Source organism: Pseudomonas prosekii (assembly GCF_900105155.1).
Taxonomy (GTDB): domain Bacteria; phylum Pseudomonadota; class Gammaproteobacteria; order Pseudomonadales; family Pseudomonadaceae; genus Aquipseudomonas; species Aquipseudomonas prosekii.
This window is the reverse complement of sequence record NZ_LT629762.1, coordinates 2,636,256-2,693,926: the sequence shown is the minus strand read 5'-3', so window position 1 is coordinate 2,693,926 and position 57,671 is coordinate 2,636,256. Positions and strand designations below refer to the sequence as shown.

General features: G+C 61.3%; 29 protein-coding genes and 1 pseudogene (2 of these 30 cut by a window edge). 21 read left to right on the top strand and 9 right to left on the bottom strand.

Annotated features, from left to right (window positions below; translation table 11 throughout):
- The 4 genes from BLU01_RS12120 to BLU01_RS12105 all read right to left on the bottom strand — a co-directional run.
- Nucleotides 1-2,089, bottom strand: the 5' portion of a protein-coding gene (locus tag BLU01_RS12120; RefSeq protein WP_092275358.1) for a non-ribosomal peptide synthetase. The gene continues 1,334 nt to the left of window position 1, outside the view; 2,089 of the gene's 3,423 nt are visible here — the first part of the coding sequence; its start codon is at nt 2,087-2,089; its stop codon lies beyond the left edge, outside the window.
- A 13-nt stretch (nt 2,090-2,102) separates the two neighbouring features.
- Nucleotides 2,103-3,032, bottom strand: coding sequence for a diiron oxygenase (locus BLU01_RS12115; protein WP_092275355.1), 930 nt, complete (start codon nt 3,030-3,032; stop codon nt 2,103-2,105).
- Nucleotides 3,029-3,805: a DUF3050 domain-containing protein gene (locus BLU01_RS12110; protein ID WP_092275352.1), complete on the bottom strand. Its 777-nt coding sequence runs from the start codon at nt 3,803-3,805 to the stop codon at nt 3,029-3,031. The genes BLU01_RS12115 and BLU01_RS12110 overlap by 4 nt, the downstream gene beginning before the upstream one ends.
- A 761-nt stretch (nt 3,806-4,566) precedes the next feature.
- Complete coding sequence (locus BLU01_RS12105; RefSeq protein ID WP_092275349.1) at nt 4,567-5,274, bottom strand: GntR family transcriptional regulator; 708 nt, start codon at nt 5,272-5,274, stop codon at nt 4,567-4,569.
- Nucleotides 5,275-5,508: 234 nt separating this feature from the next.
- Here BLU01_RS12105 and lapG point away from each other — a divergent pair, with 234 nt between their 5' ends.
- Together lapG and lapD are read left to right on the top strand one after the other, a co-directional pair.
- On the top strand, nt 5,509-6,201 hold the full coding sequence (gene lapG / locus BLU01_RS12100) for a cysteine protease LapG (protein ID WP_092275346.1): 693 nt from the start codon (nt 5,509-5,511) through the stop codon (nt 6,199-6,201).
- 14 nt (nt 6,202-6,215) lie between these two features.
- Nucleotides 6,216-8,162, top strand: coding sequence for a cyclic di-GMP receptor LapD (gene lapD, locus BLU01_RS12095; RefSeq protein ID WP_092275344.1), 1,947 nt, complete (start codon nt 6,216-6,218; stop codon nt 8,160-8,162).
- A 1,285-nt stretch (nt 8,163-9,447) separates the two neighbouring features.
- On the opposite strand, the gene BLU01_RS12090 is transcribed toward lapD, so the two are convergent.
- Together BLU01_RS12090 and BLU01_RS12085 are read right to left on the bottom strand one after the other, a co-directional pair.
- Nucleotides 9,448-9,786 carry a tryptophan synthase subunit beta gene (locus tag BLU01_RS12090; protein ID WP_092275341.1) on the bottom strand — a complete coding sequence of 113 codons (339 nt, stop codon included), beginning with the start codon at nt 9,784-9,786 and terminating at the stop codon, nt 9,448-9,450.
- A 149-nt stretch (nt 9,787-9,935) separates the two neighbouring features.
- Nucleotides 9,936-25,904, bottom strand: a complete 15,969-nt coding sequence (locus tag BLU01_RS12085) for a LapA family giant adhesin (protein WP_092275338.1) — start codon at nt 25,902-25,904, stop codon at nt 9,936-9,938.
- Between the two features lie 357 nt (nt 25,905-26,261).
- Between BLU01_RS12085 and BLU01_RS12080 the strand changes: the two genes are divergently transcribed.
- The 11 genes from BLU01_RS12080 (at nt 26,262) to BLU01_RS12030 (ending at nt 41,895) form a co-directional block, all read left to right on the top strand.
- On the top strand, nt 26,262-27,614 hold the full coding sequence (locus BLU01_RS12080) for a TolC family outer membrane protein (protein WP_092275335.1): 1,353 nt from the start codon (nt 26,262-26,264) through the stop codon (nt 27,612-27,614).
- A gap of 42 nt (nt 27,615-27,656) precedes the next feature.
- Entirely contained in the window at nt 27,657-29,813 is a 2,157-nt protein-coding gene (locus BLU01_RS12075) for a type I secretion system permease/ATPase (protein ID WP_092275332.1), read from the top strand.
- A complete protein-coding gene (locus BLU01_RS12070; RefSeq protein WP_092275329.1) occupies nt 29,803-31,170 on the top strand; it encodes an HlyD family type I secretion periplasmic adaptor subunit in 1,368 nt (455 codons plus the stop codon). The genes BLU01_RS12075 and BLU01_RS12070 overlap by 11 nt, the downstream gene beginning before the upstream one ends.
- A gap of 381 nt (nt 31,171-31,551) precedes the next feature.
- Nucleotides 31,552-32,472, top strand: coding sequence for a LysR family transcriptional regulator (locus tag BLU01_RS12065; protein ID WP_092275326.1), 921 nt, complete (start codon nt 31,552-31,554; stop codon nt 32,470-32,472).
- Between the two features lie 235 nt (nt 32,473-32,707).
- A complete protein-coding gene (locus tag BLU01_RS12060) occupies nt 32,708-34,243 on the top strand; it encodes an MFS transporter (RefSeq protein ID WP_092275323.1) in 1,536 nt (511 codons plus the stop codon).
- A gap of 26 nt (nt 34,244-34,269) precedes the next feature.
- Nucleotides 34,270-35,331, top strand: a complete 1,062-nt coding sequence (locus BLU01_RS12055) for an HlyD family secretion protein (RefSeq protein ID WP_092275320.1) — start codon at nt 34,270-34,272, stop codon at nt 35,329-35,331.
- Nucleotides 35,332-35,456: 125 nt separating this feature from the next.
- Nucleotides 35,457-36,899 carry an efflux transporter outer membrane subunit gene (locus BLU01_RS12050; protein ID WP_092275317.1) on the top strand — a complete coding sequence of 481 codons (1,443 nt, stop codon included), beginning with the start codon at nt 35,457-35,459 and terminating at the stop codon, nt 36,897-36,899.
- Nucleotides 36,900-37,148: 249 nt separating this feature from the next.
- Complete coding sequence (locus tag BLU01_RS12045; protein ID WP_092275314.1) at nt 37,149-37,937, top strand: efflux RND transporter periplasmic adaptor subunit; 789 nt, start codon at nt 37,149-37,151, stop codon at nt 37,935-37,937.
- Entirely contained in the window at nt 37,934-39,253 is a 1,320-nt protein-coding gene (locus BLU01_RS12040; protein ID WP_092275311.1) for an efflux RND transporter periplasmic adaptor subunit, read from the top strand. Before BLU01_RS12045 ends, BLU01_RS12040 begins: the two co-directional genes overlap by 4 nt.
- Nucleotides 39,254-41,350, top strand: coding sequence for an efflux RND transporter periplasmic adaptor subunit (locus BLU01_RS12035; RefSeq protein WP_092275308.1), 2,097 nt, complete (start codon nt 39,254-39,256; stop codon nt 41,348-41,350).
- Nucleotides 41,351-41,367: 17 nt separating this feature from the next.
- A complete protein-coding gene (locus tag BLU01_RS12030) occupies nt 41,368-41,895 on the top strand; it encodes a GNAT family N-acetyltransferase (RefSeq protein WP_092275306.1) in 528 nt (175 codons plus the stop codon).
- Here BLU01_RS12030 and BLU01_RS12025 read toward each other — a convergent pair.
- Together BLU01_RS12025 and BLU01_RS12020 are read right to left on the bottom strand one after the other, a co-directional pair.
- Nucleotides 41,888-42,199 carry a hypothetical protein gene (locus tag BLU01_RS12025; RefSeq protein WP_092275303.1) on the bottom strand — a complete coding sequence of 104 codons (312 nt, stop codon included), beginning with the start codon at nt 42,197-42,199 and terminating at the stop codon, nt 41,888-41,890. The genes BLU01_RS12030 and BLU01_RS12025 overlap by 8 nt on opposite strands.
- Before the next feature lie 78 nt (nt 42,200-42,277).
- Entirely contained in the window at nt 42,278-42,901 is a 624-nt protein-coding gene (locus tag BLU01_RS12020) for a phage tail protein (protein WP_092275300.1), read from the bottom strand.
- A gap of 426 nt (nt 42,902-43,327) precedes the next feature.
- On the opposite strand from BLU01_RS12020, the gene BLU01_RS12015 reads away from it, so the two are divergent.
- From BLU01_RS12015 to BLU01_RS11990, 6 genes are all read left to right on the top strand, one after another.
- Nucleotides 43,328-44,164, top strand: coding sequence for a sulfotransferase family protein (locus BLU01_RS12015; protein WP_092275297.1), 837 nt, complete (start codon nt 43,328-43,330; stop codon nt 44,162-44,164).
- Nucleotides 44,165-44,272: 108 nt separating this feature from the next.
- Entirely contained in the window at nt 44,273-52,765 is an 8,493-nt protein-coding gene (locus tag BLU01_RS12010; RefSeq protein ID WP_456238997.1) for an Ig-like domain-containing protein, read from the top strand.
- 42 nt (nt 52,766-52,807) lie between these two features.
- On the top strand, nt 52,808-54,322 hold the full coding sequence (locus tag BLU01_RS12005; RefSeq protein ID WP_092275291.1) for a TolC family protein: 1,515 nt from the start codon (nt 52,808-52,810) through the stop codon (nt 54,320-54,322).
- Entirely contained in the window at nt 54,306-54,911 is a 606-nt protein-coding gene (gene cysC / locus BLU01_RS12000; protein ID WP_092275287.1) for an adenylyl-sulfate kinase, read from the top strand. Before BLU01_RS12005 ends, cysC begins: the two co-directional genes overlap by 17 nt.
- Complete coding sequence (locus tag BLU01_RS11995; RefSeq protein ID WP_092275284.1) at nt 54,908-55,693, top strand: aspartyl/asparaginyl beta-hydroxylase domain-containing protein; 786 nt, start codon at nt 54,908-54,910, stop codon at nt 55,691-55,693. The genes cysC and BLU01_RS11995 overlap by 4 nt, the downstream gene beginning before the upstream one ends.
- Nucleotides 55,681-56,676, top strand: a complete 996-nt coding sequence (locus BLU01_RS11990) for a sulfotransferase family protein (protein ID WP_092275281.1) — start codon at nt 55,681-55,683, stop codon at nt 56,674-56,676. Before BLU01_RS11995 ends, BLU01_RS11990 begins: the two co-directional genes overlap by 13 nt.
- Nucleotides 56,677-56,781: 105 nt before the next feature.
- Here the strand turns inward: BLU01_RS11990 and BLU01_RS27570 are convergent.
- Nucleotides 56,782-56,874 (bottom strand): annotated as a pseudogene (locus BLU01_RS27570) (slipin family protein); the annotation flags it as partial.
- A gap of 160 nt (nt 56,875-57,034) precedes the next feature.
- On the opposite strand from BLU01_RS27570, the gene BLU01_RS11985 reads away from it, so the two are divergent.
- Both BLU01_RS11985 and BLU01_RS11980 read left to right on the top strand, forming a co-directional pair.
- On the top strand, nt 57,035-57,280 hold the full coding sequence (locus BLU01_RS11985) for a DUF2789 domain-containing protein (RefSeq protein ID WP_092275278.1): 246 nt from the start codon (nt 57,035-57,037) through the stop codon (nt 57,278-57,280).
- Between the two features lie 189 nt (nt 57,281-57,469).
- A protein-coding gene (locus BLU01_RS11980; protein WP_092275275.1) for a MarR family winged helix-turn-helix transcriptional regulator crosses the window boundary here: on the top strand, nt 57,470-57,671 show its beginning. The gene runs 227 nt beyond the window's last position; only the first 202 of its 429 coding nucleotides appear in the window; its start codon is at nt 57,470-57,472; its stop codon lies beyond the right edge, outside the window.

Genomic DNA, 57,671 nt, shown 5'->3' with positions numbered 1-57,671 from the left:
TCGCCGGCAGCTCCAGCAACTCGGCCCAGATCTCCAGCAGCAGCGCTTCATCGGCGCTGGTCGGCAAGCGGCGCGCGGTGTTTTCCAGGACGTTGACCGGCAACGCCAGCAGCGCTTTGCGATCGATTTTGCCGTTACTGGCAAACGGCATACTCGCCAGTTCGGTCCATGCACCAGGTTGCATGTAGTCCGGCAAAAACTGCACGGCGTGTGCCTTCAGTGCTTCGCGAGCGGCGCCCGGCTGGTCCTCCTGCGGCTGCGCGAGAAACGCCAGAATCCGCCGCTGACTGTCGATGACCACCGCCACCTGACGGTACAACTGACTGTCGCGCAGGCAACGCTCGATCTCTTCCGGTTCGACCCGAAAACCACGGATCTTCACTTGATTGTCGCGCCGGCCGCACAGCTCGATGCCGTCGCCGGTCCACTTCGCCATATCCCCGGTGCGATAAGCGCGCAGCTGCTCGCCGTTCGGCAGGTTGAGGTGCAAATAACGTTCGGCGGTCTGCTGCGGATTGTTCAGATAGCCCAGGCACACGCCCGGCCCGACGATGTACAACTCGCCGACGGTTTGCTCGGCGACCGGTTGCAAGTCTTCATCAAGAATCAGCACCTGGCTGTTGGCAATCGGGCCGCCGAGCGTGCGGTTGTTGTCGCCGGGCCGCAGTTGTCGCGCGGTGATCAGCACCGTCGCTTCGGTCGGCCCGTAGAGGTTGTAGAGGTTGCCCTGACGCGTCAGTTGCTCGATGACGTAAGGCTCGCAGACGTCGCCGCCGGTCATCACGTGGTCGAGCACTTGCAACTGATCCAGCGGCAAAATGCTCAACAGCGCTGGTGGCAGAAAGGCGTGGCTGAGCTGCTGCTGACGGATCAGCTCGACCAGTTGCAGCGGGTCACGACGCTGGTCGTCGCTGGGCACAATCAGTTCGGCGCCCTGCAGCAACGTCGGGAAAATATCGATCAGCGACGAGTCGAAACTCAGCGAGGAAAACTGCAGCACGCGACTCTGCTCGGTCAGTTGCACATAGTCGGCGTACCACGCGGTGAAGTGCGCGAGGTTGGCCTGGCTGAGCAGCACACCTTTCGGATGCCCGGTGGTGCCCGAGGTGTAGAGCGCCATGCACGGCGCGTCGATCGGGGGGCGCTGCCGCATCAATGGTTGGCCGAGGTCTGCGTCATCCGCGTCGATACAGCGGATGTCCAGCGACGGCATTTGATCGGCCAACGGATGCTCGCCGTCATGCAGCAACAGCACCGCCCCGGCGTTCTGCAGAATGTATTGCTGACGCTGTAGCGGATGGCTCGGCTCCAGCGGCAAATACACCGCGCCGCTGCCCAGAATCGCCAGAATCCCCGCGTACAGCGCACTGCATTTCGGCAGGCAAATGCCGATCACCAGCGGGCCTTGATGCTGGTCGAGCAACGGCTGCAAGCGTTGCTGGATGGCGCGGCTGTGTGTGTGCAATTGCCGATAGCTGAGCGCCGTGCCGGCAACGTTCAGCGCCGGGCGCTCGGCGCATTCGATGAAGCGCTGTTGCAGACGCTCGATCATCGGCATCTGGCCCAGTCGCAGCAGCTGCGGATGCGCCGTGTCATTCAGTCGATGGATGAAACCAAGCTGCTCGAGAAACAGCAGGTTTTCTACACGCTCGAAGGGCATGGGCGGCGTCGGTTCGGACAGCCGAAAATAATCGTCATCCCGGGAAAAACGACTGACCAGCAATGCCACGTGATCGACCAGTTCCGCCACCGCGCGCAGGCGCAACGCCTGGCCGTTCCCGGATGCCTCGTCGGCAATCGGCACACGGCTGAAAAGCGTCGGGCCATAACGGCACAGCAGGTCCAGGCGCGGCAGGTTATTAGCTTCACCATCAATTGCGCTGACGCCCAGTTGCAGGGTCAATCGCGGCACGTCGCCGAGCTCGGCAAAGACCAGGCTCGCGTCGTCGATCAGCAAGTCGACGTTGTCCAACTCCAGCGCGTTGACGTCGGTCAGGCGCACCAGTGAATGTCCGTGTTGTTCCAGCTCCAGCGCCAGGTCGTTGAGGGCCTGGCTCTGCCCTCCAAGCACAATGTCGAGACGTCTCATGATGTTCTCCTCGTTAAACCAGGTAGTCGCTCAGGGCGCGCTGGACGCACGGCGAATCGAGCAGCGAACTGCTGCGGAAAAACCGCACGATGTTGGCGACCAGTGGGTGATGGCGATTGATCGGGAAGGCCAGCCCCGAGACTTCGCTCTTGAGCGCGCGGCGTGCGGCGTCGCTGATCTGCAATGATTCGATCAGGCGAAAATCGAAGGATTTCTGGATGTCGTTGGTCAGGTAATGGCCGATGAACACCGGCAGGATCTGCGCGATGCACGCTCGGTCGTCCGCGCTCGCGGTGTGCCAATAAATGCGCACCAGCCGCGCCCAGAAACTCGAGTGACGGCCCTCGTCCAGCAAGTGGTCGGCCATCAAGCCCTTGATCGATTGCTTGACCGTTTCATCCTTGGCGAACGCCGCGACATCGCCGGTCACGGTGTTCTCGGCGATGGCCACGCAGATCAATTCCACGGCGCTGCGCAGGTGCTCCGGCGCCAACGCCACAGCGGCGGGAATCGCCCGGCTCAGTTCGATCTCATCGGGCAATTCGATTGGCGTGATGCCGGTCATGGCCACGGTTTGCTGCATGAAATCCATCGCCACCAAGGCGTGATAGTCCTCGTCCACCACCACGGTCATCGCGTCGTAGCGGCAGGCAAACGGGAACTCGACCGCGAAGCGATTCTTGGCGATGCTGCGGGCGGTTTTGTCGACGATTTCGGTTTCGAAAATCACCACGTCGTTGATGAATTTGTAGAGCGTCTGCACCAGCGCAAAGTCGCGTTGTTCCGGGCATTCGCGCAGGAAGGTTTCGCTCAGCACCAACGGTTGGCGGCTCAGCGGATAAATCAATTTGTCGTCGTTCTCCAGCACCCGACGCGGCCGTGTGCGAATGGTCGCGCGGCTCTCCCAGGCGTCGGCGAACGATTGGTAGTCGGCGGCGTTCATGCGCTCACCTCGGCGACGGTTTCGCGCATGCTCAGGCGCAAGCCATCCCACAAGGCAATGCGGCTATCCACCGCTGCGATAGCGCTGGCGTAAACGTCCTCCTGGCGTTGCGGGTCGCCATCGACCAGTCGAGCGAGGAGTTTTTCGGCGGCGGGGCCGTGGTCCTCGGAGTCGACTTCGATGTGTCGCTCCAGGTAATAACGGAAGGTCGGCGCTTGCTCGATGCCAATGCCCCAATCGTCGAGAATGCGCTGGAACATCTGCGGGATGACACTTTCGCGGCCATGCAGGAATGCCGCCGCGACGCTGTGGCCAGGCGCACTCAGCGCAGTGTGCAAGGTGTGGCGGACGAACTGTGCGGCAGCCGGGTCGATGTCGATGCTTTGCAGCGCGACGTCATAACTTACGCCTTCCTGTTGCAGCGCAACGAAGCGCTCGACGGCAGCGGTGCTGGCGCCGACTTCGCGCATTGCATCCAGGTACAACTCGAAATGGCTGTAGTGACCGTGACCGGGCCGATCATCGGATTCTTCGCCGAGCACAATTTCATTGATCAGCCGCGCAGCCTGCGGATCTCGCGGCGGCAGCCAAGGCAAATGCACGCAGGTCAGCTCCTGTTGCAGCCGCTTGGTCAGCGACATGAAATCCCACACCGCAAATACATGGGTTTCCATAAATCGTTGAAGTATTGGCAACGAATGTATTTCGCCAAAGATCGGGTGCGCACTCAGTTGTGCTTTCTTTTGGGCGAGATGGTCTTTAGTCAGTTTCATAAGCGAGCCTGTCAGTGAGGGATGTAACTAGGAGTGTTGGATGAATAAGGGAAACCAGGTTGATCGGTTCTATGGGCGAGCGCCGGCCTCAATCGAATTGATAAGTTTTAAAAGTATTGGGGTTCTGCAAGCCGCACTGGATCAGGGTTATAAAACTGGATCCAATGTTGGCGGAGAAAAACTAATACATCAGTAAAGTTCCAGGCAAGTCATTTTTATTTTATTTGAAAGTTGCACTTTTTCGGGCGCGACAAGTTTCAATAAAACTTTAAGTTGATGTTTTATTTGGGTGAAGTTGCTCCTTCCGGCTTATAAAAGTCAGAATCGAAAAGAGAGTGAATGCCTCACTCGTAGCAACTTTCTAACTGGCGTTCGTTGGTGTGATCTAGAGGAATGGAAGTTGGGCGCGAATATGCCGTTTGCTTCCGTTCCCGTGGCAAGACTCCTTCCGTAGGTTCTTGTTGCGATGACGGCCCCGAGTTTGCGAGGCATCGCCCGTCATTAGTGGGTTGGCTATCGCAAGAGTGAGGCTAAATGGCGGTCGCCGCTACGGCTGCCGCGCCATTATTTGGCCACGACGCGGGGCACGAAGGGAAGTTGAGGAAAAGCCTTAGACGGGCAGGAATGGCGCGGTAAATTCGTTCGGAAAACGGCGAACCGGGGATTTGTAAGAAGAGTTGTCAGAAAACCCGGCGAGAGGTGTCGAGGCAAGCGCCGCCGAGCCTATTTGCTGTGCTCGGCGGACGAATAGAGAGGTTTTGCTAGATTTTTTTACTATTGGCGGCGGCAGGGCTTTCGAGAAAACCTGCAATGACCTCGACACCACGGTTCAGATGTCGCGTAAGCAGTTTGACCGAGCGCTCAATGTCGCGGTCTTCAACCGCCCTCAACAATTCACGATGGTCTTCCTGGGACAACTTGCCCAGGCCCATCTTCTCCAGGTTGAAACGCAAGAAGCGCTCCTCTTCATTCAAACCGTCTTCGATCAAGCGTAATAGCCGCCGGTTAGGCGCTTTATTGTACAAAGTCATGTGGAACAGACGATTGAGCCGACCCATTTCGCTGTAGTCGTGCTGGGTTTCCATTTCCTCGATATAACCTGCGGCAAGCTCGATATCGGCGTTGGTCAGCAGAGGAATCGAACGGCGCAACGCTTCCGATTCCAACAGGATGCGCAATTCGTAAGTTTCTGCTGCGTCGCCCGAAACAAGTGGCGCGACTACCGCGCCTTTATGCGCAATGACATTGAGCAACGCTTGCGCTTCCAGTTGGCGCAAGGCTTCGCGCACGGGCATGCGGCTGACGCCAAACAAATCCGCCAGATCCTGCTGGCGCAATGCCGAGCCGCACGGGATGCGTCCGTCAAGAATCGCCGAGCGCAGGGTTTCTTCAATAACCGAGCGCGCCAGGTGGGCGGGGATCGGCCCGTCGAGCTTGATACTGTTCAGAGGATTGGGCTTCTGTGTCACTACAACGCACCCTGCTTGACTAAAGTTGTTTTTTGGATCCAAAGGACACTAGTGATTGCTGTACAAGATGTCAAACCATGTAAAGGGTTGGTCAAACAAATGTGCTGTTATTTTTAACGACGCTGATCAGACAAAGTCTAGCGCGCGAACGGTGATTGCACCGTGCCATTGTCTTTTATCAGGCTAACCTTCACCATCAACCGACTTTAACCTGCCTATTCTGGATGCCTCACTTTGGCGGCTCGTTTCGCGATCCCTCGGACATTGCGCTGGCTGTGCTGCGCGCTGCTCCTGGCCGGCGTCATGCTGGGCGGGTTGCATGCCGATTGGGATTTTTCCCTGATCAGTCGCCGCGCCGAAGCGCTCTACGGACCGTTGGGCGACGGCCAGCAACGCATCGACGCGTGGCAGCGTTTGCTCGCCACACAAAAGCAGGTCGGTGAGGCGGAAAAGCTCAACGTGGTGAACCAGTTTTTCAATAAACAGATGCGCTACGAAGAAGACATCGACCTGTGGCGCGAAGTCGATTATTGGGAAACCCCGATCCAGGGTCTGTGGAAGGGCGCCGGCGACTGCGAAGACTACGCGATCGCCAAGTATTTCAGCCTGCGCCACCTCGGCGTTTCCAGTGACAAGCTGCGCATCACCTACGTCAAGGCTTTGCGGCAGAATCGCGCGCACATGGTCTTGACCTATTATTCGACGCCCGAGGCCATGCCGCTGGTGCTCGACAGCCTGATCAACGAGATCAAACCGGCCAGTCAACGAACCGATTTGCTGCCGGTCTACTCTTTCAACGCTGAAGGTTTGTACATCCCCGGCGCCAAGGGCAACAAAAAAGTCGGTGACACCAAGCGCCTGTCGCGTTGGCAGGATGTGTTGAAGAAAATGCAGGCCGAAGGTTTTCCGGTCGAGACGACTAACTAGGAGCACGCGCTCAGATGTCCTTGTTCAAACAGCTGTTGATCGCTATCTGTCTGTTCCTTGTGGTCGCCTTCACTGGCAGCTTCGTGGTCAGCCTGGAGAGCTCGCGCACCCAGTACGTCAACCAGTTGCGTTCCCACGCGCAAGACGCCGCCACGGCGCTGGCGCTGTCCCTGACGCCGAATATCGACGACCCGGCGATGGTCGAGTTGCTGGTCAGCTCGATTTTCGACAGCGGCTACTACGCGAGCATCCGCGTGGTTGACCTCAAGACCGACCAGACCATCGTCGAGCGCACCGGCACGCCAGCGGTGAATAACGTGCCGGACTGGTTCGTCAAAATGATCGGCCTCGAACCGGCCGGCGGTGATGCCCTGGTCAGCCGTGGCTGGGAGCAAGCGGCGCGTGTCGAGGTGGTCAGCCACCCGATGTTCGCCGTCGCCAAACTGTGGCAGAGCGCGTTGGGCAGCCTCGGTTGGCTGCTGATCTGCGGCGCCGTGAGTGCGGTGTTGGGCGCGCTGTTGTTGCGTCGTCAATTGAAGCCGCTGGACTACATGGTCCAGCAATCCCACGCCATCGCCCGCCGCGAATTCCTCAGCCTGCCGCAACTGCCGCGCACCCCGGAATTGCGTCGTGTGGTGCAAGCGATGAACCAGATGGTCGAGAAGCTCAAAGCGTTGTTTCAGGAGCAGGCCGAGCGCAGTGAAAAGCTGCGCGTCGAGTCTTATCAGGACAACCTTACGGGCCTGGCCAATCGGCGCTATTTCGAGATGCAATTGAACGCGCGGGTGAGCAACCCGGAGCAGGCCAGTTCCGGTTATCTGCTGTTGTTGCGGGTGAAGGATCTGGCCGGTTTGAACCAGCGCCTGGGCGGGCAGCGCACTGATGAACTGCTCAAAGCGGTCGGTCAGCAGTTGTCTCGCGAATGCGCGAAGTACCCGGAAACGCAGAACCTGGTGACGCGGATTCGCGGCGGTGAATTCGCCGTGCTCGCGCCGGGGCTGGTGCGTGAAGAAGCCCTGCAACTGGCGCAGAACCTTGAGAGCGCGTTGGCCAGTTTGCACGCGACAGGCGCGACGGACGTGGCGTCGGTGGCGTCTATCGGGCTGGCGCCGTTCGCCCATGGCGACTCGCCGCAAGCGGTGATCAGCCTGGGCGATGAGGCATTGGCACAGGCTGAAGGTCAGGGTGAACAGAGCTGGGCATGTCTGGACCACAGCGCGGTAGCGAGTGTCGGCGATGACCATCATGCGTGGCACACACTGCTGGATCAGGCGCTGACGCAGCGGCGCTTCCAATTGTATTTCCAACCGGTCGTGGCCAGTCAGGACGCGACGCTGGTGCTGCATTACAAAGTGCTGTCGCGGCTGGTCGATGATCAGGGCCAGACCATTCCCGCCGGGCGTTTCCTGCCGTGGCTGGAGCGTTTTGGCTGGACCGCGCGGCTTGATCGCTTGATGTTGGAAACGGTGCTCGGGCAAATGGCCGGGCATGAAGAATCGCTGGCGCTGAACCTGTCGTCGGCGACGCTGGCAGATCCGCAGGCGCTGAATAAAGTCTTCGAGATTTTGCGTCAGCATTCCAATCTCGGACCGCGCCTGACCCTGGAAATCGGTGAAGAGCAATTGCCCGAGCAAGCCGTGCTGGAGCAATTGACCCGGCGTTTGCGCGAACTGGGTTTCTCCCTGAGCCTGCAGCGCTTTGGCGGCCGTTTCAGCATGATCGGCAACCTGGCGCGGCTAGGCTTGGCGTACCTGAAGATCGATGGCAGCTACATCCGGGCGATTGATCAGGAGAGCGACAAACGTCTGTTCATCGAAGCGATCCAGCGCGCGGCGCACAGCATCGATTTGCCGCTGATTGCCGAGCGGGTCGAGACTGAAGGGGAATTGTCGGTGATTCGCGAGATGGGATTGTATGGGGTTCAGGGGCAGTTGTTCGGCGAGCCCAAGCCTTGGCAGTGAGTCATTGAGATCCACCCCTCACCCTAACCCTCTCCCCGGAGGGGCGAGGGGACTGACCGTGTTGTTCTTGGAGTTACATCGACTTGAAATATCGAGTCGAACTCAGGTGATGAACAGCACGAAGATCTGCTCCCTTTCCCCTCTCCCCTTTACCCAGAGAGTTGTTGGGTGAGCCCGAGCCTTGGCAGTGAGTCATTGAGATCCACCCCTCACCCTAACCCTCTCCCCAGAGGGGCGAGGGGACTGACCGTGCTGTTCTTGGAGTTACATCGACTTGAAATATCGAGTCGAACTCAGGTGATGAACAGCACGAAGATCTGCTCCCTTTCCCCATTCCCTAGAGAGATGAGCCCGAGCCTTGGCAGTGAGTCATTGAGATCCACCCCTCACCCTAACCCTCTCCCCAGAGGGGCGAGGGGACTGACCGTGTTGTTCTTGGAGTTACATCGACCTGAAATATCGAGTCGAACTCAGGTGATGAACAGCACGAAGATCTGCTCCCTTTCCCCATTCCCTAGAGAGGTGAGCCCGAGCCTTGGCAGTGAGTCATTGAGATCCACCCCTCACCCTAACCCTCTCCCCAGAGGGGCGAGGGGACTGACCGTGTTGTTCTTAGAGTTACATTGACCTGAAATATCGAGTCGAACTCAGGTGATGAACAGCACGAAGATCTGCTCCCTTTCCCCATTCCCTAGAGAGGTGAGCCCGAGCCTTGGCAGTGAGTCATTGAGATCCACCCCTCACCCTAACCCTCTCCCCGGAGGGGCGAGGGGACTGACCGTGTTGTTCTTCGAGTTGCATCGACTTGAAATATCGAGTCGAACTCAGGTGATGAACAGCACGAAGATCTGCTCCCTTTCCCCTTTCCCCTTTACCCAGAGAGTTGTTGGGTGAGCCCAAGCCTTGGCAGTGAGTCATTGAGATTCACCCCTCACCCTAACCCTCTCCCCAGAGGGGCGAGGGGACTGACCGTGTTGTTCTTGGAGTTACATCGACTTGAAATATCGAGTCGAACTCAGGTCCTGAAAAGCATGAAGATCTGCTCCCTTTCCCCTCTCCCCAGAGGGGCGAGGGGACCGACCGTGGTGTTCTTAGAGTGACATCGACCTGAAATATCGAGTCGAACTCAGGTCCTGAAAGGCATGGAGATCTGCTCCCTTTCCCCTCTCCCCTCTGGGGAGAGGGCTGGGGTGAGGGGTGGCTCTTCAGGCCGAGGGAGATTTAAGTTCAAGCAAAGAACCATTGCGAAGAGGGCGCAAGCCCCTCGCCGCGAACCACCTGATCCCTAGATCAACCCCGTCTCATCAACATCAATCAAATGACTCAACCCGCCCAACGCTTCCCGGGCCTGGGTCCGGTCCATCAGTTTGGCTTGGGCGGCGGCCGGCAGGTCGGTGACGCGGATCACGCCTTTGCTGGTCAGCACCTGGATCAAGTCGTCGAGTACCCGGATCATTTCCAGGTCGCTCTGCTTGAGTTGCTTGAGGCTCGATTCCATCACCTCGTTGGCGTACCACGCCTGGATCTCGTGATTGTCGGCCGGCAGTGTTTCCGTGGCCTCGGCATAGGCCGCGGCTTCCACGCGCACTAATTGGCCTTGCGCATCGCGTTGCACGTAAAACATTGAGCATCCCTCAGAAGTGAACCAGCGTCATGCTGTCAGCAGCATAGGCCAACTGTTGGCGAGTATGCGGTGCGGCGACGAAATCGTCACCGGTGCGCTGTCGGCAAACGTGACGGCCGCCCGATTAAGGGCGGCCGTTTTACGCTGGATCAGCTGTTGTTGTGGTCGACTTTGATGGTCGGATCGCTACCGGCAATCAAGCTGTGCAAGTTGGCCGAAGACCAGTTGTTGCCTTCCAGTTTGATCGTCACGTCCGGCGAAGCAGCGGCAGCGTCGCCCGAATTGAACTTGCCGGCCGAGCTGACCTGCAACGACGACACGCCATCGACCGTGGAAATCTTCAGGAAGTTGTCGATGGTGCTGCCGGTCTCGCCCTGCAACAAATCGCGCAGGTCGATGCGGTCACCTTCGCTGGCCTTGAAGTCCTTGATCACGTCCGTGCCGGTGTCGCCCGACTTCCACACAAAGGTGTCGGCGCCCGAACCACCGATCAGAATGTCGTTGCCCGACCCGCCGATCAGCGTGTCGTTGCCGGTGCCGCCGAGCAGGATGTCATTGCCCTTGCCGCCATCGAGCAGGTCGTTGCCGCCCGAGCCGAACAGGATGTCATTGCCCGCGCCGCCCAGCAGTGTGTCGTTGCCGTCATGGGCGCCGGACACGTCGAACACGCTGTAATTCTCGGTGATGAACTGGTGCACGTTGCTGGTCGTGACTTTGCTGACTTCGACGCCGGTTTGCTGCGCGACGAACGCCTGCATCGCCTGATAACCCTCGCCGGCAATGCCGTTGAAGCTCACCAGATCGCCGAACAGGATGTCGTTGCCGTCACCGCCATTGACCGTGTCGGAACCTGGCAGCGTCGCTTCGGTGTGACCGATGATCGAGTTGGCCAGGTCTTTCGGATCGATGTTGGTTTGCGGCGTCTTGTCCGAGTCGTAAGGTTTCAGGTCGGCCAAGGTCACGTCTTTGTTGAGGCCGATGGCTTCAACCGTCGAAACCTTGTCCAGCAACGCGAAACCGACACCGGAGTTGTCGATCGCCGCGGTGCCCGTGCTGCTGCCGTTGCCATCGCGGTAGGACAGCTCATACGTGCCATTACCTTCGGCATGCAAAGTGCCCAACTCGGCGCTGCTCCAGTAACCGCCCCACGACGTTTTCCAGGTTTGCAGCGTCACTGTGCCGGCGGTGTCGATGCTCAGGTAGTGCGTGCTGTCCAGATAACCGGAGTAGTTCTGGCCCAACTTGTAGTTGGTGGTGGTGATGACGTCATCGAGCTTCACGTTGCCGAACAAAGTCGGGTTGGTTTGCTCGCCGCTCTGGTAATAGGTCGGCTTGCCGTCGGTGATGAAGTACGTGAGGTTGGTCGCCCCGCTGTTGGCCAGCGCGTCGGCGCTGAGGAACCAGTTGGCCGTGGTTTTGAACACGTCCTCGTAGTTGGTGCCGCCGCCGGACGCCATCGAATCCAGAACTGCTTTGAGCAGGATCAGCGCGTTCGGGTCGTTGAGGTTGACCGACACCGACTTGTTGACCTGGGTGTCGAAGTCCGCCAGGAACACGTTCACGGTGCCCGAGTTGCCGCCCATGCTTTGCTTGAGCGTGTTGAACACGGTGGTCAGCGAGTTCTTCGCGGCGGTGATCGAGGCGCTGCTCATGCTGCCCGAACTGTCGACCATGAACGCGATGTTGTAGTTGGTGCCCGGCACCACGGTCAGGCCACCGATGTCGCCGACAATAATGTCGTTGCCGTCAGTGCCCGTCACCGTGTCGCTGCCGGCGGTGCCTGTGATCGCGGTGTAATTGGCTGGGAACACGGTGACCGGAATCTGCGCCGTGGATACCGCCGAACCACCCAGTGCCTCGGTCGAGGTCGAGGTCACGGTCAGGTTGAACTGGCCGTTGTAGTACGGCGGCGGTGTCACGGTCAGTGTGCCGAGGTTCCAGCCAGTGACGTTGGCTTCTCCGGATGTCGCGCTGGCGGTGAAGGTGTGGCCCGCGCCGTCGGTCAGCACCGAACCTGCCGGGATGCCGCTGATTTTCACGCTCAGGCTTTCGGAGCCGTCGGTGTCGGTCAGCGCAGTTTTCACCGCAGACAAATGCACGCTGGTGCCTTCGGCGCCGGTGTTGAGTTTGTAGCCGTCGTAGTAACCCTCACCGTTGCTGCCGTGCAGATCGGAAACGGTCACGCCGGAAGCGGCGAGGTCGGCGATGCCGGTGTAGAGCGGCACGCCAGCGCTGCTCAGATCGACCGCCGCGGCGCCATTCACCGACAGGTTGACGTCGTAGCTGCCCGGGCCGCTCTGGTTGTGGTGGTAGATGTCCAGGGTGTAGTAACCGCTGGCGGTCGGCGTGTACGAGCCACTCAAAGTGCCGCCCGCGCCCCACAGGGCCGATGCGACGTTTTTGCCGCCAATGGTCACCAGCAAACTGTCATCGCCGGTGCCGCTGAAGCTGTAGGTCTTGCCGGCTTCGAGGTAGATCAGGCCGGACGTTTTCGAGGCCGTGCCGGCGTTGACGCTGCCGTCGGACTGAACGTTGGTCACGGTGGTGCTGGAGTTCGGGGTGCCCGCCGCGTCGATCACTGCTTTGAGTGTCGCCGAAGGTGCGCCGCTGCCGTCGGTGCCGAGGCCCGACAGGCCGGTCCAGACTTCCTTGATCAGGCCGGTGGATCGCACGGCGTTATCGGCGACGGTCAGGGTCGGTGCATCGGCCACTGGCGTGATGTCGATCTTGATGGTGCCGGTGTTGCCCAACAATTGGCCGTCGGTTGGCTGGAACTTGATCTGCGCGTAATCCGCCTGATTGTTGCCCAGGCCGGTGCCGCCGTAGCCGTTGGTGCCGGACTCGTTGGTGTCCGGGGTGAAACGCAACTTGCCGGCGTCGATGTCAGCCTTGCTGATGGTCTGGTTGTTGCTGACGTCGGTCCAGGTCGAGCCGTTCAGGTACTGCAACTTGCCTTCGACCGGCAGGCCGGTGATTTTCACACCGAGGCTCGCGGCCGGGCTGTCGACATCGCTGACGCCGAAAGTCGACCAGCCGATTACCAGCGGGGTGTCTTCGGTGCCGGTGACGTTGACCGGTGCAGCGGTCGGCGCGTCGTTGACGGCGACCACGTTAACGGTGGTCGTGGCGACGTTGGAGTAGTTGCCGCCATCGGTCACGGTCACTGTGATAGTGCGCGGTACGGTGCTCGGGTTTTCACTGTTGTTGGTGAAGCTGATGTTCTTGATCTGCTGCATGTAATCGGCCAGCGACGCGGTGCCCGACAAGGTCAGCGTCACGGTGCCGTTGGTGCTGTTGGCATTGATGCTGATGCCGTTGACGTTGTTGCCCAGGTTCAGCGAATCGCCGTCCTGACGGTTGGTCAGCACGATGGTCGCACCGGTCAGCATGGTGCTGTCCGGGTCGGTGATTTTTAGATCGGTGTCAGCAATCGACACGCCTTGGCCGGTGGTGCCTTCGGTGAAGGTCACGTTGTAGTTGGCCCCGGTGGCGCCGCTGGAATTGTTCGCGTCCAGATCGATGACCGGCGGTGCGTCGTTGTCGATGATCGAGGTGCTGACGCTGCCGTTGGAAGCGCTGATCGCCAGGTTTTCGAAGTTGCCACCGACCGCCGAATCGATTTTGACCACGAAGTTTTCAGTGCCTTCGGTGATCTTGTCGTCGATCGTCGCCACGTTGAAATTGGCGCTGCTGGCGCCCGCCGGGATTTTCACGGTGTACACACCGGTGAAGTCCGAACCGTCGGCGGCGGTGCCGCTGTAGACGATTTTCAGCGTCACTTCGGTCTGCGCCGGGTGCGTCAGGCTGACGGTGTAGCTGGCGGTCTGACCTTCGGTCACCGAGCTGCTGCCGGTGATGCTGACTTCAGCCCGGTCGATGGTGTCGGTGACGGCGGTCACGGCCGGCACACTGCTTTTCACCAGGTTCTCGAAGTTGCCACCGGTGGCGCTGGTGATGGTCGCTTGAACCGAACCGGCATCCTTGTAAACGTCATCGGCAGGTGCTGCAACGTTGACCGTGCCGGAAGTTTTGCCGGCCTCGATGGTGATCACTGCGCCGTTGCTCAGCGTCACGGTCACTGGCGTGCCAGCAGCATTGGTCAGGGTCGCGGTGTAGGTGATCTGGCCACCTTCGGCTACCGAGTTGGTGGCGCTCAGCGACAGATTGGTGGTGTCGACCACGTCGGTCACGGTGGTGCTGACCGGCGTTTTGTCGGCGACCAGGTTTTCGTAGTTGCCGCCCGTCACGTTGGTGATCGAGTTGGTCAGCGGTGCGTGACCGGCCAGCGCGTCGTTTGGCGCGAGGGTAGTAACGGTGCCGACGGTTTTGCCAAGTTCAATCGTGATCGTCTGACCATTAGCCAACGATACGGTGACCGGGCTGCCGGTAACTGGCTGGCCGACGGTCGCGGTGTAAGTGACAGTGCCGCCCTCAGCCGCAGTGCCGGTTGCAGTCAGTTTGACGGTCGAAGTGTCGATCGTGTCAGTGACGCTGGTAACGGCAGGAACAGTGCTCGGCACCAGGTTCTCGAAGTTTCCGCCAGTTGCGCCAGTGATGGTTGCCTGAACGGAACCCGCATCTTTGTAGACGTCGTCAGACGGCGCTGGCACGGTCGCGGTGCCGGAGGTTTTGCCGGCGTCGATGGTGATCACTGCACCGTTGCTCAGCGTAACGGTCACTGGTGTGCCAGCAGCGTTGGTCAGGGTTGCGGTGTAAACAATCGAGCCACCTTCAGCCACGGAACCGGTAGCGCTGAGCGACAGATTGGTGGTGTCGACGGTGTCAGTGATCGTGGTCGAAACCGGCGTTTTGTCGGCAACCAAGTTTTCGTAGTTGCCGCCCGTCACGTTGGTGATCGAATTGGTCAGCGGCGCGTGACCGGCCAACGCGTCGTTTGGCGCGATAGTGGTGACGGTGCCGACGGTTTTGCCGATCTCGATGGTGATCGACTGGCCGTTGGCGAGCGACACGGTGACCGGGCTGCCAGTCACTGGCTGGCCGACGGTCGCGGTGTAGGTGACGGTTCCACCTTCAGCAGCGGTGCCGGTTGCAGTCAGTTTGACGGTCGAGGTGTCGATCGTGTCGGTGACGTTGGTGATTGCTGGCGCGGTGCTTGGGACCAGGTTCTCGAAGTTGCCACCAGTCGCGCCGGTGATGGTTGCCTGAACGGAACCCGCATCTTTGTAGACGTCGTCGGACGGCGCTGGCACGGTCGCGGTGCCGGAGGTTTTGCCGGCGTCGATGGTGATCACAGCACCGTTGCTCAACGTAACGGTGACTGGCGAACCAGCGGCGTTGGTCAGAGTGGCGGTGTAAACAATCGAGCCACCTTCAGCGACCGAGTTGGTTGCGCTCAGCGACAGGTTGGTGGTGTCGACGGTGTCAGTGATCGTGGTCGAAACCGGGGTTTTGTCGGCAACCAAGTTCTCGTAGTTGCCGCCCGTCACGTTGGTGATCGAGTTGGTCAGCGGCGCGTGACCGGCCAACGCGTCGTTTGGCGCGAGGGTGGTGACGGTGCCGACGGTTTTGCCGAGTTCAATCGTGATCGTTTGGCCGTTGGCGAGCGATACGGTGACCGGGCTGCCGGTGACTGGTTGGCCGACGGTGGCGGTGTAGGTGACGGTGCCACCTTCAGCGGCGGTGCCGGTGGCGGTCAGTTTGACCGTCGAAGTGTCGATCGTGTCGGTGACGTTGGTGATTGCTGGCGCGGTGCTTGGGACCAAGTTCTCGAAGTTGCCACCGGTTGCGGTTTTGATCGTTGCCTGAACAGAGCCGGCGTCTTTGTAGACGTCGTCAGACGGCGCTGGCACGGTCGCGGTGCCGGAGGTTTTGCCGGCGTCGATGGTGATCACTGCACCGTTGCTCAGCGTAACGGTCACTGGTGTGCCAGCGGCGTTGGTCAGAGTGGCGGTGTAAACAATCGAGCCACCTTCAGCCACCGAATCTGTAGCCGACAGGCTGAGGTTCGTGGTGTCCGTGGTATCGGTAACCGTCGTATCCGCCGGTTTGCCGTCAACTTCCAGCTTCTCGTAGTTGCCGCCCGTCGCGTCGTCGATTTTCACGCTCAACGAAGCGCCGCCCGCCAAGGCGTCGTTCGGTGCAACGAAGTTGACGAAGCCGCTGCTCGCGCCGACCGGGATAGTGATCGTCTGGCCGTTGGACAGCGTGACGACCACTGGCGAATCGGTCACTGGCGCCGAAACGGAAGCGGTGTAAACGACGGTGCCGCCTTCAGCGACGCTCGATGTCGCGGTGAGGCTGACGGTCGACGTGTCGATGGTATCCGTCACAGTTGTGACTGCAGCTACTGGGCTGGTGACCAGGTTTTCGAAGTTACCGCCGGTTGATTCCTTGATCGTGGCTTCGACTTTACCGGCGTCTTTGTAGACGTCATCGGCCGGAGCGGCGAAGGCTACGGAACCGCTGGTGGCGCCGGCTGCGATAAGGATGATCGCGCCGTTGCTCAGCGTCACCGTCATCGGTGTGCCGGTGGCATTGGTCAGGTTGGCGGTGTAGACGATCGAGCCGCCCTCGGCGACGGAGTTGGTCGCGCTCAGGCTTAGGGTCGTGGTGTCGGCGGTGTCGGTCACGGTGGTGGTGACCGGGGTGTTATCGGCGACGAGGTTTTCGTAGTTGCCGCCGGTTACGCCGGTGATCGAGTTGTTCAGAGCGGCTTGGCCGACCAACGCATCGTTCGGTGCGACGAAGTTGACGGTGCCGGTGGTGTTGCCGACTTCGATGGTGATCGTCTGACCATTCGCCAACGACACGGTGACCGGGCTGCCAGTCACTGGCTGGCCAACGGTAGCGGTGTAGGTGACGGTGCCACCTTCAGCGACGGAATCAGTGGCGGTCAGTTTGACGGTCGAGGTGTCGATGGTGTCCGTGACTTCGGTGACTGCTGGAACGGTGCTCGGTACCAAGTTCTCAAAGTTGCCGCCAGTCGCGCCAGTGATCGTTGCCTGAACGGAGCCGGCATCTTTGTAGACGTCATCGGTCGGTGCTGCAACGGTCGCGGTGCCGGAGGTTTTGCCGGCGTCGATGGTGATCACCGCGCCGTTCGACAGAGTTACTGTCACTGGCGAACCAGCGGCGTTGGTCAACGTGGCGGTGTAAACAATCGAACCACCTTCAGCGACCGAACCGGTCGCGCTGAGCGACAGATTAGTGGTGTCGGCGGTATCAGTGACCGTGGTGGTGACCGGAGTGGCGTCGGCTACGAGGTTCTCGTAGTTGCCGCCAGTCACGCCGGTGATCGAGTTGTTCAGCGCCGCTTGGCCTACCAATGCGTCATTCGGTGCGACGAAGTTGACGGTGCCGGTGGTGTTGCCGACTTCGATGGTGATCGTCTGACCATTCGCCAACGACACGGTAACAGGGCTGCCAGTGACTGGCTGGCCAACGGTTGCGGTGTAGGTAACGGTGCCGCCCTCAGCGACGGAATCAGTCGCGGTCAGTTTGACCGTCGAGGTGTCGATGGTATCGGTAACTTCGGTGACTGCTGGGGCGGTGCTCGGTACCAGGTTTTCGAAGTTGCCGCCAGTTGCGCCAGTGATCGTTGCCTGAACGGAGCCGGCGTCCTTGTAGACGTCGTCGGTCGGTGCAGCAACGGTCGCGGTGCCGAAGGTTTTTCCGGCGTCGATGGTGATCACAGCACCGTTCGACAGGGTCACGGTGACCGGAGAGCCAGCCGCATTGGTCAGGGTCGCGGTGTAGACAATCGAACCACCTTCAGCGACGGAACCGGTAGCGCTCAGCGACAGATTGGTGGTGTCGGCGGTATCAGTGACCGTTGTGGTGACTGGGGTGTTATCGGCTACTAGGTTTTCGTAGTTGCCGCCGGTTACGCCGGTGATCGAGTTGTTCAGCGCCGCTTGGCCTACCAACGCATCGTTCGGTGCTACTAAGTTGACGGTGCCAGTGGTGTTGCCAACTTCGATGGTGATGGTTTGGCCGTTGGCCAACGACACGGTGACCGGGCTGCCAGTCACTGGCTGGCCGACGGTTGCGGTGTAAACCACCGTGCCGCCTTCAGCGACGCTGTCAGTGGCGGTCAGTTTGACCGTCGAGGTGTCGATGGTGTCCGTGACTTCGGTGACTGCTGGAACAGTGCTAGGCACTAGGTTCTCGAAGTTTCCGCCAGTTGCGCCGGTGATCGTTGCCTGAACCGAACCGGCATCTTTGTAGACGTCATCGGTCGGTGCAGCAACAGTCGCGGTGCCGAAGGTTTTGCCAGCATCAATGGTGATTACAGCGCCGTTCGACAGAGTTACTGTCACTGGCGAACCAGCGGCGTTAGTCAACGTCGCGGTGTAAACAATCGAGCCGCCTTCAGCGACGGAACCGGTAGCGCTCAGCGACAGATTGGTGGTGTCGACGGTGTCGGTCACGGTGGTGGTGACCGGGGTGTTATCGGCTACGAGGTTTTCGTAGTTGCCGCCGGTTACGCCGGTGATCGAGTTGTTCAGAGCGGCTTGGCCGACCAACGCATCGTTTGGCGCAACGAAGTTGACGCTGCCAGTGGTGTTGCCAACTTCGATGGTGATGGTTTGGCCATTCGCCAACGACACAGTCACCGGGCTGCCGGTTACTGGCTGGCCCACGGTCGCGGTGTAAACCACGGTGCCACCTTCACCGACGGAATCAGTTGCGGTCAGTTTGACCGTCGAAGTGTCGATGGTATCGGTCACTTCGGTAACTGCTGGGGCGGTGCTCGGCACCAGGTTCTCGAAGTTGCCGCCGGTCGCCGAAGTGATGGTCGCCTGGACAGAGCCGGCGTCTTTGTAGACGTCATCGGTCGGTGCAGCAACGGTCGCGGTGCCAAAGGTTTTGCCGGCATCGATGGTGATCACTGCGCCGTTCGACAAGGTCACGGTGACCGGAGAGCCAGCCGCATTTGTCAGCGTGGCGGTATAAACAATCGAACCGCCTTCAGCGACCGAACCGGTCGCGCTGAGCGACAGATTGGTGGTGTCGGCGGTATCAGTGACCGCAGTGGTGACCGGGGTGTTATCGGCTACGAGGTTCTCGTAGTTGCCGCCGGTTACGCCGGTGATCGAGTTGTTCAGCGCCGCTTGGCCGACCAACGCGTCATTCGGTGCAACGAAGTTGACAGTACCGGTGGTGTTGCCGACTTCGATGGTGATGGTTTGGCCGTTGGCCAACGACACGGTCACCGGGCTGCCAGTCACTGGCTGGCCGACGGTTGCGGTGTAAACCACTGTGCCGCCTTCAGCGACGGAATCAGTCGCGGTCAGCTTGACCGTCGAGGTGTCGATGGTGTCCGTGACTTCGGTGACTGCTGGAACAGTGCTTGGCACCAGGTTCTCGAAGTTGCCGCCAGTTGCGCCAGTGATCGTTGCCTGAACCGAACCGGCATCTTTGTAGACGTCATCGGTCGGTGCAGCAACAGTCGCGGTACCGGAGGTTTTGCCGGCGTCGATGGTGATCACCGCGCCGTTCGACAGAGTTACTGTCACTGGCGAACCAGCGGCATTGGTCAGGGTCGCGGTGTAGACAATCGACCCGCCCTCGGCGACGGAGTTTGTCGCGCTCAGGCTGAGGGTCGTGGTGTCGGCGGTGTCGGTCACGGTGGTGGTGACCGGAGTGGCGTCGGCTACGAGGTTTTCGTAGTTGCCGCCGGTTACGCCGGTGATCGAGTTGTTCAGAGCGGCCTGACCGACCAACGCATCGTTTGGTGCGACGAAGTTGACGGTGCCGGTGGTGTTGCCGACTTCGATGGTGATGGTTTGGCCATTCGCCAACGACACGGTCACCGGGCTGCCAGTCACTGGCTGGCCGACGGTTGCGGTGTAAACCACTGTGCCGCCTTCAGCGACGGAATCAGTCGCGGTCAGCTTGACCGTCGAGGTGTCGATGGTGTCCGTGACTTCGGTGACTGCTGGAACAGTGCTTGGCACCAGGTTCTCGAAGTTGCCGCCAGTCGCGCCAGTGATGGTTGCCTGAACCGAGCCGGCGTCTTTGTAGACGTCATCGGTCGGTGCAGCAACAGTCGCGGTGCCGAAGGTTTTGCCGGCGTCGATGGTGATCACCGCGCCGTTCGACAGAGTTACGGTAACTGGCGAGCCAGCCGCATTGGTCAACGTCGCGGTGTAAACAATCGAGCCACCTTCAGCGACCGAACCGGTAGCGCTGAGCGACAGATTGGTGGTGTCGGCGGTATCAGTGACCGTGGTGGTGACCGGAGTGGCGTCGGCTACGAGGTTCTCGTAGTTGCCGCCAGTCACACCAGTGATCGAATTGTTCAGCGCCGCTTGACCGACCAATGCATCGTTCGGTGCGACGAAGTTCACGGTGCCGGTGGTGTTGCCGACTTCGATGGTGATGGTTTGGCCGTTGGCCAACGACACGGTCACCGGGCTGCCAGTCACTGGCTGGCCGACGGTGGCGGTGTAAACCACTGTGCCGCCTTCAGCAACGCTATCGGTAGCGGTCAGTTTGACCGTCGAAGTGTCGATGGTATCGGTGACTTCGGTAACGGCCGGAACGGTGCTCGGTACCAGGTTCTCGAAGTTGCCGCCAGTTGCGCCAGTGATCGTTGCCTGAACCGAGCCGGCATCTTTGTAGACGTCATCGGTCGGTGCAGCAACGGTCGCGGTGCCAAAGGTTTTACCCGCATCGATGGTGATTACCGCACCGTTCGACAAGGTAACGGTAACCGGCGAACCAGCGGCGTTAGTCAACGTCGCGGTGTAAACAATCGAACCACCTTCAGCGACCGAACCGGTCGCGCTCAGCGACAAGTTAGTGGTGTCGGTAGTGTCGGTCACGGTGGTGGTGACTGGGGTGTTATCGGCGACGAGGTTTTCGTAGTTGCCGCCGGTTACGCCGGTGATCGAGTTGTTCAGAGCGGCCTGACCGACCAACGCATCGTTTGGTGCGACGAAGTTGACGGTGCCGGTGGTGTTGCCGACTTCGATGGTGATGGTTTGGCCATTCGCCAACGACACAGTAACCGGGCTGCCAGTGACTGGCTGGCCGACGGTCGCGGTGTAAACAACCGTTCCGCCTTCACTCACGCTATCGGTAGCGGTCAGTTTGACCGTCGAAGTGTCGATGGTATCGGTCACTTCGGTAACTGCTGGGGCGGTGCTTGGCACCAGGTTCTCGAAGTTGCCGCCAGTCGCGCCAGTGATCGTTGCCTGAACCGAGCCGGCATCTTTGTAGACGTCATCGGTCGGTGCTGCAACGGTCGCGGTGCCAAAGGTTTTGCCGGCGTCGATGGTGATTACCGCGCCGTTCGACAGAGTTACTGTCACTGGCGAACCAGCGGCGTTGGTCAGGGTGGCGGTGTAGACGATCGACCCGCCCTCGGCGACGGAGTTGGTCGCGCTCAGGCTGAGGGTCGTGGTGTCGGCGGTATCGGTCACGGTGGTGGTGACTGGGGTGTTATCGGCTACGAGGTTCTCGTAGTTGCCGCCGGTTACGCCGGTGATCGAGTTGTTGAGAGCTGCCTGGCCGACCAGTGCGTCATTCGGTGCAACGAAGTTGACAGTACCGGTGGTGTTGCCGACTTCGATGGTGATGGTTTGGCCATTCGCCAACGACACAGTCACCGGGCTGCCGGTTACTGGCTGGCCGACGGTCGCGGTGTAAACCAAGGTGCCGCCTTCAGCAACGGAATCAGTCGCGGTCAGTTTGACCGTGGAAGTATCGATGGTATCGGTCACTTCGGTAATTGCTGGAACCGTGCTCGGCACCAAATTCTCGAAGTCGCCACCAGTCGCGCCAGTGATGGTTGCCTGAACCGAGCCGGCGTCTTTGTAGACGTCATCGGTCGGTGCAGCAACAGTCGCGGTGCCGAAGGTTTTGCCGGCGTCGATGGTGATCACCGCGCCGTTCGACAGAGTTACGGTAACTGGCGAGCCAGCCGCATTGGTCAACGTCGCGGTGTAAACAATCGAGCCACCTTCAGCGACCGAACCGGTAGCGCTGAGCGACAGATTGGTGGTGTCGGCGGTATCAGTGACCGTGGTGGTGACCGGAGTGGCGTCGGCTACGAGGTTCTCGTAGTTGCCGCCAGTCACACCAGTGATCGAATTGTTCAGCGCCGCTTGACCGACCAATGCATCGTTCGGTGCGGCGAAGTTGACAGTACCGGTGGTGTTGCCGACTTCGATGGTGATCGTCTGGCCGTTGGCCAACGACACAGTAACCGGGCTGCCAGTGACTGGCTGGCCGACGGTCGCGGTGTAAACCACGGTGCCGCCTTCAGCGACGCTATCGGTAGCGGTCAGTTTGACCGTCGAGGTGTCGATGGTATCGGTCACTTCGGTAACGGCCGGAACGGTGCTTGGCACCAGGTTCTCAAAGCTGCCGCCAGTCGCGCCAGTGATGGTTGCCTGGACAGAACCCGCATCTTTGTAGACGTCATCGCTCGGTGCCGCAACGGTCGCGGTACCAACGGTTTTACCCGCATCGATGGTGATCACCGCGCCGTTCGACAGAGTTACTGTCACTGGCGAACCAGCGGCGTTAGTCAGTGTCGCCGTGTAAACAATCGAGCCACCTTCAGCCACCGAGTCAGTCGCGCTCAGGCTCAGGTTGGTCGTGTCCTGGGTATCGGTAACCGCGGTGTCAGCCGGTTTGCCGTCGATATCCAGCTTCTCGTAATTGCCGCCCTGCGCGTCATCAATCTTGACGCTCAGCGAGCTGCCACCGGCCAATGCATCGTTCGGGGCAACGAAGTCCACGGTGCCGGAACTGGCGCCAACCGGGATGGTGATGGTCTGGCCGTTCGACAAGGTCACGACGACGGGCGCGCCGGTGACCGGCGCGGTTACGGACGCGGTGTAGACGACGGTGCCGCCCTCGGCGACGCTCGGAGTGGCGGTCAGCGAAACGGTGCTGGTGTCGATGGTGTCGGCGACGTTGGTCACGGCCGCAGCCGGGTTGGTGATTAGATTTTCGAAGTTGCCGCCACTGGCGTCGGTGATGGTCGCTTCGACTTTGCCGGCGTCTTTATAGACGTCATCGGCCGGGGCCGCGACGGTCACCAAGCCGCTGGTGGCGCCGGCCGCGATGGTGATCACCGCGCCGTTGCTCAGGGTGACGGTGACTGGCGTGCCGGCAGCGTTGGTCAGGTTGGCGGTGTAGACAATCGAACCGCCCTCGGCCACATCGGTGGACGCCGAGAGGCTCAGGCCGGTGTTGTCGATCGAGTCGGTGATGGTGGTCAGCGCCGGCTCGGTACTCGGGGTCAGTTGCTCGAAATTACCGCCAGTGGTGCCGGTTATCGTCGTGCTGACGGTGCTGCCATTGTTGTAGACGTCGTTTTGCGCAGTGTTGACGATGACGCTGCCGGTGGTGTTGCCGGCGTCGATGGTGATGACCGAGCCATTGCTCAAGGTCACGGTCATCGGCGTGCCGGCCGGGTTGGTCAATGTTGCGGTGTACGTGATCTGGCCGCCTTCGACGACAGTTCCGGTGGCGGTGAGGCTCAGGCCGGTGTTGTCGACCGAATCGGTAATGGTCGTGACGGCTGGTGTCGGGTTCGGCACCAGGTTTTCAAAGTTGCCACCGGTGGTGCCAGTGATCGTGGTGCTGACGGTGCTGCCGTTCTGATAGACATCATTGGCGGCGGTTGGAACATCAACGGTGCCGGTGGTTTTGCCGGCGTCGATGGTGATGGTCGAACCGTTGGACAGAGTCACGGTAACCGGCGTTTGCGCTGCGTTGGTCAGCGTGGCGGTGTAGGTGATCTGGCCGCCTTCGGTGACTGTCGAACCTGCCGTCAAAGTGACGGTGGTGGTGTCGACCGAATCGGTAATAGTGGTTACCGCTGGCGTTGGGTTCGGCACCAGGTTTTCGAAGTTGCCACCGGTAGTGCCAGTGATCGTGGTGCTGACCGTGCTGCCGTTCTGATAAACATCATTGGCCGCCGTCGGAACATCTACAGTGCCGGTGGTTTTACCGGCGTCGATGGTGATGGTCGAACCGTTGGACAGAGTCACGGTAACCGGCGTCTGCGCTGCGTTGGTCAGCGTGGCGGTGTAGGTGATCTGGCCGCCTTCGGTGACTGTCGAACCTGCCGTCAAAGTGACGGTGGTGTTGTCGACCGAATCGGTAATAGTGGTTACCGCTGGCGTCGGGTTCGGCACCAGGTTTTCGAAGTTGCCACCGGTAGTGCCGGTAATCGTGGTGCTGACGGTGCTGCCGTTTTGATAGACATCATTGGCGGCGGTTGGAACATCAACGGTGCCAGTGGTTTTACCAGCGTCGATGGTGATGGTCGAACCGTTGGACAGAGTCACGGTAACCGGCGTTTGCGCTGCGTTGGTCAGCGTGGCGGTGTAGGTGATCTGGCCGCCTTCGGTGACTGTCGAACCTGCCGTCAAAGTAACGGTAGTGGTGTCGACCGAATCGGTAATAGTGGTTACCGCTGGCGTCGGGTTCGGCACCAGGTTTTCAAAGTTGCCACCAGTAGTGCCAGTGATCGTAGTACTGACAGTGCTGCCGTTCTGATAGACATCATTCGCAGCGGTAGGAACATCAACAGTCCCCGTAGTCTTGCCAGCATCAATAACAATCGTCGAACCATTCGACAGCGTGACCGTTACAGGCGTCTGCGCCGGATTAGTCAACGTAGCGGTGTAAGTAATCTGCCCGCCTTCAGTGACAGTGCCGCCCGCCGTCAAAGTAACGGTAGTGGTATCAACCGAATCAGTAATAGTCGTAACCGCTGGTACCGGATTCGGCACCAGGTTTTCAAAGTTGCCGCCAGTAGTGCCAGTGATCGTGGTGCTGACAGTGCTGCCATTGTTGTAAACGTCGTTGCCAGCGGTAGGAACATCAACAGTCCCCGTAGTCTTGCCAGCATCAATAACAATCGTCGAACCATTCGACAGCGTGACCGTTACCGGTGTCTGCGCCGGATTAGTCAGCGTAGCGGTATAAGTAATCTGCCCGCCTTCAGTGACGGTCCCACCCGCCGTCAAAGTAACGGTAGTGGTATCAACCGAATCAGTAATCGTCGTAACCGCTGGCGTCGGGTTCGGCACCAGGTTTTCAAAGTTGCCACCGGTAGTGCCAGTAATCGTGGTGCTGACAGTGCTGCCATTGTTGTAAACATCGTTGCCAGCGGTAGGGACATCAACAGTCCCCGTAGTCTTGCCAGCATCAATAACAATCGTCGAACCGTTCGACAGCGTGACCGTTACCGGCGTCTGCGCCGGATTAGTCAACGTGGCGGTGTAGGTAATCTGCCCGCCTTCAGTGACAGTGCCGCCCGCCGTCAAAGTAACGGTAGTGGTGTCGATAGTGTCGGTAACTTGAGTCGTCGCCGGCACGGTCGGCGGCGTGACAACGATGCCGTCGCCGCCGGTAGTGCCGACCACGCTGACGTCGATTTGAGTTGCGTCGTTATAAACAGTGTCGTTCGGCGCCAGTGGCACGTTGACGGTGCCGGTGGTCTGGCCGGCCGGAATGACGATCACTGAGCCATTGGACAAAGTGATGGTCAGGGCGGTGGTCGGCGCCTGGGTCAGGTTCGCGGTGTAAACCAGAACGCCGCCGGCCTCGGAGATGGTCGGCGTGGCGGTCAGGGTCAGGGTCGATGGCTGATCGACGATGGCGTTGTCGTTGCCAGTGTTGTTGGCATTAACGTTGTTGTCGGTTTGGCCAGCGACATCTTCCTGGGTGATCGCTGCTGCCGAGTCAATGCCCGCCGTCGGGAAACCAATAGTCGGGTCGACCCGGCCAGCGGTGGCGTCGAGCATGACAAAACTGTGGCCACCGCCGGCCGCGCCGCCATTACCTGCGGCGGTCGGGCCAGCTGCGGTGGCTTCGAGGTCTTGAGTCGGGTCGGCGCCGGCAACGATCGCCTGCTGCAATTCTTCAACCGATGGCGCGGCTTGCGCGGTGGCTTCCGCCAGATCGGTGCTGGAATCCGGATCGGTGCCGCTCCACTGAGTATCGCGGCCCAGATCGAGGGTACGGCCATCAGCCAATTCGAGCGAGACGGCGCCCGCAACACCAGTGTCTACCTGATCGCCAACAAACAGTCGGTCGCCTTCAACGAGTACGCGCCGGACGCCCTCTGGGGACACCACGAAAACCTGACCAACAATGCTTTTGACGATGGCAACAACACTGCTCATTGAAGACTCTCCGGGTGTCACGTTCAGTTGACTTCCATGGACCTGATGACGATTTCGTCAAAGCAGTCTGGACGTACTTATGTAGATTAGTTCATTAGTTTGACGCTATATTTCGTCAAATATTTGGCTATAGCTTTTGGCTATTTAGTTTATGCCAAACTATTGACCTTATGGGTGCCATCCTAAACAATCGCCCCAGTAATGTCACATTGATATTCATGCGGCGACCTGTCCAAAAGCGTGTCATTCACTCCCTCTTTTGTACTTTCCGACATACGGTCATTCCGGTTGCCATCATCCTGCGCAGCGCCGCTGTTTGCTGTGATTCAAGACAAGTAGTTCTGGGATATTTCCAAGATGCGTTCGTTCCTGTTCAAGGCTTTACCCTTCGCCGTTGCCGCCAGTTTTGTACAAGCACAAACCCTGCCGGAAGCCATGCAACAGGCGCTGGATATCCATCCGGAAATCCAGGCTGCCGTTAACGCCAGAATGGCCGCGGATTATCAGTTAAAGGCTGCCAAAGGGGGATACCTGCCACGGGTCGATCTGCTCGGCGGTTATGGTCGCGAAGGCACGGACAACGTCACTACCCGCGCCGACACCGGCAGCAATCACTGGGAAACCCTGAACCGCAGCGAGTCAAGTTTGCGTCTCTCGCAGATGGTTTTTGACGGTTTTGCGACGTCCAGCGAAGTCGGGCGTCAACAAGCCACCGTTAATGCCCGCGCTTATTCATTGTTGGGCACTTCCGAGCGCACCGCGCTGACCGTGGCTCAGGTGTATCTCGATGTATTGACCCGCCGTGAATTCGTGCGTCTGGCCGAGGAAAACCTCAAGAGCCACGAACGGATTTTTGACCAGATTCAATTGCGCACCTCGCGCGGTGTCGGCAGCGGCGCTGACATGGACCAGGCCGAGGCCCGTATGGCTCAGGCGCGCAACAACCTGATCACCGAACAGACCAACCTCGCCGACGCCCAGACCAACTTTCTCAGCGCCGTCGGCGAGATGCCGGATCAGCTTGAGCGACCTGCGCAATTCATGGCGCTGCTGCCGGCCAACCTCAATGAGGCGCGCACGCAGATGCTCGAAAACAGCCCGGTGCTGCGTTCTGCCGAATCCGATATCTCGGCCGCGGAGCGACAGTATGAAGCGGCGAAGTCGACGTTCTACCCGCGCTTCGATGCCGAGTTGGGGCGTTCCGCCGACAATGACATCGACGGCCAGAACGGCCACAGCAGCGAGTGGCAAGCCATGCTGCGCATGCGTTTCAACCTGTTCGCCGGCGGCAGTAACAAGAATGATCTGGAGTCCAAATCGTACCTGGCCAGCCAGGCGCTCGACGTGCGCAATAACGCCTTGCGCGTATTGAATGAAGAGCTGGGCCTGGCGTTCAACGCCTTGAACAACGCCAACGCCCAAGTGCCGATCGCCCAGCAATATGTCGACCGCAGCATGGCCGTACGCACCGCGTACCAGAAGCAATTCAGCCTCGGTCAGCGGACCTTGCTCGACCTGCTCGACAGTGAAAACGAACTGTTCACCGCGTCGCGTCGTCTGGAAGACATCAAGAACATTCAGTTATTTACTCAATACCGAATCAAGGCGACCATGGGCGAGTTGCTCAAAAGCCAGGGTGTGGTCGCGCCGTTGGCATCCGTTGTGCAGAACGACGTGAAGCCAAAGGTCCAACTGCCCGGGATGAATTGAGCAGAACCTTAATTGTTCATTTGTTAGCCAAGAGTGCCCAGCGTGGAATCAGAAGTTAGCCGAGTTCATCTCATTCATGATCCACGCGCGCTGCACGACGATCCGTTACTGGATGGTTTGTTGGCCCTGTGCACTTTGCATCAGAAACCGGCCAGCGCGGCGATGCTGACCACCGGCCTGCCGTTGCCCAAACAACGCCTGAGCGTCGAATTGCTGCCCCGCGCCGCTGCTCGCGCGGGCCTGCAGGGCCGGGTGCTGCAACGCAAACTGGAAGAAATTCCGGCGATCGCCATGCCAGCGTTGTTGCTGCTCAAGGACGGTCGTAGCGCAGTGCTGCTCGGCTGGCAGGGTGAAGACCAGGCCCGCGTGCTGCTCAGCGAAAGCGATGGCGGCGAAAGTGTCGTCAGCCGCGAACTGCTCGCCGACGATTACATCGGCAAAGTGTTCTTCGCCCAGCCACAACATAAATTTGACGTTAACCACGGCACGCTGATTCCGCGCGCCCGCTCGTGGTTCCGCGACACACTCAAGCGCTCGCGCTGGCTCTACGCCGACGCCATCGCGGCGAGTTTCCTGATCAACATCATCGCAATGGCCGCGCCGCTGTTCGTGATGAACGTCTACGACCGCGTTGTGCCGAACCAGGCTGAATCCACGTTGTGGGTATTGGCGATCGGCATCACCGGCGCTTACCTGTTCGACCTGATCCTCAAGAGCCTGCGCAGTCTGTGCCTGGATCTGGCCGGCAAGAAAACCGACCTGATCATCTCCGCGACGCTGTTCGAGCGCATCGTCGGCATGGCCATGAAATATCGTCCGGCGCGGGTTGGCAGCTTCGCCCAGAACATCCACGAGTTTCAGAGCCTGCGTGATTTCCTCGCCTCGCTGACCCTGACCAGCCTGATCGACTTGCCGTTTACCCTGCTGATCTTCCTCGTCATCGCGATCCTCGGCGGGCATCTGGTGTGGATTCCGGTGCTCGCGTTCCCGATTGCTTTGCTGATCGGCTACGCGCTGCAAAAACCGCTGGTAGCGACCATGGAGCGCACCATGGCCCTCGCCGCCGAGCGTCAATCGAGCCTGATCGAAACCCTCGCCGGGCTCGACGCGGTGAAGGTCAACAACGCCGAAAGCGAACGCCAATACCAGTGGGAACAGACCATCGGCACCCTCAGCCGCCTCGAACTGCGGGTGAAAATGCTCTCCGGTCTGGCGATGAACATTACGCTGCTGATCCAGCAACTGGCCGGGGTGATCATGATCGTCTTCGGCGTCTACCAAATTATTGACGGTAACCTGAGCATGGGCGGTTTGATCGCCTGCTACATGCTCAGCGGCCGTGCGTTGAGCCCGCTGGCGTCGCTGTCGGGTTTATTGACGCGTTACCAGCAAGCGCGGGTGACCATGGTGTCGGTGGACCAGATGATGGAGCTGCCACAGGAGCGCAATTTCGACGAGCGCCCGTTGAGCCGCAAAGTTTTGCAAGGCGCCATCGAATGCCGCCAGTTGAACTTCACCTACCCGAATCAGCAAAACGCCGCGCTGAACAACATCAACCTGATCATCAAGCCCGGCGAAAAAATCGGCATCATCGGCCGCAGCGGCTCGGGCAAAAGCTCGCTGGCCAAACTGCTGGTCGGGCTCTATCAGCCGGATGACGGCGCGTTGCTGGTGGACGGGGTTGATATCCGCCAGATCGACGTCAGCGAGTTGCGCCACAACATTGGCTACGTGCCGCAGGACATCCAGTTGCTCGCCGGTACGCTGCGCGACAATTTGGTCTCGGGCGCGCGTTATGTAGAAGACGAGTTGGTGCTGCAAGCCGCCGAACTGGCCGGCGTCCACGAATTCGCCCGTTTGCACCCGCAAGGTTATGAACTGCAAGTCGGCGAGCGTGGGCAGAACCTCTCCGGTGGTCAGCGCCAGAACGTCGCGCTGGCTCGCGCGCTGCTGCTCAATCCGCCGATCCTGCTGCTCGACGAACCGACCAGCGCCATGGACAACACCGGCGAAGAACGCCTCAAGCAACGCCTCGCAGCGGTGATTGAAAACAAAACCGTGGTGCTGGTAACGCACCGGGCTTCGTTGTTGTCGCTGGTCGACCGTTTGCTAGTGATTGACCGTGGCCAGATCCTGGCGGACGGCCCGAAAGCGGCTGTGATGGAAGCGTTGAAGAAGGGGCAGATCAGTGTTGCTTAAGTCGGGTTTCAAGGACTCTGTCCGCCGCTACTTCAAAGGCTCGGCGTCGCTGCAAGGCCAGCCGTTGCCGGAAGTGAACAAGGCGTTGATCGAAGATGCGCCACGCGTGGTGCGCCTGACGATCTGGGCGATCATCGGTTTCTTCGTGTTCCTCATGCTCTGGGCCAACTTCGCGGTTATCGACGAAGTGACCAAGGGCGACGGCAAGGCGATTCCATCGTCGAAGATCCAGAAAATCCAGAACCTTGAGGGCGGGATCATTTCCGAACTGTTCGTCAAGGAAGGCCAGATCGTCGAGGCCGGCGCGCCGCTGATTCGTCTTGATGACACGCGATTCGCTTCCAACGTTGGCGAAACCGAGGCTGATCGCCTGTCGATGCTGTTGCGCGTCGAGCGCTTGAGCGCCGAGGTCGATGACCGTCCGCTGGCCTTTCCGGCCGACGTGCTCAAAGCCGTTCCCGGCCAGGCCGCCAGCGAGGAATCGCTGTACACCAGCCGTCGCCAGCAACTGCACGATGAAATCGGTGGTTTGCAGGAGCAGTTGATTCAGCGTCAGCAAGAGCTGCGCGAGTTCTCCTCGAAGCAATCGCAGTACCGCAATGGCCTGGCGTTGCAACGTCAGGAAATCAACATGTCCGAGCCGCTGGTAGCGCAGGGCGCGGTGTCGCCGGTGGAAGTGTTGCGACTCAAACGTGCCGAAGTCGAAACCCGTGGGCAACTCGACGCGACGACGTTGGCGATTCCGCGCGCCGAATCGGCGATCAAGGAAGTGCAGCGCAAGATCGATGAAACGCGCGGCAAATTCCGCAGCGAAGCGCTGACCCAACTCAACGAGGCGCGCACTGACCTGAACAAGGCCCAAGCCACCGGCAAAGCGCTGGAAGATCGGGTCAGCCGGACGCTGGTGACATCGCCGGTTCGCGGCATCGTCAATAAGCTGTTGGTGAACACCATTGGCGGCGTGATTCAGCCGGGCAGCGACCTGGTGGAAATCGTGCCGCTGGACGACACCTTGCTGGTCGAGGCCAAGGTTCGCCCGCAGGACATTGCGTTCCTGCATCCAGGGCAAGAGGCGACGGTGAAATTCACCGCGTACGACTACACCATTTATGGTGGGCTCAAAGCCAAGCTCGAGCAGATCGGCGCCGACACCATTACCGATGAAGACAAGAAAACCACTTACTACATCATCAAGCTGCGCACCGACCGCAGCCACCTCGGCACCGATGAGAAGCCGCTGCTGATCATCCCCGGGATGGTCGCTTCGGTGGACATCATCACCGGCAAGAAAACCGTGCTCAGCTACCTGCTCAAGCCGATCATCCGCGCACGCGCCGAGGCGTTGCACGAGCGGTAGGTCTTCGCCGGGGCTGATGGCCTCATCGCGAGCAAGCTCGGCTCCCACAGGGGATTTGTGCATGACGCAGATCCAATGTGGGAGCGAGCTTGCTCGCGATGGCGGCCTCGAACTCAACACACCCATTGCTGCCCTGTCGATCATTCCCATGCGCACGCGCCGAGGCGTTGCACGAGCGGTAGATCTTCGCCGGGGCTGATGGCCTCATCGCGAGCAAGCTCGGCTCCCACAGGGGATTTGTGCATGACGCAGATCCAATGTGGGAGTGAGCCTGCTCGCGATGGGGCCAGCCCCGCTTACACCAACCCTGCCAACACCAACACCAGGGATGTTTGCTAGCATTGCGTCTGAATCATTCCTGATCAGCCATGAGTGCTTAGCATGCAACTCCCGGACATGAACTTGTTGGTGGCCCTCGACGCGTTGCTCGACGAGGGCAGCGTGGTCGGCGCTGCGCGGCGGATGAACCTCAGCCCGGCGGCCATGAGCCGCACCTTGACGCGAATCCGCGAAGCCATCGGCGACCCGATCCTGGTGCGCGCCGGTCGCGGACTGGTGCCGACCCCCAAGGCCTTGGCATTGCGCGAACAGGTGCGCGATGTGGTCGAGCAAGCGGCGTTGCTGTTTCGCTCGGCGGACGCGGTGGAATTGGCCACGTTGCGGCGGCGCTTCAGCATTCGCGCCAACGACTTTTTCATCGGCGTCTACGGCGGCAAACTGTTCGATACCCTCGAGCGCCAGGCGCCGCACTGTGAATTGCGATTCGTCCCGGAGGGCGATGGCGACGACGAGGCGCTGCGCGAAGGGCGGATCGACCTGAACATCAGCAATAACCGCCCGTTGATGCCGGAAGTGAAAATCCAGAACCTGTTTTCCACGCACTTTGTGGGATTGGCGCGCGAGGATCATCCGCTGTTTGATCAGGAAATCACCGCCGAGCGTTATGCCGGTTTTGCCCACATCAGCATGTCGCGTCGCGGGATTGCCCGAGGACCGATTGATACGGCGCTGGAAGCGTTGGGCCTGACGCGGCGGGTCGCGGTGATCGCGCCGAGTTTCCACGCGGCGATGTTCGCGCTGCCCGACTCCGACCTGATTCTACCGGTGCCCAAGGAAGCGCTGCTGAGCGTGCGGCGCCTCGGTTTGAAGCTGCGGTCGTTCACCCTGCCGATCCCCTTGCCGACGCTCATGCTGACCCAGGCCTGGCACCCGCGATTCGACAAAGACCCGGCGCACCGCTGGATGCGCGAAACCCTCAAAACCTGCTGCGACGAAACCTGGCTGGCCGCGCAGCCAACCTGAACCAACCCGACACAAACCCCCTGTAGGAGCGAGGCTTGCCCGCGAAGAGGCCGTCACATCCAACTTAAGCGTCGACTGACCCACCGCTATCGCGAGCAGGCTCACTCCTACAGGGTTCTTTATTCAGGTGTTTGATTACTGCGTCTGGCGCACTTATAAGCTGCCCATAAGTCAATTTTCGTAACGCCTCACCCACCCTAAAATGCCCCGGTCTTACCTCCCGGAGCTGCAGTAAATGACTTCCCTCACGGCCCCGGCACCTCTTGCCGCGGCCAGTCCCGCCGCTGTCACACCACCGATCTTCGGCCTGCGCATCATCATTGGCCTGGTTGGCGTGTTGCTGGCGGTATTAGTGTCCGGCCTGAACGAAATGGTGACCAAAGTCGCGCTCGCCGATATTCGCGGCGCGCTGGCCATCGGTTACGACGAAGGCACCTGGCTGGTCGCCAGTTACACCGCGACCTCGGTGGCCGCGATGGCGTTCGCGCCGTGGTGCGCGGTGACGTTCTCGCTGCGCCGCTTCACCCTCTGCGCCATCGGCCTGTTCACGTTGCTCGGCGTGCTCTGCCCGTTCGCGCCGAACTACGAAAGCCTGTTGCTGATGCGCATCGTCCAGGGTTTGGCGGGCGGGGCGTTGCCGCCGATGTTGATGACCGTGGCGCTGCGGTTCCTGCCGGCCAACGTAAAGCTGTACGGCTTGGCCGGCTATGCGCTGACCGCGACGTTCGGCCCCGGCCTCGGTACGCCGCTGGCCGGATTGTGGACCGAATATGCCGGGTGGCAGTGGACCTTCTGGCAAATCATCGCGCCGTGCCTGGTTGCGATGGCGGCGGTGGCTTACGGATTACCGCAGGATCCGCCGCGGCTCGAACGCTTGAGGCAGTTCAACTGGCGCGGCTTTCTCTTGGGTTTTCCAGCGATCTGCATGCTGGTGATCGGCATCCTCCAGGGCAATCGGCTGGACTGGTTCGAGTCGAGCCTGATCAACTTTTTGCTCGGCGGCGGCTTGCTGTTGCTGGTGCTGTTTCTGATCAACGAATGGTCGCAACCGGTGCCGTTTTTCAAGTTGCAGATGCTCGGGATTCGTAACCTCGCGTTTGCCTTGATGACGTTGGCCGGCGTGCTGGTGGTGCTGCTGGCGGTGGTGCTTATTCCGTCGAGTTACTTGGCGCAGGTCCAGGGTTATCGGCCGATCCAGACCGCGCCGATCATGCTCATCGCGGCGCTGCCGCAATTGATCGCGCTGCCGCTGGTGGCGGCGTTGTGCAATTTTCGCTGGGTCGATTGCCGCTGGGTGCTGGGGATTGGCCTGGGCATGCTCGCGCTCTCCTGCATTGGCGGATCGCAACTGACCTCGGCGTGGATCCGCGACGATTTCTACGTGCTGCAACTGCTGCAAATCTTCGGGCAGCCGATGGCGGTGTTGCCGTTGCTGATGCTTGCCACCGGCAGCATCACGCCGATGGAAGGGCCGTTCGCCTCGGCGTGGTTCAACACCGTCAAAGGCCTCTCGGCGGTGATCGCCACCGGCGTTATCGAGGCGCTGACCACCTCGCGCCTGCATTTTCACTCGACGATGCTGGTCGACCGTCTCGGCAACTCGCCGCTGGTCGATGCCGACAGCGCCGGCCTCGCGCATCGCTTGCACGAGCAAGCCGTGGTGCTCACGGCGTCGGACCTTTATCTGTGCATGACCGGCGTCGCGGTGGCGCTGATCCTGCTGATTTTCTGGCTGCCGACGCGGATGTATCCGCCGCGCGCACCGACCTGAACGCTTGACTGAAACTGAAGGTTTTTATGACGACTTATTCGAGAAATAAATTGGCTGTCGGCGTTGCCGCAGCGATCGCGGTCGGGGTGTTGATCTATTTGATCGCGCCGGGGCTGTTCGGCAAACGCACGCAGCAGAGCACCAACGACGCCTTTGTCTCGGCGGACTTCACGTTGGTGGTGCCGCGTGTGGCCGGGTTTATCAAAGAGGTGCTGGTGGAGGACAACCAGCGGGTCAAGGCTGGGCAGTTGCTCGCATTGATCGATGACCGCGACCTGCGCGCCGCCGCCCAGGCGGCCGACGCTGAAACCCTGGTCGCTCGCGCGCAGCTGCAAAACGCCCGGGCGACCCTTGAGCGGCAGACCTCGGTGATCGCTCAGGCGCAAGCGACGGTGGTCTCGGCCAAGGCTGAAATGGCCTTCGCCGAGCATGAATTGAATCGCTACAACCACCTGGCTGGCGTTGGCGCCGGCACCGTGCAGAACGCGCAACAGGCGCGCACGCGCATTGATCAGGCCAGCGCGCGGCTGGCCAACGCCACTGCGGTGTTGGCGGCGGAGCGCAAGCAAGTGGAGATTCTGACCGCGCAACGTGACGCGGCCGAAGGTGGGCTGAAGCGCTCGCAAGCGGCGCTGGAGATTGCCAGTTTTGAGCTGTCTTACACGCGCATCACCGCGCCGCAGGACGGCATGGTCGGCGAGCGCGCGGCGCGGGTCGGCGCGTATGTCACGCCGGGCAGCAAGATTCTCGCCGTGGTGCCGTTGGCTCAGGCGTATGTGGTGGCCAATTTTCAGGAAACCCAGCTGACGGATGTGCAGCCGGGGCAAGCGGTGCAGGTCAGCGTCGACAGCCTCGGCGGTGAGGTTTTGCGCGGCCGCGTCGAGAGCATTGCGCCGGCAACTGGCGTGACGTTTGCCTCGATCAAACCGGACAACGCCACCGGGAATTTCACCAAGGTTGTGCAGCGGATCCCGGTGAAAATTGTGCTGGATGCCGACCAGCCGTTGGCCGAGCGGCTGCGGGTGGGGATGTCGGTGGAGGCGCGGATCGACACCGCGACTGCACGACGTGAGGTGGCCGAACGATGAAAAGTTTCCGTAGATTTTCATCCCTGTGGCGAGGGGGCTTGCCCCCGTTGGGCCGCGGAGCGGACCCAAAATCTGCGAGCGCTACGCACTCGAACGGGGGCAAGCCCCCTCGCCACAAGGAGCGCATGCAGTCAGTGACGATGGTTTTGAGCCTGTTAGCTCTGACCGCCTGCACCGTCGGCCCGGATTTCCTCAAACCCGAACCGCAGAAAATCGCCGAATGGGCACGACCCACCAAAGTCGCCGAAAGCCAGGCCGTCGCGCAAACCATGGACGAACGTTGGTGGGAGGTTTTCCATGACGCCAAACTTTCAGCGCTGAGCCAGCGCGCGCTCACCGATAACCTCGACCTCAAACTCGCCAGCAGTCGCCTGCAACAAAGCCGCGCCGCCCGCCAGGTGATCACTGCCGAACGCTACCCGAACACCGCCGCCACCGGCAGTTATGGGCGCAAACGCAACAGCGCCGAAGGCCTGAACGATCCGTCCGGCAACGAGGGCAAATCGGCTTTCAACCTGTGGGACGCAGGCTTTTCGGCATCGTGGGAACTGGATTTCTGGGGTCGCGTGCGCCGCGAAACCGAGGCGGCCGACGCGACCCTCGAAGTCGCCGAAAATGATCGTCGCGGCGTGCTGTTGTCGGTGTTGGCCGAAACCGCTCAGGACTACATTCAACTGCGCGGCGTGCAGAGCACCCGCGCGGTCACTGAGGAGAACCTCGACGTCGCGCGCCACAGTTTGAAGCTCTCGCAATTGCGCCTGGCCGACGGCGTTGCCACTGACCTCGACGTTGCCGAAGCTGCGGCGCAAGTGGCGGCCATCGAGTCGCGCCTGCCGGCGCTGGAGCAGCGTCAGTCGCAACTGATCAACGCCCTGAGCCTGCTGATGGGCGCGCCGCCGCAAGCGTTGCTCGCCGAGTTATCCACCGACGGACCGGTGCCGCAGACGCCGCGCCAGGTCGCCATCGGCCTGCCGTCGCAACTGGCCGAACGCCGCCCGGACATCCGCCAGGCCGAAGCGCGTCTGCATGCCGCGACCGCCAGCATCGGCGTGGCCAAAGGCGATTTCTATCCGCGAATCACCCTGTCCGGCAACCTCGGTTCGCAAGCCATGCAACTCAGCGATTTCGGTTCCTGGGGCTCGCGTGCGTTCGGCATCGGCCCGCAATTCAGCCTGCCGCTGTTCGACGGCGGTCGCCTGCGCGGCATGCTCAACCTGCGCGAAGCACAACAACAGGAAGCGGCGTTGGCTTATCAACAAACCGTGCTGCGCGCCTGGCATGAAATCGACGACCAACTGAGCGCCTACAACGCCAGCCAACTGCGCCGCGACAGCCTCGCCGAAGCCGTGCGCCAAAACCAGATCGCCCTGCGCACCGCGCAACAGCAATACGTCGAAGGCGTGGTCGATTTCGTCAACGTCCTAACTGTCCAGGGCGAATTGCTCGCGACGCAGCAGCAATGGGTCGAGAGCTCGACCGGGGTGTCGTTGGCGATGGTGGGGTTGTACAAAGCGTTGGGTGGGGGCTGGGAATCGGTTTATCCGGTGTTGGAGACTGCGCAGCGCTGACGGTAATGCCTGCTTCTGCGCGCATGGATTGCTCCCTTGAACGCTGCCCGCTCCCCTAGTAGGAGCGAGGCTTGCCCGCGAAGAGGCCGTCATTGACGCCTCGAATTCATCAATCTACTGGTCACTTGAAGCAACTCGCTCAGCCGCATCGGGGCGAGGTAACAACACATTTCCCCCCGATGATGGCTATTCGCTTGACGCTACCCGCCGCTGTCGTAGACTCCGGCAATCCGTCAGGGAGTAACGGCGATGCCACGTTTTTGTAGTTGGGTTCTGGGATTGACCTTTGTAACGTGCGCGGTACAGGCGCAAACGCCTGCGGCAGACGATCCGCTGCTGGATAGCTCGGCGGTTGCCAGTGCCGGTGCGGCGCCGGCCAGCAGTGAAGCGCGGGGTGTGTTGCGCGCTCGCGATCAGGCGGTGTTGGCGAGTGAGTTGCCGGGGCGGGTGGTCGAGTTGCCGTTCAGCGAGGGCGAGTCGTTCAAGAAGGGCGACACGCTGGCGAAGTTCGACTGTTCGGGTTTTCAGGCGCAGCTCAACGCGGCGCAAGCGGCCAGCCGTGGCGCCAGTGAAGAGTTGGCGCATAACCGGCAGTTGGCGGCGTTGAATTCGGTCGGGCGCTTTGAAGTGGCCCGGGCCGAAGCCAAGGTCAGCGAGACTCAGGCGCAGTCGCAGGTCTATCAGGTTCAGGTGCGGCGCTGCAGCGTGTTGGCGCCGTTTGACGGGCAGGTGGTCGAGCGCAAGGTCCAGCGTTATGAAAGCGTGGCGGCGGGCGCGCCGTTGCTGGACGTGGTCGACAATCGCACGCTGGAAATCCATCTGCTGATTCCTTCGCGCTGGATGGGCAAGCTCAAGCCCGGCCAGACCTTCAGTTTTGTTCCCGATGAAACCGGTCAACCGCTGGACGCCACGGTCAAGCGCCTCGGCGCGCGCATCGATGAAGGCAGTCAAACCTTGCTGCTGGTAGCGACGTTGCCCAATGCCAACGGATTATTGGCCGGCATGAGCGGTACGGCGCGTTTCGCGGAGCTTAAGTGAACGCGCCGCTGAGCGGCGGGGCAGAACAGGTCTTCGCCCGGTTTCTTGATCTTGAGCGCCAGACCCGCGCCGCGCGCACCTCGGCGCAGTTGGCCTACAGCCTGGTGAACGACGGCCAGGCGCTGTTTGGTTTTCGCCACGCGGCGCTGTTGATTGCCGGCAAGGTGCAAGCGGTGACCGGCGTCAGTGCGGTGGACCCGAACGCGCCGTTTGTGGCGTTCGTCGAGCAAGCGGTGGCGCAGCTGTTCAAGCGCGACGTGCTGAAACAGGCACGGGTGATCCCGCACGATGCTCTCAGCGAATCAATCCGCGCCGACTGGCAAAGCTTGTCGGCCGCCCAGGTGTTCTGGTTGCCGCTGGTCGATCACTCCGGCGCGGTGTTCGGCGGTTTATGGCTGGCCCGCGATAATCCCTGGAATCCTTCCGAACAAGTGCTGCTGTCGCAATTGGGCGACACCTACAGCCACGCCTGGCTGGCGCTGCAACCGCGCAAACCGTGGCGGCTGCGCTGGACGCGCAAACGTCAGATCGCGCTGGTGGCGGCGGCGCTGCTGTGTCTGCTGATCCCGGTGCGCCAATCGGTGCTGGCGCCGGCCGAAGTGGTGCCGCTGGGTGGCCGCGTGGTCGCCGCGCCGCTGGACGGGGTGATTGCCGAATTCCTGATCAAACCCAATCAAGCGGTGAAAACCGGCGACCTGCTGCTGCGCTTCGAAAGCACCACGCTCAAGGCTCAGGCTGATGTCGCGGAACGGGCACTCGGTGTGGCTGAAGCAGAACTCAGGGCCAATTCGCAGCGTTCGTTCGCCGACGCGGAATCGAGTTCGAAAATAGATTTGTTGGCGGCGCGGGTCGAGCAGAAACGCGCCGAACGCGATTACGCCCGCGAGTTGCTCAAACGCAGCGAAGTGCGCGCCGAACGCGACGGCATCGCGGTGTTTGCCGACGCCGAACGCTGGACCGGCAAACCGGTGCAAACCGGCGAGCGCTTGATGGAGATCGCCGACCCGAATCAGGCCGAATTGCGCATCGAATTGGCGGTGGGTGACGCCATTGCGCTGGAGCCGGGCGCGCAGGTTTCGCTGTTCCTCGACAGCGATCCGTTGCAGCGACATCGGGCTCGACTCGAACGCTCGGCTTATGAAGCGCAGCCGACGGCGGGCGGACAATTGGCTTATCGGCTGGACGCCAGTTTCGACGCAGTGCCACCCCGCATCGGCCTGCGTGGCACCGCGAAAATTTTCGGCGACCGCGCGCCGCTGGCGTTGTATTTGCTGCGGCGGCCGCTGGCCGGTTTGCGCCAAAGCGTGGGCCTGTAAATGAGCCTGCCGAGCCTGCGCGCCGACCTGCAATTGCAAGCGGCGGCCCCGGCCCTCGACGGTTCGCCGCGCTGGACCCTGGCCGATCCGGTGCGCGGGCGTTATTTCAAACTCGGCGCAGCGGCCATGCGTTTGCTCCGGCACTGGTCGCTGGGCGATCCCGAGCAAGTGCTGCGCGCGGCCAATCGCGAACCGGGTCTGCCGCTCGACGGCGCCGAGCTTGAGCAGTTACTGAATTTCCTGCGCGGGCATGATTTGATCAGCGCCCTCGACCCGCAACAACGGGCGAGCTACAGCCTGAAAACCGCCGCGCAGCGCCAGACGCTGTGGCAGATCCTTTTGCATCAGTACCTGTTTTTCCGCATTCCATTGTGGCGCCCGGACGTGTTTCTCAATCGTGCCTGGCCGTGGCTGCAGCGCTTCGGCCCCTATGCGTTGCGCATCGGTTTGCCGGCGACGCTGGCGCTCGGGGTGTTTCTGGTGTCGCGCGACTGGCAGCGCTTTATCGGCACGTTCCCGCACCTGTTCAGCCTCGGCGGTGCGCTGGCGTTCGGTGTGGCGCTGTTTTTCGCCAAGCTGTGCCACGAGTTCGGCCACGCGTTCATGGCCAAGCGCGCCGGTTGTCGGGTGCAAAGCATGGGCGTGGCGTTCATGGTGATGCTGCCGATGTTCTACACCGACGTCAGTGATGCCTGGCGGGTCAACGACCGGCGCGCGCGATTGTTTATCGGCGCCGGCGGGGTGTTTGCCGAATTGCTTCTGGCCTGCCTCGCATTGCTCGCCTGGTCGCTGCTGCCCGATGGCCCGGCGCGCACGGCGGCGTTCATGCTGGCGAGCGCGACGTGGATCACCACGTTGGTGATCAACCTCAACCCGTTCATGCGGTTTGACGGTTATTTTTTGCTCAGCGATTTCTGGGAGGTCGACAACCTCCAGGGCCGCGCGTTTGCCCTGTGCCGATGGCGTTTGCGCGAGGCGCTGTTTGGCTACGGCGCGCCGGCACCGGAACCGTGGTCGCCGTCGATGCAACGGCGTTTGCTGATTTGGGGTTACGGCGCGTGGCTGTGGCGCGCGGTGTTGTTTTTCGGAATTGCGCTGGCGGTCTATCACTTGTTTTTCAAGGTGCTGGGCATTTTCCTGATGTTCGTCGAATTGATCTGGTTCATTTTTTTGCCGATCGTTCGGGAGTGGCGCGAATGGTGGACGCGCCGCGATCAGGCGCATGCGCCGCGCGTGTTGCTCAGCGCGTTGGGGTTGCTGGCGATTGTTTTGCTGTTGGCGGTGCCGTGGCGCAGCGCCGTGGAATTGCCGTCGATGCTGGAGGCCGGGCGCGTCAGCACCTTGCATGCGCCGGTCGCTTCACGGGTCAAGCAAGTCAATGTGCGCGACGGGCAAATGGTCGCGCAGGGCGAGGTGTTGATTGAACTGGAATCGCCGGATCTCGATTCTCGCCAAGCCATCGTCCGCCGCGAAATCCAGATTCAGCAATTGCAGATGCGCCGTCAGGCCAGCCGCAGTGAAACCGTGGCCGATGCCGGGATCGTCGAGCAGCGTCTGGCCGAAGCGGTGGCCGAGTATCGCGGGTTGGCCGCGCAACGCGAGCGCTTGCTGATTCGGGCACCGCAGGCCGGCAAAGTGCGCGACGTGTTGCCGCAATTGAATGCCGGGCGCTGGTTATCGCCCAAGGAACCGCTGGCTCGCATCGTCGAACCCGGTGCGCGATTGCGCGGTTATCTGGCCGAAGCCGAGTTGTGGCGAATCGCGCCCGGCGCCGATGGCCGATTTATCGCCGAAGACCCGATGCACCCGGCTGTCGCCGTGCAATTGAGCGAAATCGACGCCAACGGCGCGCGGTTTATCGAGCAGGAAGCGTTGACCTCCGATCACCACGGGCCGATTGCCGTACGCCGAGATCAGAGCCAGCGCCCCGAGCCGGTGCAGGCGCAATACGCGGTGCGCATGACGCCGCTGGACAACATTGCCGCGCCGACCCAGCCGCTGCGCGGCGTGGTGGTGATGCAAGGTCGCAGTGAATCGTTGTTGGGGACTGCCTGGCGCCGGTTGGCGGCGTTGGGGGTGAGGGAGAGTGGTTTCTAGCGCAGGGAGACTTGGCAATGCTGAACAATAATTCCAAAGACGTCGGTGATCTGGTGGTGCGCCCATCGGCGGCCAGCGACGGGCCGTTTTTGCACAGTTTGTACCGCGCCGCGCGCCCCGATCTGCAATGGATCGATGGCGAGCAGGAGTTGGTCGAGGAAGTGGTCGCTCAACAAATGCGCGTGCAGGAACAAGGCACCGGCGAGTCTTACCCGAACGCGATGCACTTTGTCGTTGAAAAACTCGGCACGCCGATTGGTGCGTTGACCGCCGATTTCGGCACCAACGAAATTCGTGTGTTGTACCTGGCGTTCATTCCCGCCGCGCGCGGCAAAGGTCATGGGCGCACGGTGTTGCAAGGTGTGCAGAAAGCCGCCGAACAGGTGCGCTGCCCGGTGGCGACGGTGGTCTGGGCGAATAACCCGCATGCGCGCCGGCATTATCTGGCGCTGGGGTTTCAGGTCGAGGAAAGCAACGTCGCGGCCGAGCGGCTGGTCTGGTATCCGGGCCAGCCGCAGTCAGCTCAAAACGGGCTGCTCAGTTAACGGTGATGTCGAAGTAAATGTGCCCGGCGGCGCGCCCAAGCTCCGGGGTGCGCGAAACGACAATGCCTTCAATCAGGCCCAGCTCCGGCAGTTCGATGGCGCAAGGGCCGTCGATGAAAGAGGTTTGCGCCGGGCTGCTCAGTTCCACCCCGAACGGCATTCGCCCAGTGGCCGACATGCGCGCATTGGGCTTGTCGACCACCGACACGATCGTCACGGGAATCTGGCTGCCATCGCTGAGATAAAGCGCTTTGGAGGTGCCGAGCAACTCGCGGAAGTGCTCGCCGGTAATCTGATCAAGCATCAATCTGCTCCCTGAAAATCACTGAAAAATCCTCTGAACAAAAAAACTGGGTCGGGGCCATTGGCCCCGATGCCAGAGTCAGTTGCGCGAAGGGAAAAGACCTTGCAGGGCGACGCAGAAGTTCAGCACCAGTACCGGGTTGACGATGCCCAGCGGTGTGCCGCTGCCGATTGGTTGCGCGGTGGCGGTGACATTCACGGTGCCGCCGATGGTGCTGTCGACACCTTTGAGCGCGACCGGATTGGCGCCGAGTGCGGTCGAGAAAATCGCCGCAGAGCTTGGCCCTGCCGCCGCCGAAGCGCCAATGTAGGCGTTGTCGTTCGACGGTGTGGTGGTCGCCGTGCTGGGAACGCTGGCGAGGTTGACCGTGGTAGTGGTGGTCAGCGCCGATGTGGCGGTGGCGGTGATGACAGGCGCGTGCGGCGGCAGGTTAGCTACGAGAACGTTGGTGTTTTCGGTGCCAATCACTTGGCCGATCACCCGATTGGTAAGGTTGACGCCTTGGCCCTGGTGCATCGGCAAACGCCCGCACAGGTTTGGCAGCATGAAAGTGGTCGAGCCATTGCCACCGTAGGTGACGCCCAGCAACGCGTAGAGCGCCTGGTACTGGTTGAGCGGTAGCGTCTGCCCGTTGGCTTGCATCCAGCCACTTGGCGCAAAAGGGAAACCGAAGGGAAGAATCGTTCCGAGAAACACGTCCATAGTCGTTTTATCCATGAGTTTTTTGGAAGGAGAGACGTACTGGCACGAAGCTACCGCCCGAGCCAGTGCTCAGCGTAGACGCTGTTGCAAAAGTCGCACGCAATTGGCGAGGAGTTGGTTGAGGACGGGGGATTGCGGTCCGGGGTTGCTCGCGAGGGTGGTGGTTTAGCGGCAGTGTTTCGACTGTCAGAGCGCTTTCGCGAGCAAGCTCAGCTCCTACAAGGGATCGGCGGCGGATCGGCGATGGGGCGTGCGGTTAAGGTTTTTTTCAGACTGCGAAAAAACGCCGAAGCGTCTAGGTCGATATTTGTGAAGGAACGGGGGTTTTTTAGCTTCTAATTGATATCAAAACACCACTATCCGATCCGGCATCTGATGTATTACGCTCATCCTCCAAAGGGATTTTTCACACATCAGGGTGAAGGGATGCAGCAGTTTCACTTTATCTCGGGGCTGCCTCGCTCAGGGTCGACCCTGCTCTCCGCCATTCTTTTGCAAAACCCGCGTTTTCACGCCGGGATGAGTAGCCCGGTCGGCACGCTATTCACCAGTGTTCTTGAACAATGCAGCGCCGGCAGCGAGTTCGGCGCGGTGATCGACACCCCTTTGCGTCGGCGCCTGTTGCGCGGATTGTTCGATTCCTACTACGCCGATCAGGCCGACAAACCGGTGGTTTTCGACACCAACCGGCAGTGGTGCGCGCGCTTGCCGGCGCTGCAAGACCTGTTTCCCCAAGCCAAAACCATTGCCTGCGTGCGCAACGTTGCCTGGGTGATGGACAGCCTTGAACGCCTGTACCGCGCCAACCCGTTCGAGAACACCAAGCTGTTCAACGACGAAACCGAGCGCAATACCGTCTACAGCCGCTGCGAAACCCTGGCCCAGCGCAATCGCCTGGTCGGGTTTGCCTGGACCGCGCTCAAGGAAGCCTATTACGGCGAAAACGCCGAATCGCTGCTGATCGTTGATTACGACCTGCTCAGCCAGGCGCCGGAGCGCGTGCTGCGGCTGGTCTACGAATTCATCGGCGAGCCGTGGTTCGAGCATGACTTCAACAACCTCGTGTACGACGCGCCCGAGTTCGATCAGGCGCTGGGCGTGGCGGGGTTGCATCGGGTCAAACGCAAAGTGGCGCTGGAGTCGAGGCGCACGATTTTGCCGCCGGACTTGTTCGACAAATATGCAGAGCTGTCCTTTTGGCACGATGGGTCATCCAGCGCCGCCAATGTCATTCGTATGAAATCCGATGCCGCGATCAATTGATCGCGGTTTTTTATGGCGGCAGTAAAAGTTCGAGTTCGGGTGAGCAGCATGTGGTGGAAAAACGGCAAATCGCAAAAGGCCCAAGGCGCACGCGTACTGGCTTCGCCGATGATCATGTCCTTGGAACCGCGCATGCTGTTCGACGGCGCGGTCGCGGCGACAGTCGCCGACGCGGCGCAGGCCGATAGCCAAGCCACCGCCGACGCGGCCAAGGCACCCACCGCCGATCACCCGACGGCGAGCAAAGACACACATGGCCAGGCCGACAACACCTCGGCCGCGACCCCGGCTGCCGCTTCGCTGACCGCCGTTCCGGGGCAAAGCGTGGTGTTTGTCGATTCACGCATCAAGGACACCGATAGCCTGCTCAAGGGTGTGGCGCCCGGCACGGAAGTGGTCACGCTGGACGCGAGCAAGGATGGCTTGCAGCAAATCGCCGCTTATCTGGACACGCATCAGGGCGTGAGCTCGGTGCAAATCATCGCCCACGGCAATGCCGGCGATCTGTGGTTGGGCAACAGTTACTTGTCGGCCGACAACGTCAACGAACGCAGCGCCGTGCTGGCCGAAATCGGCAAAGACCTCAACGTCGGTGGCGACATCCTGATTTACGCCTGCAACACCGGCGCCGGCGAGCGTGGCGTGAGTTTTGTCGACTCGCTGGCGCAGCTCACCGGGCGCGACATCGCTGCGTCGACCAACCGCACCGGCGTGGGCGGCGACTGGGATCTGGAAATCGCCACCGGCACGATTGAAAGCCGCAGCGTGCTGTCCTCGGCATCGCTGGCCGGTTATCAGTACAGCCTGGCGACGCTGACCGTGGTCAACAACGCCGACAGCGGCGTCGGTTCGTTGCGTACTGCCCTGTCCAGTGCGGTGGCCGGCGATACCGTGACCTTCAGCACCGGCATGACCGTCGCGCTGAACTCGCAACTGACCCTGACCAAAAACGTCATCATCGACGGTGACCTGAATAACGACGGCGTGGCCGAAGTCACCCTCGACGGCCAGTACAAAACCCGCGTGTTGCAGGTCAATTCCGGCGTCACCGCTACCCTTGACGGCTTGGTGATCACCAAAGGCATGGTCGCCGGTGTAGGCGCGGCGGCGGGCACGGACGGTGCCGGGGCGATGGGCGGCGGGATTCTCAACTCCGGCAACCTGACCCTCAGAAACGTCACCGTCACCGAAAACGCGGCCTCGGGCGGCGGCGGTGGCGGTGGCGTCACTGCGCCTTATGGCGGCGGTGCGGTCGGCGGTGGCGGTGGTGGCGGCGGCTCGCTCGGTGGCCAAACCGGTGGTCGTGGTGGCGCCGCCGGTTTCGGCACTGGCGTTTATGCCGGTACGGCCGGCGGGGCGGGCAGTGGCGGTAATGGCGGCACCTACAACTCCGATTACATGGGCGGCAGAGGCGGGACCACCGTCGGCGGCGCCGGCGGCATTGGCGCGTCCAATTACAGCAGCGGCGGCGCTGGCGGCACGGCGAGCAACGGCACCGTGTCCATCGGCGGCGGTGGCGGTGGCTCTGGTTGGGACCGTCCCGGCCGGGCCGGCTCGTCGGCATCCGGCGGTATCTACAACGCCTCGACCGGCACCCTGACGGTTGTCGGTACGTCCGTCATCTCCAATAACGTCGCGGCGGGTGGCGGCGGTGGCGGTGGCGGTGGCCTGGGCGGCTCCTCTGACAACGGTGGCGCGGCCGGCAAAGGCGTCGGCGCGATCTGGAACAAAGGCACGCTGCTGATGACGGCGGCCAACTTTGGCGCCCTGGCCGGTAACGCCGGCGGCAGCGGCGCGGGTGGCCTGGCGGCGGGCGGCGGCAGTACGGGCAGCGTCCCGGCGGCGGTGAACAACATCTTCAACGACGGCGGCGTGGTCGATACCAACTACTTGCCGGATGTCACGCCACCGACCGTGTCCAGCATCATCGTCGCCAACACCAACCTGAATTCCGGCGGCACCTCATTGGTGACCATCACCTTCAGTGAAGCGGTGAACGGTTTCACCAACGCCGACCTGACCGTCGCCAACGGCACGCTGAGCGCGGTGAGCAGCAGCGACGGCGGCATTACCTGGACTGCGACGTTGACGGCGGCGGGCAATATCAACGCGCCGACCAACGCCATCACCCTCAACACCCCGGGTGTCCAGGATCTGGCCGGCAACATCGGCACCGGCACCGGCACCTCCAACAACTACGTGATCAGCGACACCGTGGCGCCGACTGCGAGCATCGTCGTCGCCGACAACGCCCTGAACAGCAGCGAAACCTCGCTGGTGACTATCACCTTCAGTGAGGCCGTGACCGGTTTCACCAACGCCGACCTGACCATCGCCAACGGCACGCTCAGCGCGGTGAGCAGCAGCGACGGCGGCATCACCTGGACGGCAACCTTCACCCCAACCGCCGGCGTGACCGATAGCACCAACCTCATCACGCTGGACAAGACCGGCGTGCAAGACCTGTCCGGCAACGCCGGGCTTGGCGTCATCAACTCGAACAATTACGCGATCGACACCCAGCGCCCAACCGCGACGATCGTGATGGCGGACACCGCGCTGAGAATCGGCGATACCTCGCTGGTGACCATCACCTTCAGCGAAGCCGTAAGCGGTTTCACCAACGCTGATCTGACCCTCGTCAATGGCAGCATGACGGCGGTCAGCAGCAGCGACGGCGGCATCACCTGGACGGGCACCTTTACCCCGAGCGCGAGCATCACCGACACGAGCAACGTGATCACCCTGAACAATACCGGGGTCAGCGATCTGGCAGGCAACGCCGGCACGGGCACCACCGATTCCGCCAACTATACGGTCGACACCCAGCGCCCGACCGCGACCATCGTGCTCGCCGACAGCAACCTGAGCGCCGGTGAAACCTCGCTGGTGACTATCACCTTCAGCGAAGCGGTCAGCGGGTTTACCAACGCTGACCTGAGCATCGCCAACGGCACACTGAGCGCGGTGAGCAGCAGCGATGGCGGCATCACCTGGACTGCAACATTCACCCCGACTGCCGGTATCACTGACACAACCAACATCATCACCCTGGCCAACACTGGCGTGGCTGACCTGGCGGGTAACACCGGCAGCGGCACCAGCAACTCCGGCAATTACATCGTCGACACCGTGCGCCCGACCGCGACCATCGTCTTGGCCGACACCGCGCTGAAAATCGGCGACACCTCGCCGGTGACCATCACGTTCAGCCAAGCGGTTACCGGTTTCACCAACGCTGATCTGACCATCGCCAACGGCACGCTCAGCGCCGTGAGCAGCAGCGATGGCGGGATTACCTGGACGGCGACGTTCACCCCGACCGCCAGCATCACCGACGCGACTAACATCATCACCCTGGACAACACCGGCATTCAGGCCGCCAGTTCCGGCAACGTCGGCACGGGCGTCACCAACTCCGGCAACTACTCCGTCGACACCGTGCGCCCGACGGCGACCATTGTGTTGGCCGACACCGCGCTGAAAATCGGCGACACGTCGCTAGTGACCATCACCTTCAGTGAAGCCGTGAGCGGTTTCACCAACGCCGATTTGACCATTGCCAACGGCACATTGACGGCGGTGAGCAGCGCCGATGGCGGGATTACCTGGACCGCAACGTTCACGCCGACCACCAGCATCACCGACGCGACCAACCTGATCACCCTCGACAACACCGGCGTAGCCGACTTGGCGGGCAACGCCGGCAGCGGCACCACCGATTCCAATAATTACGCGATCGACACCCTGCGCCCGACAGCGACCATCGTCCTCGCGGACCCGGCCCTTAGCGTCGGCGAGACTTCGCTGGTGACCATCACCTTCAGCGAAGCGGTAAGCGGTTTCACCAACGCCGACCTGGCGATTGCCAACGGCACATTGACTGCCGTCAGCAGCGGCGACGGCGGCATCACCTGGACCGCGATTTTCACCCCGACCGCTGGCGTCAAAGACACGACCAACATTATTACCCTGGCCAACACCGGCATCGCTGACCTGGCTGGCAATGCGGGCACAGGCACCACCAACTCCGGCAACTACACCATCGACACCGTGGCGCCGACCGCGACAATCGTAGTCGCCGACAATGCGCTGAACATCGGCGAAACCTCGCTGGTGACCATCACCTTCTCCGAAGCCGTGACCGGATTCACCAACGCCGACTTGACCATCGCCAACGGCACGTTGACGGCGGTCAGCAGCGGCGATGGCGGCATCACTTGGACGGCGACCTTCTCCCCGACTAACGCCATCACTGATGTGAGCAACCTGATCACCCTGAACAACACCGGCGTACAAGCCGCTGTCTCTGGCAACGTCGGCGTCGGCAGCACCGACTCGAACAACTACGCCATCGACACCCAGCGTCCTACCGCGACCGTGGTCGTCGCCGACCCGACCCTGGCCCTCGGCCAGACTTCGGTGGTGACCATCACCTTCAACGAAGCGGTAACCGGCCTGACCCTTGCCGACTTCACCGTACAAAACGGCACCCTGAGCGGCCTGACCACCAGCGACAACATCACCTACACCGCGACCCTCACGCCGAGCGCCAGCGTCAACGACGCGACCAATATCATCACCCTGAACAACACCGGGGTCGCGGACGTGGCCGGCAACGCCGGGTCGGGCACCACCGATTCCAACAACTACGTGATCGACAGCCTGCGTCCAACCGCCACCATCGTCGTTGCCGACCCAACCCTGAGTGCCGGCGAAACCTCCTTGGTGACCATCACTTTCAGCGAGGCGGTCAGCGGTTTCGACAACAGTGATTTGAGCGTTCCCAACGGCACGCTGAGCGCGGTCAGCAGTAGCGATGGCGGCATTACCTGGACCGCGACCCTCACGCCAACGGTTGGCGTGCGTGACACCACTAACCTGATCAGTCTGAACAACGGCGGCGTGGCCGATCTCGCCGGCAACGCGGGTATCGGCATCACCAACTCGGCCAACTTCACGATCGACACCGTGCTGCCGACCGCCACCATTGTGGTCGCCGACACCGCACTGAACATCGGTGAAACCTCGCTGGTGACCGTCACGTTCTCGGAAGCGGTCAGCGGTTTCAGCAACGCCGATTTGACGATTGCCAATGGCACGCTCAGCGCGGTCAGCAGCAGTGATGGCGGGATTACCTGGACGGCCACTTTTACGCCGACCAACGCAATTACCGACACCAGCAACCTGATCACCCTGGACAACAGCGGCGTGGTCAATGCGTCCGGCAATGCTGGCGTCGGCTCCACCGATTCGAACAACTACGCCATCGACACCATGCGCCCAACCGCGACCATCGTTGTCGCCAACGACGCATTGGCGCTGGGCCAGACTTCGCTGGTGACCATCACCTTCAGCGAAGCCGTGAGCGGTTTCACCAACGCCGATCTGAACGTTGCCAATGGCACGTTGAGCGCGGTCAGCAGCAGCGACGGTGGCGTGACCTGGACCGCGACGTTTACTCCGATCACCGGCATCAACGACACCAGCAACGTCATCACTCTGGACAACACCGGGATCGCAGATGCGGCGGGTAATGCCGGCAGCGGCAACACCGATTCCAACAACTACGTGATCGACTTCCTGCGTCCGACCGCCACTATCGTTCTTGCCGACCCGACTTTGAGCGCCGGCGAAACCTCGCTGGTGACCATCACTTTCAGCGAGGCGGTCAGCGGTTTCGACAACAGCGATTTGAGCGTCCCGAACGGCACGCTGAGCGCGGTCAGCAGTAGCGATGGCGGCATTACCTGGACCGCCACGTTCACCCCGACAGTCGGCGTCAAAGACACCACTAACCTGATCACCCTGAACAATGCCGGCGTGACCGACATTGCCGGTAACGCGGGCGTTGGCGTCAGCAACTCGGCCAACTTCACCATCGACACCGTGCTGCCGACCGCCTCCGTTGTGGTTGCTGACAACGCACTGAGCGTGGGTGAAACGTCGCTGGTAACCATCACTTTCAGCGAAGCGGTCAGCGGATTCAGCAACGCCGATTTGACCGTTGCCAACGGCACACTCAGCGCGGTCAGCAGCAGCGATGGCGGGATTACCTGGACCGCTACTTTCACGCCGACCGATGCGATAACCGACACCACAAACCTGATCACCCTCGACAACAGCGGCGTGCAAAATGCCTCGGGTAACGCTGGCGTCGGCACCACCGACTCGAACAACTACGCAATCGACACCGCGCGCCCAAGCGCAACCATCGTTGTTGCCAACGATGCATTGGCGCTGGGCCAGACTTCGCTGGTGACCATCACCTTCAGCGAAGCCGTGAGCGGTTTCACCAACGCCGATCTGAACGTTGCCAATGGCACGTTGAGCGCGGTCAGCAGCAGCGACGGCGGCGTGACCTGGACCGCCACGTTCACCCCGATTACCGGCATCAACGACGCTAGCAACGTCATCACACTGAACAATGCCGGCGTCATCGATCTGGCCGGTAACGCTGGGGCGGGCCTGACCGATTCCAACAACTATGTGATCGACAGCGCGCCTCCAACCGCGACCATTGTGTTGAGCGACACCACGCTGAAACCCGGCGAAACTTCGCTGGTGACCATCACTTTCAGTGAAGCCGTGAGCGGTTTTGACAACGCCGATTTAAGCGTCGCCAACGGCACACTGAGCGCGGTCAGCAGCAGCGACGGCGGGATCACCTGGACCGCCACGTTCACCCCGACCGCCGGCATCACCGACGCCAGCAACCTGATCAGCCTGAACAACAGCGGCATCGCCGATCTGGCCGGCAACACCGGCGCCGGCACCACCGATTCCGCCAATTACGTGGTCGAAACCCAAGTGCCGACCGCGACCATCGTCGTCGCCGATAACGCCCTCAAGGCTGGCGAAACGTCGGTGGTGACCATCACCTTCAGCGAAGCGGTCAGCGGTTTCAGCAACGCCGACCTGAGCATCGCCAATGGCACGTTGAGCAATGTGTTGTCGAGCGACGGCGGCATCACTTGGATCGCGACGTTCACGCCCACCGAAAACATCACCGATACGAGCAACCTGATCAGCCTCGACAACAGCGGCGTGATCAACGCATCGGGCAACAGCGGTGTGGGCAGCTCCGATTCCAACAACTATGCGATCGACACCGCGCGGCCAACCGCGACCATCGCCGTCGCGGATAACCGTTTGGGCATTGGCCAGACCACCACGGTGACGATCACGTTCACCGAGGCCGTTGCCGGTTTCGACCTCTCGGACCTCAGCGTCGCCAACGGCACGCTGAGCAATTTGCTCAGCAACGACGGCGGCAAGACCTGGATCGCGACGCTGACGCCGACCGCCAATATCAGCGACACCAGCAACCTGATCCTGCTCGACAGCAGCAACGTGGTCGACGCCGCAGGCAATGCTGGCGCGGGGATCGCCATCTCCAACAACTACACGCTGGACGCGACGCGCCCGACCGCAACCATCGTCGTCGCCAACCCGAACCTGGGCATCGGCCAGAGCTCTTTGGTGACCATCACTTTCACTGAAACCGTCAGTGATTTTGATCTCTCGGACCTCAGCGTGACCAACGGCGAGCTGACCAATCTGGCCAGCAGCGACGGCGGTAAAACCTGGACCGCGACCTTCACGCCGACCGCGAATATCAGCGACCCGAGCAACTTCATCGCGCTCGACACCAGCAACGTTGCCGACCTCTCCGGCAACAGCGGCGCGGCCGTTGCGGTGTCCAACAACTACGTGATCGACGGCGAGCAGCCGAGCGCCACGGTGGTGGTCGCCAACCCGAACCTGGGCCTCGGCCAGACCTCGCTAGTGACCTTCACCTTCAACGAAGCGGTAAGCGATTTTGACCTCTCCGACGTCAGCGTGGCCAACGGCGCTTTGTCCGATCTGGCCAGCAGTGACGGCGGCAAAACCTGGACCGCGACGCTGACCCCGATCGGTAACTTGAGCAACGCCAACAACGCGATCAGTTTGAACCTCGCCGGCGTCACCGATGGTTCCGGCAACGCCGGCAGCGGCACCACTCAATCCAACGGATATGCGATCAACACCGTGACCGCGCCGTCGACCACGGTTGTGGTGGTCCCGCCGGATCCGGAGTTCCGGGTCTCGCAACCGGTGGTGGTGATTGATCAACCGCGTATGCCGCTGCAACCGATGATCTTCGCCGCGCCGACCGGCACGCTCGCTTCGCCGCTGACCTTTGCGCCGTTGTTCGAAGATCGGGTCTTGGGCGACGGCATTCGCCCGCTCGGGGATATTTTCATCAATCGCGGCGCATTGGCGCCGAGCTACCTGGCGCAAGTGTTCGGCAGCAGCGACAGTGCGGGCGACGGTTCCGGCCACGGCTTTCTCGGGTTTGGCGGCGGCGATGGCGGGGTGTTTGGCAGCAGCACGCTGTCGAGCCTGTTCCATCAGGACAGCGACAACGGGCGCGATTCGTTGAACGTTTTCGGCAGCCGTTCGATCAGCAGCGGCGATGTTTCCCAAGGGCTGCGCGGGGTGTTCGGCGCGCCGTCGCTGACTCAGCAATTACAGGAAATCAAAGACACCGAGCAACGGCAGGTCGATAGCCTGGCCGCAGCTTTGCACCACGTCGGCATCAGCGAAATGCAGGCTTGAACCACACCATAATTCAGTGCGGCACCTAGGGGCGATCCAGGGATGAAAAGAAGTCATAAGCTATTCGGCGCCAGCCTGCTGGCGCTGGCAATCAGCGGTTGTGCAGTGAAGAGCGATCCGATTGAGCGCAGCGTCAGTGAGCAACGTGCCAGAAGCGATATGCAGAACATGTTCACCGGTCAGGAGCCGCTCAGCGGCCCGTTGACCTTGCACCAGGCGATGGCTCGCGCGGTGAAGTACAACCTCGAAGGCCGGCTGAAAATCATGGAAGAGGCCCTGGCCAAACGCCAACTCGACCTCGCCAGTTTCGACATGCTGCCGCGCATGGCGCTCGACGCTGGTTACGCCGGGCGCAGCAACCAGGGCGCATCGAGCAGCCAAAGCGTGCTGACCGGCACTCAGTCGCTGGAACCGTCGACCTCGCAGGACCGCGACCGCCGCGTCGCCGACCTGACCATGGTGTGGAACGTCCTCGATTTCGGCGTCAGCTACATCAGCGCCAAGCAGCAGGGCGACCAACGCCTGATCGTCCAGGAACGTCGGCGCAAAGTCATCAACACCATCGTGCAGGACGTACGCTCGGCGTATTGGCGTGCGGTGGCTGCCGAACGTCTGCTGACGCAGATTGACAGCCTCGCGGCGCGGGTCGATACCGCGCGCAAAAACAGTCAGAGCATGAGCGATCAGCGCATCGGCGACCCAGTGGTTGCGCTGGGTTATCAGCGTTCGCTGATCGAGGCGACGCGTCAGTTGCAAGAGCAGCGCCGCGCGTTATCGCTGGCGAAAACCGAGCTGTCGACCCTGATCAACCTGCCGATGGGCACTGACCTGAAATTGGCCACGCCGGACGACTACACGATTCCGCAATTGAAAGTCGCCATGACCAGCCTCGAACACGAAGCGCTGGCCAGCCGTCCAGAGCTGCGCGAGCAGGATTACCAGACGCGCATCAGCACCGCCGAAACCCGCAAAGCCATGTTGCGCCTGTTGCCGGGGCTGGAGTTTTCCGCTGGCGGGCACTACGACAGCAACTCGTTTCTGGTCAACGACAAGTGGGCGGACTACGGCGTCAAACTGACCTGGAACCTGTTTAACGTGATCTCCGCGCCGGCGGCAATCAACGTCGCCAAGGCTGGTGAAGAAGTCGCCAAGGCACGGCGTCAGGCGATGTCGATTGCGGTGCTGGCGCAGCTCTACGTGGCCAACGCGAATTATCAGGAAGCGCTGCATCAGTTCCAGACCAACCAGGAGCTGTCGAGCATCGACGGGCAGATTCTCGGTCAGTTGCGCAACCGCCATCAGGCTGCCGGCCTCGGTGAACTGGACCTGATTCAAGGTGAATTGAACACCTTGCAAGCGGACCTGCGACGCGACTTGTCGTACGCCGATTTGCGCAACGCGTACGGGCAGATCTTCGCCAGCGCCGGGCTCGATCCGATGCCGGATGAAGTGCAATCCACCGAAGTGCAGTCGATCGCCAATGCGTTGGCCAGTCGCGAAGCCGCGTGGGCGTCGGGCAACATTGCCGTGCCGGTGGCCAGTGTCCCGGCCGAATAACCTGCTGGCGCCGACCGCCAGCATCAGCCGTGCACAACGCGAGGCGCGCAACGGCCATCGCGGCACGGCGATTTTGCTCACCGGGTTGCCCGCGGCGGGCAAATCGACCCTGGCCCAGGCGTTGCACGCCGCGTTGTTCGAGCGCGGCGTGCAAAGCGTGGTACTCGATGGCGACGGGTTGCGCGTCGGACTCAATCGCGATTTGGGATTTGCTGACAGCGACCGTCAGGAAAACATCCGTCGTGCCAGTGAACTGGCGGCGTTGCTGGTCGAGAACGGGCAGATTGTGATTCTGGCGATGATCGCGCCGTTGCTCGAATTGCGCGAAATCTTCGCCCAGCGCCTCGGCGCGGATTACCACGAAGTCTGGTGCAGCGCCTCGCTTGTGGTGTGCGAGCAGCGCGACCCGAAAGGTCATTACGCTCGCGCTCGTCGCGGCGATCTGGCGGGGTTCACCGGCGTTTCCGCGCCGTACCAGTCGCCACTCTCGGCCGCGCTGGTGCTCGACACCGGCGGACAATCGGTCGAGGCCTGTCTGCAGCGCTTGCTGACTTGGCTGGGCGACTGCGCGGTGCTGCCAGCACCATGAGTCGCGCGGCGTTTTCGCGCTTGCCGGTGACGGTGGATTTGCCGTTGCTGTTGCAGGCGTTGGCGGCGATTGGCGAGGAAGAATGGCGCGGTCATTTCAACAGTGCTTTCTACGCCGGCGACTGGAGCGGCGTGGCGCTGATTTCCGCGGCTGATGCGCTGACCGAGTTATCGCCGGGCCTTGGCCAGCCGCTGCTGCGCGCACCGTGGCAGCGTGATGGGCGCTGGCCGCAGGGCTTGCGCGATTTGCCGTTGGAAATCGTCTCGGCGCGTCTGTTGCGGCTAGGTCCGGGCGGGCAAATTCATGAACATCGCGACTATGATCTCGCTGAACCGGATGCGGATCTGCGTTTGCATATTCCGCTGTTGAGCCCGGCGCACGTGGACTTTTTCCTTGATGGCCAGCGCATGCCGATGGCGGCGGGGGAATGCTGGTTTCTCGACCTGGCGCGGCCGCATCGCGTGGACAATCGCGACTGCTCGGCCCGCGTGCATCTGGTCCTCGATTGCCGGCCCGGCGCGTGGTTGCAGCAGGCGATTAGCGAGGGTTTGGCGACGACGCCTGCGCCGGATACTCGGCCGGGGGATTTGCTGGCGTTTCAGCAGCTGGTGGCGGGTGATTTGCAACTGTCGCAAGCGTTACAGGGTTTGACCGACAGCGAAGTGTTCATAGCCCGCACGCTGGCGCTGGCCGCCGAACGCGGCTTGGTGTTTTCCCGCGAAGAATTGCGCGCGGCAATGCGCAACGGACGTCGGCAATGGAATGAACAATGGAACGCTTGAACCTGCAAGGCTGGCTGCCGATTCGGATCTGGCAGCAGGCCGGCGAATGGCTGGTTGATTGGTGCTGGTTTGGTGATACGCCGCTGCATCAGCCGTTCTTTCGCGAAGCGGTGGACGCTGCGCTGCGCCTGCCGTTCAACCAGGCATTTCGGCGGCAGACGCCGTTAGCCGTGCTCGGTGAGTGGCGGGCGATCAGCCCTGGATTGGCGCCGAGTGCGTTTATCTTTCACGCGTCGCGTTGTGGCTCGACGCTGATCAGCCAAATGCTCGCCCAACTCGACAATCACATTGTCATCAGCGAACCGCCGCCGCTGGACACGCTGCTGCGCAGTGACTTGCCGGCGGCTGAGCATCGCAGCGCGATTGCAGGTTTATTGTCGGCGTACGGCCAGCGTCGGCGCGGCGTGGAGCAGCGGCTGGTGATCAAACTGGACGCCTGGAACATCGCCGAGCTGCCGCTGTTGCGTGAATGTTTTGCGCAAACGCCGTGGATGTTTTTGTCCCGCGATCCGCTGGAAATCGCCGTTTCGCATGCGCGCCGTCCGGGCATGCACATGGTGCCGGGGATGATTGGCGCCAGCGGGCTGGATGATGGATTGCCGTTTGATGGCCGCGAGGCCTACATCGCGCGACGGCTGGGGCGATTGCTGGAAATGGCGGCCGCGCATTGCCGGGACTATGAAGGGTTGGCGGTGAATTACCGCGAATTACCTGGAGCGATGGCGGGCCGATTGGCCGAGTTTTTTGCGTTGGATGCGGTTCAGCGCGAGCAGGTGTTTGCAGCGGTCGGGCGGCACGCGAAACAGCCGACCGAAGTATTTGTCGGCGATAGCCAAAGTAAACGGCGCGAGGCCTCGCCACAGCTGCGCGAAAGCGTGGAGCGCTGGGCGCGCGGGCCTTACGAGGCGCTGGGCGGCGGGTTTTCTGTCGACAGTGACGACGCCATCGCGAGCAGGCTCGCTCCTACAATTGATCTGCAGTGAACCCAAAATTTCGTGCACGTCCCATAACCCTGTAGGAGTGAGCCTGCTCGCGATAGCAACAGTCAATCCAACACAACCCCGCCTGACCACACTCCCAAAATTGCCTCAAGACTTCGAAGACAAATCCGCCATCCCTTTCAGCAGTTCAATCGGCAGCGGAAAAACAATCGTCGAAGTCTTGTCCCCGGCAATCGAGCACTTGCTGGATATCCACATTTAATCGAGCGCTGGGTGGGCGATTTTACGGCGTCAGCGATGGCGCCTTCGCGCACACGCCTCGCTCCCGCAGTGGACCGCGTATACCCTGTAGAAGCGAGGCTTGCCCGCGAATGATTTCCCAATCACCCAGGAGCGCCCCATGCAATCCCCAACCCACAGCCTGCCGTCCCTGTTCAAACAACTCGGCCTGGCCAGCGATCCGATCAGCATCGACCAATTCATCGCCACCCATTCACCGCTCAAACCTGAATTGCATCTGGCAGACGCGTTTTTCTGGAGCAAGAGCCAGGCACAGTTTTTACGCGATGAGATTCTCGAAGACGCGGATTGGGCGGAGGTGGTGGATCAGTTGAATGTGTTGTTGCGCAAGGGGCGGGATGCTTGAAACCTTCTGAAGGAAATCGCTTGGCTGACCAGAACGACCATCCGCTGTTCGAGCAATAGGTAAAACCGGTTCCCACTCGTCGAGCGAATATGTTTCAAAACTTGACCAAGTTTCCCCGGCAATGAGATATTGATAGTTAGCAAACTAACAGTGTGTCTTCCCGTGTCTCAAAACCTCGATGCTCTCCAGATGAATATCAGCAGTTCGATGGTGGTCGCCGCCAGGCATTGGCGCAAGATCTGCCAGACCACGCTGGTCAATTATGGAATTTCCGAAGCCTGTGCCGTGCCGTTGTTGATGATCGGGCGGTTGGGGGAGGGTGTGCGTCAGGTCACGGTGGCGCAGGCGGCGGGGATGGAAAGTCCTTCGCTGGTGCGGTTGCTCGATCAGT

Bases quoted from the DNA above. Each gene is read 5' to 3' on its own strand.
- BLU01_RS12090 (WP_092275341.1), bottom strand. From the start codon at position 9,786: ATGTTTTACGTGCAACGCGATGCGCAAGGCCAATTAGTGCGCGTGGAA.
- BLU01_RS12045 (WP_092275314.1), top strand. From the start codon at position 37,149: ATGCCACGTTTTTGTAGTTGGGTTCTGGGATTGACCTTTGTAACGTGC.
- BLU01_RS12060 (WP_092275323.1), top strand. From the start codon at position 32,708: ATGACTTCCCTCACGGCCCCGGCACCTCTTGCCGCGGCCAGTCCCGCC.
- BLU01_RS12110 (WP_092275352.1), bottom strand. From the start codon at position 3,805: ATGAAACTGACTAAAGACCATCTCGCCCAAAAGAAAGCACAACTGAGT.
- BLU01_RS12030 (WP_092275306.1), top strand. From the start codon at position 41,368: ATGCTGAACAATAATTCCAAAGACGTCGGTGATCTGGTGGTGCGCCCA.
- BLU01_RS12115 (WP_092275355.1), bottom strand. From the start codon at position 3,032: ATGAACGCCGCCGACTACCAATCGTTCGCCGACGCCTGGGAGAGCCGC.
- BLU01_RS12010 (WP_456238997.1), top strand. From the start codon at position 44,273: ATGATCATGTCCTTGGAACCGCGCATGCTGTTCGACGGCGCGGTCGCG.
- BLU01_RS12025 (WP_092275303.1), bottom strand. From the start codon at position 42,199: ATGCTTGATCAGATTACCGGCGAGCACTTCCGCGAGTTGCTCGGCACC.
- BLU01_RS12035 (WP_092275308.1), top strand. From the start codon at position 39,254: ATGAGCCTGCCGAGCCTGCGCGCCGACCTGCAATTGCAAGCGGCGGCC.
- BLU01_RS12055 (WP_092275320.1), top strand. From the start codon at position 34,270: ATGACGACTTATTCGAGAAATAAATTGGCTGTCGGCGTTGCCGCAGCG.
- BLU01_RS12005 (WP_092275291.1), top strand. From the start codon at position 52,808: ATGAAAAGAAGTCATAAGCTATTCGGCGCCAGCCTGCTGGCGCTGGCA.
- lapD (WP_092275344.1), top strand. From the start codon at position 6,216: ATGTCCTTGTTCAAACAGCTGTTGATCGCTATCTGTCTGTTCCTTGTG.
- BLU01_RS11995 (WP_092275284.1), top strand. From the start codon at position 54,908: ATGAGTCGCGCGGCGTTTTCGCGCTTGCCGGTGACGGTGGATTTGCCG.
- BLU01_RS12065 (WP_092275326.1), top strand. From the start codon at position 31,552: ATGCAACTCCCGGACATGAACTTGTTGGTGGCCCTCGACGCGTTGCTC.
- BLU01_RS12085 (WP_092275338.1), bottom strand. From the start codon at position 25,904: ATGAGCAGTGTTGTTGCCATCGTCAAAAGCATTGTTGGTCAGGTTTTC.
- BLU01_RS12015 (WP_092275297.1), top strand. From the start codon at position 43,328: ATGCAGCAGTTTCACTTTATCTCGGGGCTGCCTCGCTCAGGGTCGACC.
- BLU01_RS12020 (WP_092275300.1), bottom strand. From the start codon at position 42,901: ATGGACGTGTTTCTCGGAACGATTCTTCCCTTCGGTTTCCCTTTTGCG.
- BLU01_RS12050 (WP_092275317.1), top strand. From the start codon at position 35,457: ATGCAGTCAGTGACGATGGTTTTGAGCCTGTTAGCTCTGACCGCCTGC.
- BLU01_RS12080 (WP_092275335.1), top strand. From the start codon at position 26,262: ATGCGTTCGTTCCTGTTCAAGGCTTTACCCTTCGCCGTTGCCGCCAGT.
- BLU01_RS11985 (WP_092275278.1), top strand. From the start codon at position 57,035: ATGCAATCCCCAACCCACAGCCTGCCGTCCCTGTTCAAACAACTCGGC.
- BLU01_RS11990 (WP_092275281.1), top strand. From the start codon at position 55,681: ATGGAACGCTTGAACCTGCAAGGCTGGCTGCCGATTCGGATCTGGCAG.